The sequence below is a fragment of the Nocardia sp. NPDC024068 genome (assembly GCF_040638875.1).
GTDB lineage: Bacteria > Actinomycetota > Actinomycetes > Mycobacteriales > Mycobacteriaceae > Nocardia.
On sequence record NZ_JBEZYU010000008.1, the window covers coordinates 111,414 to 168,177 of the forward strand.

The window sequence follows — 56,764 nt, forward strand, 5'->3', positions numbered from 1 at the left end:
CGCCTGACCTCGACGTCCGGCACGGATTTCCGCCGATCCGGACATCATCCGGCGGCGCCGCCGCGATACTCGTTCCCGCCACGATTCATGAATCAGGAGTTCTCATGACCACCACGGCCGGACCCTCCACCACCGCATGGCACGGCGCGCTCTTCGACGGCGCCTTCCGCCCCGCCTCGAACCCGCTGCCGGTGCTCTCGCCGGCGACCGGCGCGGTCGTCGATACCGTCGGCGAGGCCGGTGCCGAAGACCTCGACCGGGCAGTGGAATCCGCGCTCGGAGCACAGCGGGCATGGGCCGCGCGCACCTACGACGAGCGGGTGGCGGTGCTGCTGCGGGCCGCGCAGCTGCTGGGCGAGAACCCGGACCGGCTGGCATCATGGCTGGTCGCCGAAGCCGGGTCGGGGCAGGGGAAGGCCGCCTTCGAGGTCGGGCTGGTGACCAGCGAACTCCAGGAGTCGGCGGCACTGGCGTCGCACCCGTACGGCGAGATCCTGCGATCGAGCAGACCGCGATTCTCGGTGGCACGCCGGGTGCCGGTGGGCGTGGTCGGCGTGATCTCACCGTTCAACTTTCCCGGCATCCTCTCGATGCGGTCGGTGGCGCCGGCCCTGGCCCTGGGCAACGCGGTGATCCTCAAACCCGATCCCCGCACGCCGATCTCGGGCGGCCTGGCACTCGCCGAACTCCTGAGCGAAGCGGGTCTGCCCGCCGGTGTCCTGCATGTGCTGCCCGGCGGCGGCGAACTGGGCGCGGCGATGGTGTCGCATCCGCGGATCCCCTGCCTGTCGTTCACCGGGTCGACGGCGGCGGGCCGGCGGATCGCCGCCGAGGCGGGGCCGCTGCTGAAGAAGATCCATCTCGAACTCGGCGGGAACAACGCGCTGCTGGTACTCCCCGACGCCGACGTCGCGGCCGCGGCCTCGGCCGGCGCGTGGGGTTCGTTCCTGCATCAGGGCCAGATCTGCATGACCACCGGGCGGCATCTCGTCCACAGCTCGATCGCCGAGGACTACATCGCGACGCTGGCCGGTAAGGCCCGCGCGCTCGCGGTCGGTGATCCGGCCGACCCCGGCAACGCGCTGGGCCCGATCATCGACGCCGCCCAGCGCGACCGCGTCCACGATCTGGTGACCTCCGCCGCCGCGGCGGGGGCCACCGTGGCCGCCGGTGGCGAGTACACCGACCTCTACTACCGGCCGACGGTGCTCACCGGCCTCACCCCGGACAACCCGGCCTGGACCGAGGAGATCTTCGGCCCGGTGGCGCCGGTGCTCACCTACGACACGCTCGACGAGGCCGTCGATCTGATCAACGACTCCGAATACGGTCTCTCGGTGGGCATTCTGACCGGCGACGCGTTCAGGGCCTTCGAACTGGCCGACCGCATCCATTCCGGCGCCGTCCACGTCAACGATCAGACGGTGGACGACGAGGCGGTCATCCCCTTCGGAGGTATCAAGGCATCGGGGGTGGGCGGCCGGTTCGGCGGTCCCGCCGCCAACCTCGACACCTTCACCGAAACCCAGTGGGTCACGGTGCAATCGGAGATCGCCCGCTACCCGTTCTGAGATCCTGCCGCGCGATGTCCGGCGCCGCTGCCACGGCCCGGGCATTTCGGCCGAAGGTGTCGGGCGGCGCCGGCGAGGGTCCCGGTGCGCGGATCAGCCGGGTGCGGTGGCGCCTTCCGGGTGTACCCGATGTTTGCCCTCGGCGAATTCTTCGACGATCTTCGCGCAGAACGCGGGCAGGTCGCCGGGGTTGCGGCTGGACACCAGGCCGTGGTCGTTGACCACCTCCTCGTCGACCACGGTGCCGCCGGCATTGCGGATATCGGTGCGCACGCTGGGGTAGGAGGTGAGGGTGCGCCCGCGCACCACATCGGCCTCCACCAGCGTCCACGGACCGTGGCAGATAACCCCCACCGGTTTTCCGGCGGCGAAGAAATCACGGACGAATCCCACCGCCGCGGAGTCTTGGCGGAGCTTGTCCGGATTGGTGGTGCCTCCGGGGAGTAGCAGGGCGTCGAATTCGTCGGCCGAGCAGTCGCCGACCACCCGGTCGACCGGGAAGGTGTCGCCCTTCTCCACGTCGTGGTTCATGGCCTGGACCCGTCCCTGCTGCAACGAGACCAGCGCCGTGCTCGCACCCGCGTCCTCGACCGCCGATCGCGGTTGCACGAGTTCGACCTGCTCCACGCCGTCGGCCGCGAGGATCGCCACCCGCCGTCCGGTCAGATTGTGCTGGGCCATCTCTTGCTCCCTTCTACGCGGAAACGCTGTACCTGCGAAAACTCGGTGCCGAAACCGGCCTGTGGTCGACCTACCCCGGCTCGCCGCCGCAAAACAGGTGTGATCGGCGCTACCGCCGAGATCGGGGCCTGCCGGATTCGAGAGTCCGATTCCGGGTAGCCGACCCTTGTCCGGAACGACAAGAAAGGGTTTTCGTTGATGAACGTCCCGATCAAGAGCACGCTCGACCCGGAACAGCAGCGGATCACCGGTGAGGCCCTGCGCGCCACCGTCGTCGACCTCATCGATTTATCGCTGATCGCCAAACAGGCCCACTGGAACGTCCTCGGACGCAATTTCCGCTCCGTACACCTGGCCTTGGACGAACTGGTCACCGCGGCCCGCGATTTCACCGACCAGGCCGCCGAACGCGCCACCGCCATCGGGGTGAGCCCGGACGGGCGCGCGGCAACGGTCGCCAAGGAGTCCGGTGGACCCGATTTCCCGGACGGCTGGCAGCAGGACACCGATGTGATCAACGCGGTCGTGGAGAATCTCGACACGATCATCCGCCGGCTCCGGGTGCGGATCGACAGCACCGAGAAGGCCGACCCGGTCAGCCAGGACCTCTTCATCACGATCGCGGGCCGGCTGGAGCAGCTGCACTGGATGTGGCAGGCTCAGCTTTCCTCCGCCTGATCCGCCGGCGCGGCGTCGCGGACCGGCGGGCGGCCCGGGGTCGCGTAGGGTGGCCGCTACGGTCCCCGCCGGGTTGTGTCGCGCCGGATACCGGCGCTATGGGAGGAGTGCAGGTGGTAGAGGTTCCCGGTGCGCCGTACGGAGTGAACACCGGCGCCGACGGTGCTCTGTGGTTCACCCTGGCCGGTGCGGGCGCGGTGGGCCGCTATCACGAGGGCGAGGTACGCGTTTTCGCCTCCGATCGCCCCGGCGGCCAGCCGACGGTGATCGTGCCCGGCCCCGGTGATGCCATGTGGTTCAGCGAATTCCGCGGCAACCGGATCGGCCGGATCACCGGGGAAGGTGATCCGGCCTGGTTTCCGGCCGAGACTCCGTACGGACTCACCACAGGTCCGGACGGCGCACTCTGGTTCACCGAACTACAGGCCGATCGGATCGGCCGGCTGACACCGGACGGGAACACGACCTATTTCCCGGTGACCGGTATGCCCTCGATGATCACCGCCGGTTCCGACGGCGCGCTCTGGTACACCCTCAACCAGGGCAACGCCATCGGCCGGACCGGCCTGGACGGAGTATCGACCGTTCATCCACTCCCCACACCGGGCGCGAACCCGGTCGGTATCACCGCGGGTCCGGACGGGGCTCTGTGGTTCGTCGAGATCGGCGCCGGCCGGATCGGCCGGATCACGACCGCGGGCGATATCGAGGAATTCCCGCTGCCCGATGCCGCCGCCCGGCCGCATGCCATCATCGCCGGGCCGGACGGCGCCCTGTGGTTCACCGAATGGGCGACCGCCCGGCTCGGCCGCATCACCGTCGAGGGCGTGATCAGCGAAACCGAACTCCCGGGTTCCGAACCGCACGGTCTGGCCGTGGGGCCGGACGGCGCGCTCTGGGTGGCGATGGAATCGGGCACCCTCGAGCGCGTCCCGGTGTGAACGCGAATCCGACCGGTACTCAGTCGGTTCCGGGAGGTCCCGCGATCTCGTGCAGGCTGCCCTCGGACAGGCGCAGCCACCGTCGCACACCGATCTCACGCAGGAATCGTTCGTCGTGGCTGACCACGACGAACGCGCCTTCGTAGGCATCGAGGGCGCTCTCCAGCTGTTCGACGCCGACCAGATCCAGGTTGTTCGTCGGCTCGTCGAGCAGGAGCAGTTGCGGTGCCGGTTCGGCGAACAGGACACAGGCCAGGGTCGCCCGCAGCCGTTCACCGCCGGAGAGCACGCCGACCGGTAGCTGGACGCGGCTGCCCCGGAAGAGGAACCGGGCGAGCAGATTCATCCGGTCCGAGTCCGGGAGGCCGGGGGCGGCCGCGGCCAGGTTCTCGGCGACCGTCCGGTCCGGATCGAGCAGATCCAGCCGCTGGGAGAGATAGGCGACCCGGCCCTCGGCGCGGGTGATCTCCCCGGAATCCGGGGCCAGATCACCGTGCACGATCCGCAGCAGAGTGGACTTGCCGGCACCGTTGGGCCCGGTCAGCGCGATCCGTTCGGGGCCGCGAATGGCCAGGTCGGTGCCGTCGGGGCCGAGGACCGTGCGGGCACCGAATCGGTGGCGGAGATCCTCGCCGAGAAATACGGTGCGTCCCGCCGGAACCCGGGTCCGCGGCAGTTGCACCGCGATCCGGTGCTCGGTCCGTATCGCACGTTCGGCCGAATCCAGTTTGGTCCGGGCCGCCTCCACCCGCGCGGCGTGGGTTTCGTGGGCCCGGCCCGCCGATTCCTGCGCGTTGCGTTTCATCGTGCCCGCGAAAATCTTCGGCAGCCCGGCATTGCCGAGATTGCGCGCGGCGGTGCTCGCCCGGCGTGCCGCGCGTTCGCGGGCCTGCTGGAGTTCACGCTTCTCGCGTTTGACTTCCTGTTCCGCATTGCGGATGTTCTTCTCCACGACCTCGCGCGCCGCGCGGACCGCTTCCTCGTATTCGGTGAAATTGCCGCCGTGGAAGGCGATCTCGCCCGCGTGCAGTTCGGCGATACGGTCCATCCGGTCCAGGAGGGCGCGGTCGTGGCCGACCAGCAGCAGGCAGCCCTTCCAATCGCCGAGTACGTCGTAGAGCTTGTGGCGGGCCTCCAGATCGAGGTTGTTGGTGGGTTCGTCCAGCAACAGCACATCGGGCCGGCGCAGCAACTGGGCCGCCAGCCCCAGGGACACCACCTGACCGCCGCTGAGCGTATGCAGCGGTCGGGTGAACGACAGCTCCCCGATTCCCAGCCGGTCCAGTTGGGCACGGGTACGTTCCTCGATATCCCACTCCGAACCGATGGTCGTGAAATGTTCCTCGGCGGTATCACCCGATTCGATCGCCTCGAGCGCCGCCAGCAAGGGTGCGATACCCAGCAGCTGGGCCACGGTCATATCGCGGGTCAGTGGCAGGGTCTGGGGGAGATAACCGAGGACGCCGTCGACGGCGACGCTGCCGGCCGTCGGCGTCAGCTCACCGGCGATCAGGCGGAGCAGGGTGCTCTTCCCCGCGCCGTTCGGAGCCACCAGGCCGGTACGCCCGGCGGGCACGGAAAAGGACAGGCCGGTGAATACGGGAGTGTCGTCCGGCCAGGAGAACGACAGATTCGAGCAGACGATACGGGCATCGGACATCAGGGAGACCTCTGTTTCGTGCGGGCGCCCGGTGGCAGCACCGCGAACGGATCGGCGAACGACGATATGGCCACAACAGCGGCGCCCGATGCGCCCAACCGGTGGCCGTCAGAGCCGGGTGACCCCGGAGATGTCGAGTTCACCAACCATGGTCGGTCTCCTGTACTTCGATAACCGGTAAAAGGGTATCAGCCGCGCGGCCGAGGTCGTGGGCCTCCGTCCACCTGCCGCGACCGGTTCCGGAAATGGATGAGCAGGTCGTGTGGGGACACGGCCTGCTCATCCTCCGCACGCTCCTTCGCGAGCAACGTGCGTTCCGGGTAGTGGTTCGGTGGTGCGCCGGCAGTCGTGCGATCGCGTCCCGTGAGCGGATCGGACAGCGGACGGGAGGGCGGATCGGGACTGCCCGAGCGGTCAGATGCAGATGGTGGCGCTGCCCAGAGGCAGGCAGAGCACGACCGATCCCGTGATGGGACCGAGAGGCTCCTGCATCGGGCCGGTCGCGGCCGACGCGGCGGGCGCCGCGGCTGCGCCCAAGGCCAGTGCGATGGTGGTGGCGGCGAAGAGTTTGGTGATTCTGGCTGGCATTTCGGACCCTTTGATTGGTTGAAACCCGTTGATTTGCTGCGCTCTCCCAGTTTTCGCCGGTCAGGGCACCGATACCAGACAAGGAAGGATTAAGTTCCGGCGCGCGGGTCACAGAAGGGTTGCCGCGACGGCAATACGAAGTCGCGTATTTGTCACGAGGCGGCCGCGGCGGCCCGGATCGGTTACTCGGGCACGCGTACCAGGCACTCGTCGTAGCTCACGCCGGATTCGAAGCAGTCGGCCACACCGCTCTGCACATCGCCGGAGGTGGGTGGTTCCCCGCAGAGCAGGCCGCAGCGCTGGTAGCCGGGGACCTCGGCGCCGTCGGGGTAGCGGCAGCCGTCCTCGCCACAGGTGTAACCGCGAGTGTTCGGGTCGCGTGCCAGCGCCACCTGCGAATACGACCAGACGTGGGATTCGCTGCCCACGACCGCGGTGCAGTAGACGGTTCTTCCGTCCGACTCCGCCTGCCCGACGGCGCCGGGTTCGGCGCAGTAGTCGTTCAAGGCGACCACCGGGATCTCGGGATCGGCCCGCGCCGGACCGGCGGCCGGGGCGGCGATCGGCGCCGCGCCGGCGGCGAACAGCACCGCCGCCGCGGCGAGGATCCGGATGCGTCCGGACAGAAGTGTGTGTGAATGTGCTGGGTACCGCATGGATTCACCATTCTCGATACTCGGGTGCGTGACCTGATCGTCTCGGGTGTCGAATCGGGCGGCTACATCCGTCCGAAGGAGGAGACGATGGGTTTCCACCGGTCACTCGGCGGTGTGGACTTCCCGGCTCGCGCCGTTGCGCAGCCCGTCCGCCCAGCCGTTCTGGACATCGCCGGTCGTGGGCGGTTCACCGCATCGCGTACCGCACCGCTGTTCCTCTGGAACCTGGTTCCCGTCGGGGAACGTGCAATTCGCTCCGTAGCAGGTGTACCCGCCGGTGTTCGGATCCACCGGTAGTGCCTGGGGTTCGGGCCACATGGACCATACGAAGGAGTCGGAACCGTTGATCGCGGTGCAGTAGACGGTCTCACCGTCCGCGAGGTGTCCCACCTCGCCGGGAGCTTGGCAGTACTGATTCAGTTCGACCTGTGGACCCGGTTGTCCGGCGACGAATGCGTTGCCGCCGAAGGGAAGGGCCACCGCCGGTGCGGCGGTGAAGATGAGCGCAACGGCCCCGACCATGGTGCCGATCAGTCGAGGGCCCGCCCGCAGGAACTGCGCTTGTGGCCTCATGGGTGGATTCCGTTCTGTTCGAGTGTCCGACCCGATTCGACTCGATTGATAGTAGCTATCGCCGCTGCTCGGTGGCAATGGCTGTCGTTCTGCCGGCACCCTGCTCGCCGCCGCGCGGGTTCGCGTCCGGTGCGATATCCGGCCGGGTCCTGGACGTGGCGCCCGCCCTGTGTCTACGTTGTAGATCTACTGTCGATCCCGGAGAACGGAGCGCCTTCGTGACAGCTGAATCCTCGCGTGGTCGCCGGAAAGCCGGCGCGGGCCGCCGGGACAGCCCGGTGACCCGGACGGCTGTCCTGAACGCGGCGCTCGAGATCGTCGACCGCGACGGGATCGACGGATTGTCGATGCGACGTCTGGCCGAGGCGGTGGGACGTGATCCGATGGTGATCTATCGGCATGTGCCGAACAAGGCGGCGGTGCTCGACGGTGTCGCGGAGGTGGTCTTCGCCGAATTGTCGGTCGATGCCACGGCTTCCGATTGGGTTGCCGAAGTGCGTCGCGTGGCCCGGGAGTTCCGGCGCGTGGCGTTGGCGCATCCGCTGGTGGTGCCGCTGCTGGTGACCCGGCCGCTGGCCACCCCGCTGGGGCAGCGGCCGCAGGCGGTGGTGCGGCCGCTGGAGGATATGCTCGCGCTGCTCACCCGGGTCGGATACACGGTTGTGGACGCGTTGCACATCTATCGGGCGTTGTTCGGGTTCCTGTACGGACACGTCCTCAACGAAGTGCAGGAGATCGTGGAACGCCCGGAAGAGACCGACGATCTGCTCCGGCTGGGTTTGTATCGGCTGCCGATCGGCGAGTTCCCACTGGTTCGGAGCCTGGCGCCGGTGCTGGCGGCCTATGACGGCGCGGTGGAACTCGAGCGTGGGCTGAATATCCTGCTGGCCGGTCTCGCGGCGACCGTACCTGGACCGGGTCCCGCCGCGTCCCGGCCGGGTGACGCCGTTCTGCCCGGCCCGGACGACGCGCCCGCAACACGGTGACGGGTCACCCCGGGTACATCCGTCGCGGGGTAGCCGGGGCGAGAGTGATGTCGAGGCCGGCGAGCAGGGTGTCGAGGCCGCGTTCCAGTTCGGTGACGCCGTCGTAGCCGGCCAGCTGTGATGCGAGGCCGCGCAGTAGCGGGAACTCGGTGAGGGGCAGATGGTGCAGGCCGAGCCGGAGCAGGTCGGTGGTTTCTTCCGGGCGTTCCACGATCTCCTGCACCTCGTTGAGGACGTGCCCGTAGAGGAATCCGAACAGGGCGCGATAGATGTGCAGGGCGTCGCCTCCGCTGAAGTCGGCCCGGGTGAGCAGATCGAGAATATGTTCCAGCGGGCGCAGGGTCCCCGGCGGCCGCAGGCCCAGCGGGGTGGCCAGCGAGCGGGTGACCAGCAGCGGCACCGCGTGCGGATGCGCTATGGCGAGTCTGCGGAAGTCCCGGGCGACGAGGCGTAGCTGGCGGCGCCAGTCGGGGTCGGTGGAGTCGACGGTGAGTTGTTCGAATACGAACTCGGTGACGCCGTCGAGGAGCGCGGCCTTGTTGGTGGCGTGCCGGTACAGCGCCGCCGGGTCGTGGCCGAGCCGGTTGCCCAGGTGCCGCATCGACAGCCGCTCGACGCTCTCGCGGTCGATGATGTCGAGTGCGGCGGCCAGTATCACCGCGCGGGTCAGGGGATGAATACTGCGGCCCGCGGGGTGACCATCCGGGCCGCCGGGCGGTCCGGCTCTGATCGTGTTCATCGCGCGCCCCGCTGTTCATCTGCTGTTGATAACAGCGTAATTCTACACTGTAGACACACGGTGTATCCGCGCCTAGACTGTGGACACAGCCGGGCCGCGCCCCGGCATCGGTCCGGCCACGGCGCAACACCCCGGCAATTCGAGGGTATGAACAATGGCAATCACCGAAGTCGGTGTCTACGCGCACCTCAGTCCTGCCGACGTCGACGCACTGGGGCTGGAACTGGACGCGATCCGGCGTGACATCGTGGCACGACGGGGGGCCCGGGATGCGGCCTACATCCGCCGCACCATCGCCCTGCAGCGCGGGCTGGATCTGACCTCTCGCCTGGTCATCGCCCTGAGCCGGGGCAAGGTGGGCTGGGCGCTGGCCACCGCCGGGCTGGCGGTGGCCAAGAGTATCGAGAACATGGAACTCGGCCACAATGTCTGCCACGGCCAATGGGATTGGATGAACGATCCCGAAATCCATTCCGGCACCTGGGAATGGGATATGGCGGGTTTGTCTTCGCAGTGGCGATACTCCCACAACTTTCGCCACCACATGTACACGAACGTCATCGGGATGGACGACGATATCGGCTTCGGCGTCATGCGGGTGACCCGCGATCAGCCGTGGCGGCCGCGGTTACTGCTGCAGCCGTTGCAGAATCTCATGCTGGCGGGCCTGTTCGAATGGGGTATCGCCCTGCACGACCTGTACTCCGAACGCGATCGCGTGTCCACCCCCGCGGGAAAGACCGCGGAGACCAGGGCGTTCCTGAAGAAGGTCGGCAGACAGGTCGGTAAGGACTATCTGCTGTTCCCGGCGCTGAGCGGGCGGCGTTGGCGGCGGACACTCGCCGCGAATACAGCAGCCAATGTGGTGCGCAATCTGTGGGCGTACGTCGTGATCTTCTGCGGCCATTTTCCCGACGGTGCGGAGAAGTTCGAACCCACCGTGGTCGAGGCGGAATCGAAGGCCCAGTGGTATCTGCGGCAGATGCTCGGTACCGCCAATTTCGACGCCGGACCGGTACTGGCGTTCCTGAGCGGGAACCTGTGCTACCAGATCGAACACCATCTTTTCCCGGACCTGCCCAGCAACCGCTACGCCGAGATCAGTCACCGGGTGCGCGCGCTGTGCGACGAGTACGACCTTCCGTACACCACCGGCCCCCTGCTGCGCCAATACCTACTCACCCTGCGCACCATCCACAAGCTCGCCCTGCCGGACGACTTCCTGATCGCGGGCAGCGACGATGCGCCCGAGACGGGCTCGGAGAAGAAATTCCACGGCCACAACGAATGCGGCAACAGCGACGCCGGCTCGAGCGGCCGGCGTGGCCTGCGCTCGGCGCTGCGCGCAGTGGCGGCGCATTCGACGCCGGCCGGACGAAGAAAGGCGGATATGTGCAGATCCGAACCAGTGGCCCTCCCGGTGTCGGCTCGAGACCCCGAGGCGGCCGGTTGTGTTTGCCGCACGGCGATATGAGGCCCGTCGCGTGAACACGACCACCATCTCCTACGCGCATCTGTTCCGCCTCAGTGACGAGTGCGGAATCTTCGAGCACGCGCGGCTCACCGAGCCCCTCGTCGACCACGGTTACTGCGTCGACGATGTGGCCCGCGGCCTCGTCGTGGCCGTTCGCGAACCCGAACCCGCACCGCAGCTGCTCGACCTCGCCCGGGTGTACTTCGACTTCGTGGTCGATGCACTCACGCCGGACGGGCGGTGCCATAATCGGCGCGGTTCCGACCGGCACTGGCAGGACGAACCGAGTCTCGACGATCATTGGGGCCGTGCGTTGTGGGCGCTCGGCGCCGTGGTCGCACACAGCCCCGATCTGGCGCAGACCGCGTTGGCGCATTTCACGGTCGCCGCCCGGCAGCGGCCCCGGTCCGCGCGCGCGATGGCGTTCGGCGCGCTGGGGGCGGCCGAGGTGTTGCGCGCGCATCCGGACAATCGTTGTGCGCGGAATTATCTGGTCGATACCGCGGCGCTGATCGGTGCACCCACGCGCCGGCCCGATTGGCGGTGGCCCGAGCCGCGACTGGCGTACGCCAACGCCGTGCTGGCCGAAGCGTTGCTCGCGGTCGGGACGGTACCCGGCAGGGAGCGGATACAGGCGGACGGTTTGGCGATGTTGCGCTGGTTACTCGAGACCGAGACGGCCGGTGATCATCTCTCCGTGACCCCGATCGACGGCTGGGTGACCGGGGAACCCCGGCCGGGCTTCGACCAGCAGCCCGTCGAGGTCGCCTGCCTGGCCGACGCCTGCGCCCGCGCCTACGACGCCACCGGAGACCGCCGCTGGAAGGAAGCCGTGATGCTGTGTGAAGCATGGTTCCGTGGCGCGAACGATATCGGGACGCCACTTATCGACCCGGACAGCTCCGGCTGCTCCGACGGACTCGAGCACACCGGCAGAAGCGAAAACCAAGGCGCCGAAGCGACACTCGCCCTGATCTCCACACAGCAGCAGGCCCGGCGATTGGCGCAGGAGCCGGCGTAGCCGATAGGCGGCCGGCCGCAGGACCACCGTGACAGGAGTGCCGATCATGACATCACAATCCAATGCGTTCGACGCTCGCCGGCAGGAGTGGTCGGCCCGCCGGGTGCGGCTGGAGTTCGATGCCGCCGGCGAAAAGGCCGACGGTGTCTGGTGGCCGCACAGCCGCGACCTCGTCGCGGAGCTCGCGGGTCTGTTCCCGGTGCTGCAGCCCGGGTTCGGGCCCGTCCGGCGCGTGATCTATCACCTCGACGAATGGTCCACCTCACCAGCGGAACTGGAAAACGGTGGCCGCCGGATCCGGCTCGACGGTTGCCGGCATCGGCCCCCGCGCACTCTCGATATCGTCGGCGACGGCGTCACGCTCACCTTCCGGCTCCTCACCCCGGTCGCCGACGGCGCGCTGAACCGTGGCCGGCGGCATCCGGATTCCGACGGCGGGACGGGATCGGATATCCAGGCGTGGCTCAGAGCCCGGCGCCGTCCGGTGCCGCGGCGAGGCCGGTGAGCGCGACAGGCGATCCCGAATGTGAATGACGTAGACCTACAGTGTTGACACGGGGTCCTCGGCGGCGTCTACTGGAAGTACTCAACAGATCCGAGGGATCGTCATGATCGTCGTCATCGGACTCGTCATCCTCATCGCAGCGGTACTCGTCGGCGTCGCGGGTGTATTCGCCAACAGCGGCTCCGCGCACACATTGACCGACGACTTCGCGGTATTCGGCTACCACGTCACCGGCTCCACCGGGGTGCTGTTCCTCTACGGCATAGTGGTCGGCGGTATCGGGATCGCGGGCCTGGCACTGCTGCTGGCCGGGGCTCGTCGTAGTGCCCGCCGTGGGCGTGCCGCCCGCCGCGAACTCGAAGCAGTACGTCGTGACACCCCGGTCGGCGAGGCGCGCCCGTCGCAGCCGATCGGCGCGGAGCGGGAAGCCCCGATCTACTACACCCCCGCCGCCACCGATAGCTCCGCCGCGGCCCCCGGCCACGTCGCCGCGCCGTATCCAGATGATCGGCCGCCGCACCGTAGCGGCCTGAGCCGGATATTCGGCCGCTCCGGAGCTCGATAGGCGGACGCTGCGCTCGGCACCGGAACCGGCCACGCGAACCCATCGGACCCTCGCCGGCCGGGACGATCGCACGCACTATCCGAGACCGGGCAACCCCAGCGTGACCGTCCTCCGAGCCGCACCCACCCCGATCTACAGGGACCGTACGCGGTCCCGGTCAGGAGCGTCGCGATGACGCGGCAACCCGAGCAGATCCTGCCGGACCACTCTGTTCGCTTGTCCCGCCGCATCGGTTCGCTGCCGCCCTCGCGGCGGCGGCCGGCGCCGAGAATGCCGCGACCCGGGGCAGTGGACGGCGCCTGGTGGCCGCATACCGACGACCTGGCCGCCGAACTGGCCGCTCTCGATTTCGAGGCGCTGCAGCGCGGACGCGCACGGCCGGTCGACCGCATCATGTACAACATCGGCGATTGGCGGCCCGCGCCGAAACGGATGGCGCTCGGCGGGCGTTCGATTCATCTGGATGGCTACCGGCATCTATCCGCACATACCCTGTGCGTTCTCGGCCTGGACCGCACCCGCCTCGTACTGCTGGTGATTCCCCCGTGCACCGAGGCCGCGACCGCGCGGCTGCTGCTGTCCGCCGCATCCCGGCCCGGCAACGAACGCACCGCCCACGAACTGCTGGCGGCCGCCGACCGGCAAAGCCGCGAGTACGCGCAGAACGCGGACGCATTGCGCCGCTGGGACGACGAAGGGGGACGCACACCGCTCCCGGCGGGACGAGCCCCTTCCCCCGCGGGGCCCCGGGCGGGTCCGGAGAGGTCGATATGACGCAGGACCCGCAGCGCACGGGCGGCGGCCGCGGCTCCGGCCCGTTCCAGGTCACCGGCGGCGGGCAACCGTTCGCCGCGCCCACCCGCACACCGCGGCTACTGCTCGGCGCTCCCGCGGAAGGTTCCGAATGCGTAGCCGGCGCCTGGTGGCCCAGAACCGACAACCTCACCACCGAGATGCACGATCTGATCAGTTCTCTCACCGCGCGACTGGGGGTCACCACACGGATCGCCTTCGACTGGAATTCGCTGAGTCTGTCGCAGCGGGGCATCGACCCTCCTGACGGGATCGAGGTCACCGGACCATTACCGGACCAACCGCCCGCGGTGATGTACGTGTTCGGCCCGCACAATCGGTGCATCCGGCTGCTGGTGATAGATCCCGCGACCACCGCGCCCCGCGCGGAGGCGCTGATGCGCGACGCTGTGCGTGCCGTCGTCGACCCATCGGACTCATGAACCGGGCTTGTCCGAAGCGACGGTGACCGCAGGGCCCGCGCGGCAGTTGCGGCGTCCGGATTCCCACTCACAGGTCGAGTCCCGACAGAGCTGACCGCGGTCGGCCCGCGGTCGCGTAGAGGCAGGTCACGAATGCGCGGATGCGGGCATTCGTGCCCTGCCGTGGCCAGATGGCCGCGAATCTGATCGGCAGGTCCTCGTCCAGCGGGATCCAGGTGACACCCGGGATGCCGACATGCGATTCGGCGCTGGCGCAGGCCATGGATACACCGGCGCCTTCGGCGATGAGGAACGGTATCTCCTGCCAGGAGATGGCGGCGTGGCCGTGGGGGATCGGGCGTCCGGACGGGGTATAGCGTTTGTTGTGTGTACAGTGCCCGGCGACGTGCTCGGTGGTTATTGCGGGCGTGGCGGGCTTCACCGGGCGACCGGGTACGCCACTCGCCCCCGCCGCAGTTCCCTCATCATCGGCAACTGCGGTTGAGGTGAGTGGCGTCGTCGACCGGATGAGGCCGGTCGTCTGTCCGGGCCTACGGTTGCGCGCCGAGGAAACTCGCGTCGTCCAGCGACAGGACCAGGGCGGTGAGTGCGCCGATGTAGGAGTACTGCCGTAGGCCCATGCACATGCCGGTGGCGGTGTGGGTGAGCGTGGACTGGATCGCCCCACCGCCGAGACCCCGGGCCCCGCCCGCGCCGGAGGTGATGTTGGAGAAATGGACCTCCACCACCGGCTTGGTGGTTTCTTCGAGGGCGTGGCGGACCGCTTCTCCCACGGTGGTGAGCCCCGCCGGGTTGATGATGTACCCGTCGACCTGTTCGGCCGATTCGTGGATGAACTCGAGGATCGCGCCCTCGTAGTTGGACGAGAAGGTCGACACCTCGACGCCGAGATCGCTGCCGAAACCGACGACGAATGCTTTCAGGTCGTCCAGGCTCGCGATCGCGCCGTAGACCTTCTTGCTGCGGGCGCCCAGGTTCGACATGTTCGGACCGTCGATGACAGCGATCCGATGACGTCTATCGCTCACCCGCTTGATCGAATGGGACATGAGAATCCTTTCTGCGTGGCGTCTAGGTGTAGCGGAGGCCGGCGTCGACCAGCAGGGTCTGCCCGGTGATGTAGCCGGCGCCCGGGGAAGCCAGGAACTTCACCGCTCCCACGACGTCCTCGGCCGATCCCTTGCGCTTGATGGCCTGCTCGGCCAGGATCCCGGCCCACTGGTCGTCGGTGATGGTGCCACGCGGGATCTCGGTGACGATGCCGTGCGGGCTGACGACATTGACGGTCACGTTGTATTCGCCCATTTCCGTGGCCAGCGATTTGCTCAGCGCCGATACCGCGCCCTTCGAGGCGACATAGTGGGCGTAGTTCGCGCGGCCGGTGGTCACCACCGACGACGAGATATTGATGATGCGGCCGGATTTCTGAGCCTTCATGTACGGGGCCACGGCCTGCACACACAGGAAGGTCCCGCGGGAGTTCACGGCGAAGACCTTCTCCCATTCGTCGATATCGATCTCGTCGAACGGCTTCATCACCAGGGTGGAGAAGATGGCGGCATTGTTGATCAGCACATCGACGGTGCCGAACTTCGCCACCGCGGCGGCGACCATGGCATCGACGCTGCCCTTGTCGGCGACATCGGTGGTCACCGCGAGCGCCGTCCCACCGGCCGCCTCGACCTCGGCCTGCACCGCGGCCGCCTTCTCACCGTTGAGGTCCGCGATGACGACGGCATCACCGTCGGCGGCGAATTCGAGGGCGTACCGTCGGCCGATACCCTGGCCGGCTCCGGTGATGATCACCGTGCGCTGTTCCGACATGATTGGATCCTTTCTGGAGGGTTTTCAGGCCTGGGTGATATGCAGGCTTGCGATACCGCCGTCGACCGTGACCACGGTCCCGACGGAGGAGCGGTTGACCGGGTCGGCGAGGTAGAGCACCGCGGCGGCGACCTCGGCCGGGGCGACCATCCGGCCGGTGGGCTGGCGGCTCTCGTAATCGCGGCGTCGCTGGGCGGGGTCGTCGGCGCGGGCGGCGAGTTCGGCCATGAACGGGGTGTCGACCGTGCCCGGGTTCACCGCGTTGACGGTGATGTTCTCGGCGACGAGATCGGCCGCCGAGGACCGGGTGAGTGCTTCGATCGCGCCCTTGGTCGCCGAATACGCGCTGCGTTGCCGGAACCCCGATGCGGCGGTGCAGGAGGACATGTTGACGATTGCCGCGGCGGACGATCGACGCAGGTGGGGGAGCGCGGCGCGGGTGACCCGGACGTAACCGAGCACATTGATATCCCAGAGCCTGTTCCAGTCGTCGAGGGTGCCGTCCTCGATGGTGCCGACACCGCTGACCCCGGCATTGTTGACCAGTACGTCGATGCGGCCGTGTTCGGCGCCGATCGCGTCGATCGCGGCCTCGACGGCGGCGTCGTCGGTGACGTCCACCCTATGGGCCCGGACACGGTCGGGCAGGTCGGTGGCTTTGTCGCGGTCGAGCACCGTGACGAGCGCGCCCGCGGCGCTGAATGCCTGGGCGCACGCGCGGCCGATGCCGGCGTTTCCGCCGGTGACGACCACGATACGGCCGCTGTGGTTGGTGGTCACTGCTGTTCCTCCGTTGTCTGCCAGAACCGGCACGAGATGGTTGCGAGTTCGTCCGCGTGATCGAAGATCAGCATGTGGCCCGCGTCGGCGACGATCTCGTGGCCGACCGCCCTCGGAACATGCGGTCGAATGGCTCCGACCTGCTCGGGTGATGTGGACTGGTCCGCCGCGCCGGAGATCAGGAGGGTCGGCGGCAGTGCGGCGCCGAGTTCGGCATAGCCGCCGAACTGTGCGAACGAGCGCCACGCCGTGATCCAGGTGTTCGGCGGCAGCGAGGTCAGCCGGGCGCGGCAGTATCGTATCGACGGAGTATCGGCTGCCGGCTCGGCGGGAGCGAACCAGCGGTGCAGCGTGGGTTCGACCACTGGCGCCATGGAACCTGTGGCGGCCACCGGCTCCGCGCGTTCGGCGAACGACGGGAAACCCTGCGGTGGTGTAGCGATCAGGATCAGCGAACGGACAGCCCCGGGTGGTGCGGCCGCAGCGGCCAGGGCGGCGACCGCCCCGCCCAGCGAATGGCCGACCAGATGTACGCCGTCGAGTGCGCTGATACGGTCGCCTACCGTACGCGCCATCGTGGCCAGCGTGGCGTTCCGCAGTCCGGCCCGGGAGCCGTGGCCGGCGAGATCCTCACCGTCCCAGCGGTATCGCGGCGATACCGCGTGCGCCCAGGCGTCGAAGGACCCGGAATCCAGCCCGAGCGAATGCAGCGCGACGACGGTCGGAGTACTCACCGCGAACCCGCGGAGACGGCCCCCGAGGACAGCAATTCATCGATCTCGGCGGCGGTCCGGCCCAATTCGGCAAGTATTTCGGCCGAATCCGCGCCCAGCGTCGGCGGGTAGGCAGGCTCGACCATCGGCGAGTCGAGGAACTTGATCGGATTACCGAGCACGGAGACCGAATTGCCCCGATTGTCATCGAGGTCGAGTACCATCTCGCGACCGGCCGTGCGGGCCTCGGCCAGTGCCTCGGGCACATTCGTGATCAGCGCCGCCGGAACACCCGCAGCCTGGAGCAACTCCACCCATTCCAGTGCGCTGCGCTCGGTGAACGCGCGCTCGAACAACTCCCACAGGTCGATCTTGTTCGCCAGCCGGGCGCGCTGATCGGCGAACCGCGGATCAGCGGTGAGCTCCGGAAGTCCCAGAACATCGCACATCGCACGCCACATGCGGTCGGTGTTCGCGGTGACGACGAGTTCACGGCCGTCGCCACCGACGAACGAACGGTAGGTCGGGATGGAGTCGTGCCGGGCGGCTTGCGGGGCGGGTGCCCGGCCACTGATCATCGAGTAGACGCCCTGGTAGGACAGCAGCGAGATCAGTGAGTCCAGCATCGACACATCGATGTGATCGCCCTGGCCGTCCACCGCCCGGGAAGCCGCCGCCGCGCAGATACCGATCGCGGCGTACATACCCGCCACAACATCCCCCGCGGGGATGCCGAGGCGGACCGCCGGCTGCCCCGGTTCGCCGGTGAGGCTCATCGCGCCGGAGAGCGCCTGGACGATCATGTCGTAGGCCGGTCGCTCCTTCCACGGCCCGGTCTGGCCGAAACCGCTGATGGACGCCCAGATAAGTGCCGGATGGCGGCGCCGCATCTCGGCGGGATCGAAACCGAGCCGCGCGCTTACTCCGGGCCGGTAGTTCTCCACCACCACGTCGGCCCGCGCGATCAGATCGCGCAGGACGGCCAGGCCCGCAGCGGATTTGAGGTCGACGACGATACTCTTCTTGTTCCGGTTGTTCCCGAGGTAGTAGGCGCTGTCGCCGTCGATGAAATGCGGCGGGATGGACCGGCTCGAATCACCGGCCGGCGCTTCCACTTTGATGATCTCGGCGCCCATATCGGCGAGTACCTGCGTGCAGAAGGGACCCGACAGGAAGGTCGTGAGATCGACAACCTTCAGGCCCTGTAGCGGTGAGCGGGACGGCGTCATGGTGAAACAACTCCTGGACTGAAATTCGCTGCGGTGGACCCGAGGTCGCGCGATATGGACCGGGCGGCATCGATGAGCGCCGCGGCGATGGTGCTGATCTCTCCGTGTGGGAGCCGATCCTTCGGTGAGGTGAGCGTGATGGACCCGACCACGCCTCGGGCGTCGAAGACAGGTGTGCCGATACCACGTGCCTGCGGCAGCTTCTCGCCCTCGCTGATGGCGTAACCCGCCGTACGCACTGCCTGCAGGTCGCGCTCGAGTTCGTCGAGGGTGGGGAGTTCCGCCGCCGAGCCGGGCGCGCGGCCGCCGCCGGCGAGCCCGCGCTCGTGCTCGAGTACATCGGCGACCGTGGCGCTGTCGAGCTGTGCCAGTACGGCTTTACCCGAGGCGCCCCATACCAGCGAGAGCGGACGGTGCAGTTCGATGCGATAGCGGAGCAATTGGGCGCCGTCCGCGCGGGCTGTGAAGGAGAGTGCCTTGTTCGCAGGCATGTAGATGCCGAAGATCACCGTCTCGTCGAAGGTGTTCGCCACGTCCTCGAGATACGGCCGCACGATGGCGGTGATATCGACCTGGGCAGTGACGCGCGACGAGATCCGGTACAGCTCGGCACCGATCGAGTAATTGTGGGTATCCGGATCGCGAACCACCACACCTTCCTCGGTGAGGATCTTCAGCAACCGGTGCACGGTCGAAGCGGGTAGCGCCAAATGGTCAGCGATCTTGCCGACACCGGCCTCCCCGCCGAGGTCGGCGAGCGCGGCCAGCATACGGACGGTGCGCTTCACCGTTCCCGCCGCCGAATTGTCCTGCTTCTGCCCGTTGTTCTTGTTGCCGTTCTCGCCGTTGCTCGCGTCGTCGGTCGCCATATCAGTCCGCTCGCTCGAAAATGTGTACGGCGCAGGCCCCGTGATCGAATCCGGAGATACCTCCGCCGGTGACGTGTGTCAGGGCAATTTTCGCGTCCGGCACCTGCCGTTCACCGGCGGCCCCGGTCAGCTGCCAGAACATCTCCACCACTTGCGCGACGCCGCTGGCACCCACCGGGTGTCCCTTGGAGAGCAGGCCACCACTGGGGTTGACGACGACAGAACCGCCGAACGTGGTCTCGCCGGAACGCAGCAGTTCGAGCGACTCGCCTTCCGGGCACAGGCCGAGGGCCTCGTAATAGACGAGCTCGGCGATGCTGAAGGCATCGTGGAGCTCGACGGTATCGAGATCGGCGGCGGTTATCCCCGCCTGGGCGTAGGCTTCCCGGGCCGAGTGGTAGGAGATCTCCGGTCGCAGCATGTTCCGGGCGCCGCTGGTCGCGGTGCCCGAATGCAGTACCGACGCACTGATCCGCATCCCCGGCCGGTTCATGGTGCGGAACACCTTCTCCGAGACGACCATGACGGCAGCGGCACCGTCGCCGGTGGGGCAGCACTGCAGCAGCGTGAGCGGATCGGCGATGACGCGGGAGGACAGCACCTTCTCGACGTCGACTTCCTTCTGGAACTGCGCGTAGGGATTCAGCACGCCGTGCCGGCGGGCCTTCACGCTCACCTGTGCCAGATCGGCGGGTTCGGCCTTGCGCTCGTAGAGGTAGCGCCGGGCCCGCATGGCGTACACCGCGGGCATGACCATGCCCTGCCGGACCTCGGGGTCCTCGGCCACCAGCGGTAGTGTGCCGCCACCGAACTGGGTGAGCTTGTCGACGCCGATCACCAGGACGATGTCGTGCTCGCCTGCCGCGATCGATTTCTGGGCCAGGTGCAGTGCCGTCGCGCCGCCGGAACAGGCGTTGTCGGTATTGACGATCGGGATACCGCCGAGACCGAGTTCCTTGGCGATGCGCTGGCCGGTCAGCATGCCGCCGAAGGCATGTCCGCAGAACACGGCGTCGATATCGCCGCGCTCGACCCCGGCGTCGAGGACGGCCTGCCGGGCCGGCGGGGCCGCCAGGCCCGCATATCCCGAGCTGAGGTGCTTACCCATCGGCAGCATCGCTGCCGATACCACAAAAGCGTCGTTCATCAGTTCTCGTCCGTTCCGTCTGCGGGGTTCTCGGCCGGGCCGAAGCTCCACGTGCCGTCTGCCGCTGTTGTCAGCGTCACCGGCAGGTCCGGGACGAGCCGGTCTTCGGTGACCGAGATATCCGCGAGCACCCGCGTACCGCTGTCGAGGTCGATGTAGCCGAGCGTGTACGGCGTGACCCGGGAAGAGGAGAGCTCGACTCGTGTGTAGGAGTAGAGGATTCCGGTGCGGCCCAGCCCGATATCGCGCACGGTGTCGGCGCCGCATTCGAAGCACAGCTGCCGGCGGGGAAAGAACCGGGAATCGCAGGTATCGCAGTGACTTCCCAGCAGTTCGGTCCCGTCCGGGGTCAGGGCCACCACCTCGTCGAGGTCGTGGAGCGGTTCGAGCAGGGTCATGACTTCCGACCTCCGTTGTCTGGATGGGGTGAATTCGGTGGGGTGGCCCACCACGACACGAGTTCCCGCGCTATCGCGGCGGGCTCCTCGATGACCGGGGTGTGACCCGCGGTCTCGAGGACGACGAGACGACTGCCCGGGACTCGGTCTGCGATGGCCGCCATATCGGCGGGCCGTTTCGCGCGATCGAGTTCGCCGGCGACGAGCAGCAGCGGCAGCGGTATCGCGGCCAGTTCCGCTGTCATTGCCGGGCGGGTGTAGACGCCGTGCAGTGCGTCCGCCACTTCCGGGACATGCGCGGCGAATACCTGTGCCCAGTGCCGCCGGGTGACCGACCTGGCTGTATCGCCCAGGAAGACATCTCCGAACATGGTGTGTTCGATCCGGGCCACAATATCCGGCTCGTTGCCGCGTACCGCGGTTTCGAGCGCCCGGAAAATCTCCGGCCGGGCTTCTGCCTCCGCGGTGGCGCCGAGCAGAGTGCAGGAGGCCAGCAGGTCCGGGCGCCGGGAGGCCACGCGCAACGCGACATAGGCTCCCATGGAGCTACCCACAAGGTGAACAGGCCGGGTACACCGGGATTCGATGAGCGCTACGGCGTCGTCGAAGAGCACATCCATGGTCGGCGCCCGGCCGCTACCGGTGAACGAACCCTGGCCCCGCAGATCGGGCCGGATGTAGCGGTACCGGGCCGGAAGTTCGGCGACGAGCGCGTCGAACATTGATCCGTCGAAGAACAGTGAGTGCAGCAGCACCACGGCAGATCCGTCGGCCGGCCCGGTGTCACGGACCGTTTCGGGGGGCGGGGTCAATGGTCTCCTGCTTTCGGTCGGCTGCTCTACTTCTCGGACACCAGCTGGTGATCCCCGGCGACCTCGAGTTCGGGACTCCGGTCGTAGCCGCGGGCGGCGAGGACGGCGGCGACGGCCGCGCTCGCGATCAGCGCGAATCCGAGGATGTAGAAACCGCCCGCCAGCGAATCGCCCCCCGCAGCCCAGCCGACCACGATCGGTCCGACGATGCCGCCGAAGTTGCCGACGAAGTTGACCAACCCCACCGAGGGACCGGCCTGGTTGCGCGGCACCTGACTCAGCACCCAGGTCCACCACGTGCCGAACGACGAGTAGAGGCCGACCGCGGCCACGCACAGCAGGATCATCTGCCACAGAACCCCGCCGCTGATGTAGTGCTGAGCCAGGATCGCCAGGCCCGCCACGCTCAGCGAGGTCGCGATGATCCAGCCGCGGGACAACGAGGTCTTGTCCGACCAGCGCGAGTTGAAATACATCGCGACCGTAGCGAACGCGTACGGAATCGCGGTGAGCCAGCCGACCGCTTCGATGCCGTTGGACGAGATCTCCTTGATCAGCGTGGGCAGCCACAGCCCGAAGGCGTACATCCCGGTGATCCAGAGGAAGTACGTCACGCACAATCCGGCGACGATGGGCCGGGCCAGGGCCTTGAGCAGCCCGGATTCCGGTTTGGTCTCCTCATCGCGTTCGGCGAGGATGAGCCGCAGTTCGGCCGGGTCCAAGCGTTTGTCCTCGGCGGGGTCGTTCGGCACGAGCAGATAGAACACCGCGGCCAGGATCAGCGCCGGAATGCCCTGTAGCACGAACATCGTCTGGAAATGCCAGGTATCGATCATCCAACCGGCGATCGGCGCCATCAGGGCCGAGGACAGCGGCAGTGCGTACTGGGTGAGGCTGACAGCCCGACCGCGTTCCCGGCCCGGGAACCAGCGCACGAACATCACCGCGAACGAGGGGAACACCGCGCCTTCGGCGAGGCCCATCGCGAAGCGGATGGCCAGCAGCGCCGGCAGATTGGGTGCGAAACCTGTGGCGCAGGCAGCGACACCCACCACGACCAGCGACGCGATGATGACCTGTTTCGGGCCGACTTTCGTGGCCAGGAACCCACCCGGGACCTGGGTGATCACGTAACCCCAGAAGAACGCCGACAGGACGACGCCGGTGATGGTCCCGGACAGTCGCAGATGTTCGACCATGTCCGGCACAGCGACGCTGATATTCGATCGATCTGCGTAGCAGACCAGGTAGATGAGGAACAGCAGGACACCGACTCGCCACCATCGAGCGCGTGGTGGAACTGCTGTGTCGGCCGTCATCGGTGACGCCACGGGTACCTCCGGATTGAGCGAGGAGTGTCGAGAAGTACGGAAACCGCACCAGCGAAAATTCCGCTGAGTGGAATCGAATTCCATTCAGGATTCGACCATACGACGCAGGTCACACAGAAGCAAATGCTTCTGGTAGCGGTTGCCGCGCTAACCGATCACCACCAGCGGAAATATGGTTTGCCACCGGGATCGGCCCGGCGCCCACCCGACCCGCCCGTTCCGTTTGCCGCGCGCTTCGCCTGCCTGCGCTGGTGGCCGGCGTTCCTCGGTGACCCGGCCCGGAGCTGTCGGCCGCACGTCGCCGTCGTCGGGAACCCGGGCAGGGCGGTTGCCCGCTCCGGCGGGAAGGTCTCGCGAAGAACAGGCCTGTGACCCTGAATCCCCGGTGCATTCGGTGGATAACGCCACGCCCCGCTACCGCGCGTCGCCCACCCTCAGCTGACGGCCGGCTGAACTCGCGGCGCCATCAGCTCGAACCGGGCCGGTTCTGCTGCGTGCAGATGCAATGGACAACATCTCCGTCGGCTACATGATGGGCTGGGGCGACAGGAGCGGAACCGTGGACCAGTTGGTTCAGTGGTGCCTGCGGGGATGAGTGCCGGGATCATCGATCCACCTCGCGGTGACTGCCGAATTGCGGCCCGGGGGAGCTGATGGCGGGTATCGGTGGCGAATCTGCCAGAAGTTTCCGCAGGTCAGTAGGTATATTTCCTGATCCCTTCGTGTGTTCGAGTGCACTCGAACACACGGCATGCACACCCACCAGATCTGCTGGGTATTTGTGCGCGAGGGGGGACTTGAACCCCCACGTCCGTGGACACCAGAACCTAAATCTGGCGCGTCTGCCAATTTCGCCACTCGCGCTTGATGGTACGACCGTCCAAACTCTACCGGGCCGTGGGCTGATCATGAAGACGCGGGCGGGTGTTTCGTACTGACCGGTAACCCCACCTGGGATTATAACGATTACGTTACGGCCAATATGAGGAGTGCTCATGTTTCGCGGCGGTAAGCACGTGTCCTCACCTGCGGCTTCAAACATGAGGGAGGGTCATATTTCGGCACGATTTGGTACGTCCGTACTGAAATACTCATGGGTAAGTGGCGCACGGGCAGCCAAACGTGAGGATTTCCTCATGATTTCGTGGCATCCTCGCCGATAGCGAGCCGACGGGCATGGCATGTCCGCGCGCCGACCGGGAGCCGGGGAAGCCTCCGAAGATATGTCGCCACGAGAGAGAGCCGAAGCGTCTTGACGATTAACGAGAGCACTGCGTCCGGAGCCGGAAACCGGATGAATGCGGCCGGGGCCGCGAGCAGGTCTGTCTCCGAGACGAATCGCACGCCGTTGCTGGACCGTCTGCGGGAGGGAACCCCCTATGCCCTGGCGTTCGGAGGCCAGGGTGCGAGCTGGCTGGGAGAGCTGGCCGAGATCGGCCGCGACGCCGCCCTGGAACCCGAACTCACCGCCCTGGTGAACGAGGCCGCCGCCCTGCTGGCGCCCGTATCGGATCAGCTGCTGACCGTCCGACCGGTCGGCTTCGACCCCGTCGGCTGGATGCTGGAGGACGAACTCGCCGACGACGAGACCGAAACCTCCGACGCGCCGCCGCAACGCGTGCTGCGCTCGGCGGCGGTATCGATGCCGGGTGTGCTGCTCGCGCAGCTCGCCGCGTTGCGGGCACTGCGGCTGCAGGGGCTGGATCCGGCGGAAATCGCGCCGGTCGCCGTGGTCGGCCATTCGCAGGGCCTGCTCGCCGCGGCCGCGGTGGCGGCCCGGGGGCAGCGGGACGCGGAGCTGCTGGCGATCGCCCAGCTGGTCGGCGCGGCCGCGGGGCTGGTCGCGCGCCGGCGCGGGCTGATGCCGGTGGGTGCGCGTTCGTCGATGGTCGCCGTCTCCCAGGCCGATCCGGAACAGCTGCGTACCGTGGTCGCCGAGGTCGCCGCGGGGATGGATCCCGCGGCCGCGCCGGTGCTGTCCATCCGTAACGGCCGGCGTCGCGTCGTGCTCTCGGGCACCCCGGACGCGCTGCGCCGGGTGCAGCAGCGCTGCGCGCAGCTGCACGACGAACAGGAGCGGGAGCGGTCCGCCAAACAGCGTGGCGGTGCCGTATTCGCGCCGGTATTCGAGGATCTCGACGTCGATGTGGCGTTCCATCATCCCGCGCTGGCCGATACGGTCGACCTGGTCGCCGGGTGGGCGGGCCAGTGTGGTCTGGACACCGAACTGGCCGGGGAACTGACCCGGCAGATCCTGGTCGATCCGGTCGACTGGGTGTCGATCGTCGACGGCGTGGTGCAGGCGGGCGCCGAGTGGATCCTGGACCTCGGTCCGGGCGATCTGCTGTCACGGGTGAGCGGTAATTCGCTCAAAGGCACCGGGGTGGGCGTTGTCGCGGCGGCCACCCGGGCCGGTCAGCGCAACCTGCTGACCCCGGGGGCGGCGCCCGAGCTCTCCCGGCCCTGGTCGGCGTTCGCGCCGGTGCCGGTGCGGCTGCCCAACGGGCGGATCGTGGTGGAAACCGCGTTCACCCGGCTCACCGGACGCTCGCCCATCCTGCTCGCGGGCATGACCCCGACCACGGTGGACGCGAAGATCGTCGCCGCCGCGGCCAACGCCGGGCACTGGGCGGAACTGGCCGGCGGCGGCCAGGTGACCGAACAGATCTTCGCCGACCGCGTGGAAGATCTGAAGAAACTGCTGCAGCCGGGACGGCAGGTGCAGTTCAATTCGCTGTTCCTGGACCCGTACCTGTGGAAGCTGCAGCTGGGGGGTAAACGGCTGGTTCAGCGGGCTCGCGCGGCGGGCGCTCCGTTCGACGGTGTCATTGTCACCGCCGGTATTCCGGAGCTCGAGGAAGCCGTCGCGCTGATCGAGGAACTGACCGAGGTGGGGATCGGCCACGTCGCGTTCAAACCGGGCACCGTCGCGCAGATCCGCTCGGTGCTCCGGATTGCCGGCGAGGTCCCGGACTACCCGGTGATCATGCATATCGAGGGTGGTAAGGCCGGTGGGCACCACTCCTGGGAGGACCTGGACGATCTCCTCCTCGAAACCTATGCCGAACTGCGCGCCCACGGAAACGTCGTGGTCTGCGTCGGCGGTGGGATCGGAACCCCGGAGCGGGCCACCGAATATCTGACCGGCACCTGGTCGGCGGCACACGGGTACCCGGTGATGCCGCTCGACGGTGTGCTGGTGGGCACCGCCGCCATGGCGACCCTGGAGGCGACGACCGCACCGGAGGTCAAACAGCTCCTGGTGGACACCCCCGGAACCCCGGACTGGGTGGGTGCCGGCACCGCGACCGGTGGAATGGCCTCGGGCCGCAGCCAGCTGGGCGCCGATATCCACGAGATCGACAATGCCGCCTCGCGGACCGGCCGCCTGCTCGACGAGGTCGCCGGGGACGCGGACGCGGTCGCGCAGCGGCGTGACGAGATCATCGCGGCCCTGAACGCGACGGCGAAGCCGTACTTCGGCGATGTGACGGCGATGAGCTACCTGGCGTGGCTGGAGCGCTATGTGGAACTCGCGATCGGCCGGGAGAGCCGCCAGGACTTCGACTGCGGGAGCGATCTGGGCGAGACGATCTCCGAATGCACCCGATCGATCTGGCTGGACATCAGCTGGCGCGACCGGTTCGCCGAGATGCTGCGCCGGGCCGAGGCCCGGCTCGCGCCCGCCGACCGCGGCGAGATCGACTCCCTCTTCGGGGACGAGGATCTGGAGAACCCGGCGCGCGCCCTCGCGACGCTGGGGGAGCGGTATCCCTCGGCCGCCGCGACATTGCTGCATCCGGCCGATGTGCCGTTCTTCGTGGCGCTGTGCAAAACCCCGGGCAAGCCGGTGAACTTCGTGCCGGTGGTGGATCAGGACGTGCGGCGCTGGTGGCGCTCCGATTCGCTGTGGCAGGCGCACGATCCGCGCTACTCGGCCGACCAGGTCTGCGTGATCCCGGGCACCGTTTCGGTCGCCGGGATCACCCGGGTCGACGAACCCGTGGGCGAACTGCTGGACCGTTTCGAACAGGACGCGGCGTACACGCTGGTCCGGGACGGGGTGGTACCGGCGGCCGTCGACGCGCGCCGGGTCGCCGCGGTGACCAGCGGGCCGATCGACGTGGTGCTGGCCGCGCCGGATGTGAACTGGTCCGGCCGGGCGACCGTGAACCCCGTGCACCGGCTCGGCGACCTGCACGAATGGACGGTGGACGAGAAGGGCGCGATCCATCCGCCGACCGGCGCCACCCTCGTCGAGACCGAGGGGCCCGAACCCGAGCATTCGTATGTGGAGCTCACCGTCCCGCTGTCCGCCGGACATGTGGTGCGGATCCGGATCACCGTCCCGGTGTCGGTGTACAACGGCGGTGCGCCCGTGGTGACCGAAGCCGACGCGGACGCCGCCATGTCGGCGCTGCTCGCGGTGGCGGCCGGGCAGACACTGCCCGAGGTGAAGGGCAATATCGCCCACATCAACCTGGCGTGGACGCCGGATCTGGTCGCCGATCACGCCGGAGTCACCGGCGCCGGGCTGCCCGCGGAACTGAGCACTCTGGGCCGGACCGCGCCCGACGTCCTGGTGGGCGCCTGCTGGCCTGCCGTGTTCGCGGTTCTGGGCGCGGCGCGGACCGAACCCGGCGCGAGCGTGATCGAGGGCATGCTCGATCTGGTGCACCTCGACCATCGGATCGAACTGCTGCGCGAACTTCCCGCTGCCACCAGCATTCTCGTGGTCCGCGCCGAATCCGGTTCGGTGCTCGACACCGATCTCGGCCGCGTGGTCGAGGTCGAGGTGACGGTCGGCGAGATGCGCGACCAGGGTCTGGACGTGGTGCCGCTGGCCCGGCTGGCGGAGCGTTTCGCGATCCGCGGCCGCACCGGCGCCGGCGAGCTGACCGATCCGCCGCGTGCCGGGGGCACCGTGAGCGCCGGCGCCACCGAGACGCCGCGCCGCCGGCGCCGGGACGCCACCATGATCGCCCCCCGCAGCATGGCCGCGTTCGCCTCGGTCTCCGGCGACCACAACCCGATCCACACCAGCGACGCCGCGGCGAAACTCGCCGGACTGGGCAGCCCGATCGTGCACGGGATGTGGCTGTCGGCCGCCGCCCAGCATGCGGTTTCCGCGGTGGACCCGCAGGCCACGGTGCCGGCGCGCACCGTGACCGCGTGGACCACCCGGTTCCTCGGAATGGTCCGGCCCGGCGCCGAGATCGACGTCCGGGTCGAGCGGATCGCGGTCGACGCGGGCGACGAGATCGTCGAGGTGTCCTGCCGGACCGGCGGCGATCTGGTGATGACCGCGACCGGCCGCACCGCCGCCCCGAAAACCGTCTACGCCTTCCCCGGCCAGGGCATCCAGCGCAAGGGTATGGGCCTGGACGCCCGGACCCGCTCCAAGGCCGCCAAGGCGATCTGGGATCGCGCCGATAAGCACACCCGTGCGGCGCTGGGCTTCTCGATTCTCGCCGTGGTGCGCGACAACCCGACCTATCTGAAGGCGCGCGGTGTGGAGCACCGGCACCCGGACGGTGTGCTGCACCTGACACAGTTCACCCAGGTCGCGATGGCGACCCTCGGGGTCGCCCAGGTCGCCGAGCTGCGCGAGGCCGGTGCCTTCGTGGAAGGTTCGCTGCTGGCCGGGCATTCGGTGGGTGAGTACAACGCGCTCGCCGCCGTCGCCGGGGTGCTGCCGCTCGAGGCCGTCCTCGAGGTGGTGTTCCAGCGTGGATCCGCCATGCACGAGCTGGTCCCGCGCGACTCCCAGGGCCGCAGCGACTACCGGATGGCCGCCATCCGGCCGTCGCAGATCGGACTGCCCGACGACGAGGTGATCGATTTCGTCGCCGCGGTCGGGCAGCAGGCCGGGGAATTCCTCGAGGTCGTGAACCTGAACCTGCGGGGTGCGCAGTACGCGATCGCGGGTACCGTCGCGGGCCTGGAGGCGCTGGAAGCCGAAATCGACCGGCGCCGCGCGGAATTCGGCGGTAAACGCGCCTTCATCCTGGTCCCCGGGATCGATGTGCCGTTCCACTCCACCGTGCTGCGCAAGGGTGTTCCGGAGTTCCGGGGCAAACTCGAGCAGTTGCTGCCGGAGGAACTGCGCCCGGAGGTGCTGGTCGGCCGCTACATCCCGAACCTGGTACCCCGCCTGTTCTCGCTGGAGCGCGAATTCGTCGCCGAGATCGCGGATCTGGTGCCGTCGGAACCGCTGGCCGCGGTCCTCGCCGACTTCGACTCCTGGTCGCAACGGCCCAGCGAACTGTGCCGGGTGGTCCTGATCGAACTGCTGGCCTGGCAGTTCGCCAGCCCGGTCCGCTGGATCGAAACCCAGGATCTGCTCTTCGGTGAGCTGGGTGTGGAACGTTTCGTCGAGGTCGGCCTGGGCGCCACCCCGACGGTGGCGAACCTGGCGAGCCAGACCCTGAAGCTGCCCGATTTCAGCACCGCCACCGTGGAAGTGCTCAATATCGAGCGCGAGGCCGGGATCGTCTACTCGACCGATACCGATCCGGCTCCGGTGGACGACCCGGTGGAAGAGGTCGCCGAGGCGCCCGCCGCCGCGGCAGCTCCGGCCGCCGCGCCCGCCGCCGCACCGGCGGCCCCGAGCGGTGGGCCGCGTCCGGACGACATCACCTTCACCGCCGCCGACGCCACCCGGGTACTGATCGCCCTGTGGACCAAGCTGCGGATCGATCAGATCGGCCCGGTGGACACCATCGAAGGGCTCTGCGACGGTGTGTCCTCGCGGCGTAACCAGCTGCTGGTGGATCTCGGTTCCGAGCTGTCCCTCGGTGCGATCGACGGAGCCGCCGACGCCGATATGGGCGCGCTGTCGGCCACGGTGGAACGCCTCGCCCGCACCTACAAGCCGTTCGGGTCGGTTCTCTCCGATTCGATCAACGATCATCTCCGCAAGGTGTTCGGACCCTCCGGTAAACGTCCGGCGGCGATCGCCGAACGGGTGAAGAAGGTCTGGGAACTGGGCGACGGCTGGGCCAGCCACGTCACCGCCGAGGTATCGCTGGGCACCCGTGAAGGCGCCAGCGTTCGCGGTGGCGATCTGGGCGGCCTGGTATCCGGCGCGCTCTCCGACGCCGCGGCCGTGGACGCGGCCGTCGATGCCGCCGTGCAGTCGGTGGCCGCCCGCCGCGGCGTCGCGGTATCGCTGCCGTCCGCCGGTGGGTCCGGCGGCGGCACCGTGGACGCGGCCGCGCTCGGCGAATTCACCGAGCAGATCACCGGTAAGGACGGTGTGCTGGCCTCGGCCGCGCGCCTGGTGCTCGAACAGCTCGGACTGAGCGAGCAGGTGTCCGCCCCGGAGGCCACCGAGGACGGTCTGGTCGATCTGGTGTCGGCCGAACTCGGTTCGGACTGGCCGCGTCTGGTGGCCCCGGCGTTCGACGGCCGCAAAGCGGTACTGCTCGACGACCGCTGGGCGACCGCGCGCGAGGATCTGGCCCGGCTGTGGCTGGGCGAGGACGCCGAGACCGCGCAACTGCCGGTCGGTGGATTCGCCGGTGCCGGCGAGGCCGTTGCCGCACAGGCGGACTGGTGGCGGCAGCGGGCGGTGCACGAGGCCCGTTCGGTACTGGCCGGGCACTACGAGCGGATCGCCACGGCGGCCCGGGACACCGAGCAGGTGGGGGAGTGGTCCTCCGATATCGCGATCGTCACCGGCGCCAGCAAGGGTTCCATCGCGGCCGCGGTGACCGGACGGCTGCTCGCCGGGGGCGCGACGGTGGTCGTCACGACGTCCCGCCTGGACGACACCCGGCTCGGTTTCTACCGCGACCTCTACCGCGACCACGCCCGTCAGGGCGCGGCGCTGTGGGTGGTGCCGGCGAATATGGCCTCCTACACCGATCTCGACGCGCTGATCGAGTGGGTGGGCACCGAACAGGTGGACAACGCGGGCGGCGCCAAGATCAAGACCAAGGACGCGCTGACCCCCACCCTGCTGCTCCCGTTCGCGGCGCCGCGGGTGGCCGGTGACCTCTCCGACGCCGGCGCCCGCGCCGAAATGGAGATGCGGGTGCTGCTCTGGTCGGTCGAGCGGCTGATCGGCGGGCTGTCCACACTGGGCGCCGATCACGATGTCGACGCGAAACTGCATGTGGTGCTGCCGGGTTCGCCCAACCGCGGGCTCTTCGGCGGTGACGGCGCCTACGGTGAGGCCAAGGCCGCGCTGGACGCCGTCGTCGCGAAATGGCGGGCCGAGAAGTCGTGGTCGAACCGGGTCACCCTGGTGCACGCGCTGATCGGCTGGGTGCGGGGCACCGGCCTGATGGGCCACAACGATGTGATGGTCGAGGCCGTCGAGCGGGCCGGGGTGCAGACCTGGTCCACCGCCGAGATCGCCGACGAACTGCTGAAATGGGCGACCCCGCAGGCGCGTACGGTGACCACCTCCGGACCGCAGCAGGTCGACCTGACCGGCGGTCTGGCCGGCGCGAACCTCGATCTCCCGGAACTGGCGAAGCAGGCGCAGGAAGCGGCGGAGGAAGCGGCCGCCGAGGCGGCGGACGAGCAGTCCGTCACCCGGATCGCCGCGTTGCCCGCCCCGCCGACGCTGACCTCGGCGCTGCCGGTGCCCGAATGGGGCCCGGTGACCACCGATCTCACCGATATGGTCGTCATCGTCGGCGCGGGTGAACTCGGACCGTACGGTTCGGCGCGCACCCGCTTCGAAATGGAGGTCTCCGACGAACTGTCGGCGGCGGGCGTCCTGGAACTGGCCTGGACCACCGGCATGGTGACCTGGGAGAACGATCCCAAACCGGGCTGGTACGACAGCGAATCCGGCGATCTCGTCCCGGAACACGAGCTGGCCGAGAAGTACCACGACGCCGTGGTCGAGCGGTGCGGTATCCGCCGCTACGCCGACGACGGTGCCATGGTCGACAACAGCAGCCCGCTGATGACCTCGGTATTCCTCGACCAGGATCTGTCGTTCACGGTGGGCGGCGAGGCCGAGGCGCGGGCCTTTTTCGCCGCCGATCCCGAGCACACGGTGATCACCCCGGTCGCCGACTCCGGCGACTGGACGGTCACCCGGCAGGCCGGCACCGAGATCCGGGTGCCCCGGCGCGCGAACCTCTCGCGCACGGTGGGCGGCCAGATCCCGACCGGCTGGGATCCCACTGTCTGGGGAATCTCCGCGGATATGGCGTCCTCGATCGACCGGGTGGCGCTGTGGAACATCGCCTGCACGGTCGACGCGTTCGTGGGCGCCGGGTTCAGTCCCACCGAGCTGATGAGCTGGGTGCATCCGAGCCTGGTCGCCAACACCCAGGGCACCGGTATGGGCGGTATGTCGTCGATGCGGTCGCTCTACGTCGACAACCTGCTCGGCGAATCGCGGCCCAACGACATCCTGCAGGAGGCGCTGCCCAACGTGGCGCTGGCGCATGTGGTGCAGTCCTATGTGGGCAGCTACGGCGCCATGGTGCACCCGGTGGCGGCCTGCGCCACCGCGGCGGTATCGGTCGAGGAGGGCGTCGACAAGATCAAGCTCGGTAAGGCCGAGGTGGTCGTGGCCGGTGGTTTCGACGATCTGGGTATCGAGGGCATCGTCGGCTTCGGCGATATGTCGGCCACCGCGGATTCCGCGGTCATGAGCGGTAAGGGCATCAGCGACCGCTACTTCTCCCGGGCCAACGACCGCCGCCGCGGCGGGTTCGTGGAATCGCAGGGCGGTGGCACCGTCCTGCTGGCCCGCGGCGATGTGGCGCTGGAACTGGGTCTGCCGGTGCTCGGTGTGGTCGCCTACGCCCAGTCCTTCGCCGACGGTGTGCACACCTCCATCCCCGCGCCCGGGCTCGGCGCGCTGGGTGCGGGCCGGGGCGGCCGGGAATCCCGGTTCGCCGCGGAACTGCGCAAACTCGGTGTGGGACCGGACGATATCGCGGTGGTGTCCAAGCACGACACCTCCACCGCGGCCAACGACCCGAACGAATCCGAACTGCACGAGCGGCTGGCCGCCGCCGTCGGCCGGTCCGAGGGCGCACCGCTGTTCGTGGTATCGCAGAAGAGCCTGACCGGGCACGCCAAGGGCGGCGCCGCCGCCTTCCAGCTCATCGGCCTGTGCCAGGTGCTGGAAAACGGCGTGGTGCCGCCGAACCGGAGCCTGGACTGCGTGGACGAGAAGATGCGGGAGTACTCGCATCTGGTCTGGCTGCGGGAGGCGCTGCGCTTCGGTGACCGGTTCCCGCTCAAGGCCGGTCTGGTGACCTCGCTCGGGTTCGGGCATGTGTCGGGTCTGCTCGCGGTGGTGCATCCGGAGGCGTTCGTGCAGGCGATCGAACCGAGCCGGCGGGCGGAGTACCAGCGCCGGGCACAGGAGCGGCAGCTCGCGGGCCGGCAGCGCATCGTCGAGGCCATGTGCGGCGGCCCCGCGCTCTACGAGCGTCCGGCCGATCGGCGCTTCGGCGGCGAGGGCACTCCGGCGGCGCAGGTGCGTGGCCTGGAGGCCGGTGTGCTGCTCTCCGAGCAGGCGCGGCTCGGCGCGGACGGGGTGTACCAGGTCGGCGGAGCCGGTTGCGAGACCGGACAGTTCGCCGGTGGCGGTTCCGATGCCGACGCGACCGTCACGCCGTAGGCTGCGCCACTGTGACCATCATCGGAATCGGCTTGGACCTGGTGACCATCTCCGAGTTCGCCGAACAGCTCGACCGTGCCGGAACGACCATGCTCCGGGAGAGTTTCACCGCCGGTGAGCGGCGATACTGCCAGAGCAAGGCCACCGATCCGGCCCGCAGTTACGCGGCGCGGTGGGCGGCGAAGGAGGCGGTGCTCAAGGCCTGGGCATCGTCGCGCTTCGCCCGCCGCCCGCAGATCGGGGACAACCCGTATCCGCTGATCGAAGTGGTCAACGACGCCTGGGGCCGGCCGAGCATCAAATTGCACGGCCTGGCCGCGGAGTTCCTGCCCCGGGTGCGGGTCCATCTGTCGCTCACCCACGACGGTGATACAGCGGCCGCGATGGTGGTGCTGGAGGATCCGGGGGAGCTCGCCGATCTGATCGAGGGCCGGTCGCCGGAGAACTGAACGAGATATATACGAGAAGGGCCCGGAGCGCTACGCTCCGGGCCCTTCTCGTTGGCGGTTCAGCGCTGGCTGGCCGAGCGGGACTCCTTCTCGGCGACCAGCAGATAGGCGACCATGAGTCGTTTCAGCTCGGAGACGGCGTCGGCGTGGCTCTGTTCGTCCTGCACCGAGAAATTCATCATCGAATACACCACGTGCACCAGCACCTCGGCCATCATGGTGCGCCGGGCGCGCGGAGTCCGCGGCGTCAGTGGGCGCAGCATCTGGGAGACGACCTCGGCGAACTCCTTCTCGTGGATCGCGCCGGTGGCCCGGGTGGACGGCGTGGACTGCATGGCCAGCCATACTTCGCGGCGGGACGGGTCGGTCATCCAGAGGTTTGCCAGGTGATCGACGAACTGGTTCATATGCCGCAGCCAGTCCAGTGACGGGATCTCACCGTGGAAGTCCGCGAGTTCCTGGGACACCGCCACCAGATCTTGTCGATTCAACTCGCAGACGATCACATATTTGTTGGCGAAGAATTGGTAGAGGGTGCCGATGGGGACCTCGGCCCGGGCGGCGACCTCTTCGCAGGTGAACGATTCGAAACCCACTTCCACCAGCAGCTCCCGCGACGCCTGCAACAATGCGTCGAACTTCCGCTTACTGCGTTCCTGAGTCGGACGCCGACGCGGCATCAGCTCCTGCGGATCGTCCTGAAGTTCCAGCGCAGGGTCCGGACGCCGTTTCGCCCTGGCCTCTGTGCGTACGTTCACCTGTCCCAGGCTAGCGGTACCGCGAAGTCCGTGGTGCAGAGTGTGCGACTGTGACGGCGAGTCTGTCATGTCTCACCACCGCGATCCCGCCGATCCGGGGCCCGCGACAGCGCTGGTGCGCGCCGCCGCGGCCGCCGGATCGGCGGGTTCGCCTCAGCTCCGGGTGCGCCGCTGGAACAGGATCAGCGCGGCGATATAGGCCACCACCGCGATACCACCCCACCACGCGAGCGCCAGGACGGCACTGTTGCCGATGGGCGTGCCCACCAGCAGGCCGCGCAGGGTTTCGATGACCGGTGTCACGGGCTGATGCTCGGCGAATCCGCGCAGCCAGGCCGGCATCGTCTCCGGGGGGACGAACGCGCTGCTGACGTAGGGGATGAACATCGCGAAGATGGTGAACCCGTTGGCTGCTTCCGGGCTACTGGCGATGAGCCCGAAACACGCGGACACCCAGGACAGTGCCAGGACCACCAGCGCCAGTACGCCGGCGGCCGCGAGCCAGTGCAGCGGGTCGGCGGTCGGGCGGAATCCGATCACCAGTGCCACTCCCACCACGATCGCGGTGGCCGCCATATTGCGGAGCAGGCTTTCGGTGATGTGACCGGTCAGGAAGGCGGATCGGCTGATGGCCATGGTGCGGAACCGGTCCACGATGCCTTCGGTGATATCCACGGAGACGCTCACCGCGGTGGTCGCCGCGCCGAAACTGGCGCACAACAGAATGATTCCGGGTACCACATAGTCGACGAAGGCGCCGCCGCCGACGTCCATGGCGCCGCCGAAGACGTAGACGAACATGACCAGGATCATGATCGGCAGTGCGAGTGTGCTGATCAGCGCATCGGGACTGCGCAGGGTGTGGCGGAGATTGCGGCCGGTCATGGTGGCCGCGTCCTGGGCGGTATGGGCGAGTGTGGTCACGAGCCTGGCTTTCTCTGGGTGCGGGAGGGGTGGCGGCGGGTCACGACGCTGCCGCTACCGGTTCGGCGGGACGGCCGGTGAGCGCGAAGAACACATCGTCGAGATCGGGTGTGTGCACGCTCAACTGCTCGACGGTGATGTTCAGGACGGCGAATTCGTCGAGCAGATGTTTGAGGTGGGAGACGCTGCCGTCGGACGGGACCTGCAGGGTGAGGTCGTCCGGATGGGTTTCGGGCCGGTCGGTGAGGCGGGCGGCGGCGGCCAGCCCCGCGGTATCGGCGAAGCGGAAGAGGATATGCCCGCCGGGGGTGAGCTGTTTCAGTTCGGCGGGGCTGCCGTCCGCGACGATCAGGCCGTCGTTGAGCACCGCGATCCGATCGGCGAGTTGATCGGCCTCCTCCAGGTACTGGGTGGTGAGGAAGACCGTGACACCGTCGTCCACCAATTCCCTGATGACCGTCCAGAGTTCGCGCCGGCTGCGTGGATCGAGCCCGGTGGTGGGTTCGTCGAGGAACACCACCTCGGGTCGCCCCATCAGGCTCATGGCGAGGTCCAGACGCCGCCGCATACCACCGGAGTAGGTGGACGCGGGGCGCGCGGCGGCGTCGGCGAGATCGAACCGTTCCAGGAGTTCGGTGGTCCGGCGCCGCACCTCCGCGCGATCGAGATGCAGGAGCCGGCCCACCATGTTCAGGTTCTCGCGCCCGGTGAGGACCTTGTCCAGCGCCGCGTACTGGCCGGTGACGCCGATGGCCGCCCGCACACGGTCCGGGGCGCGGAGCACATCGTGGCCGGCGACCCGGGCCGTCCCGGCGTCCGGGGCGGTGAGGGTGGCGAGGATTCGCACCATCGTGGTCTTCCCGGCGCCGTTGGGCCCGAGCAGTGAGAACACCGAGCCGCGATCGATGTCCAGGTCGATGCCGGTGAGTACGCGGTGCTCGGCGAAGGATTTGCCGACGCCGGCGAGGGAGATGGCAGGTGGGGCGGTCATGGGGACTCCGTTCCGGAAACCGTATGCCTGATAAACTGTATATGGCATATATTCTGATTAGAGAGTACACAGTTTGGAGCCGGGTGCAAGGAGGAGCCGGTGACGTGCGGTAGGAAAGGAGTCCCACCGAGCGCATACCGTGAGGTGGTTTCGCGGCGGCGGTGCCGCACCGGCCGTGGCCGCCGGATCCGAACGGAAGGAAGCGATATCGATGGCGAGCTCAGCCGGGAGCGGTCCGAACGCGGACGAGCGGTCGCGTATCGCGGCGACCGGCGAGGCGGCGGAATCGCAGCCCGCGCGGTCCGCCGAGAAAGCCGACCCGGGGCCTGGGCCCTCGGCCGGGACGGACCAGCCGCTGCCGAAATCCGTCGAGCTGATGTGGGGGCTGGCGCCGGTGGGCACCCGTGGTCCGCGACGCGGCCTGAGCCTGGAACAGGTCGTGGACGCGACGATCGAACTCGCCGACGAGATCGGGTTCGACTCGTTGTCGATGACCAAGGTCGCCGAGCGACTCGGCTTCACCGCGATGTCGCTCTACCGCTATGTGGACAGCAAATCGACGCTGGTGGAAATCGCCCTGGACCGGATCGTCGGCCTGCCGCCGGACATTCCGCCGGGGACGCCGTGGCGGGCGGCGCTCGAGCAGTGGGCCGCGGCGGAGTACCGGATCATCTCCCGGCACTCCGGCTGGCTGAGTGTGCGGATGAGCACGCCTCCGCTGGGCCCCAACAATATGGCCTGGCTGAACGCCGGTCTGGCCGCGCTCGCAGAGACCCGGCTGTCCGAACCGATGAAACTGCAACTGGTGATGAATCTGTCGCTGTACGTCCTCGGCCGGGCCCGTATGGCCGCGGAGATCGAACCCGAGAACGCGGAATCCGAAGGCGACTGGGGAATCATCGAGCGAGTGCTGGACCCCGCCCGGTTCCCGGCGCTCGCCGCCGCAGTGCGCGCCCAGGCCTTCGAACAGGACGAGCAGGGGTGGGCCGACCTGTTCTTCGACAACGGTCTGGCGCTGTTGCTGGACGGCTACGAGCGATTCATCGAATCCGCGTAGTGACGACCCGGCCCGGGCCCGGGTGGCCGGCGGCCGGCACCCGACCCGGGCGGGCGATCACACCGAGAGATCGCGGCGGAGTTTGGCGACATGCCCGGTGGCGCGCACGTTGTACTGCGCCACCTCGATCTTTCCCTCGGCATCGACCAGGAAGGTGGACCGGATCACACCGGTGACCTTCTTGCCGTACATGGTCTTCTCGCCGAACGCACCCCAGGCCGTGAGCACCGCGCGGTCGGGGTCGGACAGCAGCGGGAAGTTCAGTTGTTCGGCATCGCGGAACTTGGCGAGTTTGGCGGGCTTGTCGGGGGAGATACCGATCACGTCCAGCCCGGCGGAATTCAGCTCGCCGAGGCTGTCACGGAAATCGCAGGCCTGTTTGGTGCAGCCCGGGGTGCTCGCCGCCGGGTAGAAGTACACGACGACCTTCCGGCCGCGGTAGTCGGCGAGCGATACCTCGTTGCCGTCGGCATCGGGCAGGGTGAAATCGGGCGCCGGATCGCCCGGGGAGAGTCGCTGGTTGTCGGTCACCCTGGCACCGTATCCGAACCGCCTCGTCGTCGAACGTGTACTCGGCACCGAAGTCGGTGCGCTCGCGCGTGGGAGGGGCACCGCCGGTCGCCGACCAGACACTCCGCCGAGTCGTCGACAGCAGACACTGCCGAACGGCGAGGGGAGACACTGCCGGTCGGCGCGGGGAGAGACTGCCGGTCGGCACGGGGAGAGACTGCCGGTCGGCACGGGGTCCGAGGAAAGTGGCGGCGACGGTGGCCGCGGATACACTCGAGCGCGAACCCTGGCGTGATCCGGCGACAGCCGCGGCCCAGGGGTGTTCATCGGCCGCCGGAGGACGCGGCAGACCAGGTACAGGAGGCTTGAAGGTGGCAAAGGATACCGAGCGGATCGAGCAGGAGATCTTGGCCGCGCGGGAGCGTCTGGCCGGCACGCTCGACGAGATCGCGGTCCGGGCCGATCCGCAGCGGATCGCCTCGGACTCGAAGGCGGTAGTGGTGGCCAAACTGAATGAGCCGAAGGTGAAGTACACGCTCATCGGGGTGGGCGCACTGCTCGCCGGTGCGGTGCTGTTCAAGATCCTGCGCTGAGCCGCAAACGAGAACACCCGGTGACAGAGACTCTGTCACCGGGTGTTCGTGCGCAGTGAGGTTCGATCAGACGGTGGGGCAAGCGAACCCGTCGCCGTCCGGATCCAGATGCGGACCGAAGCCGGGCTCACCACGGAAGATCGGCGCCCGACCCGCGGCGCGCGCTTCGTCACAGTTCTTGAAGGCCCCGCCCGCGGAACCGGTCTGCGCCAGCTGCGCGGATCCGGTGGCGCCCAGGACGGCGTCGGCCGCCGAGGAACCGGTACCGGCCAGGGACGGCAGCGGGATCTGGAAAGGAGCGGCGCTCGCTGCGGCCGGAGCGGCCAGAAGAGTCAGCCCCGCGGCGGCGGCACTGACATAGAGCTGGCGTACGTTCATGAAATCCTCTATGTCTGCTGGGGAGTGGAACTTGCGTCCGACAGGAGAACGCGCGGCTACCACTGTTGTGAGGGGCGCCTCGATTGTCAACTCGTATGGCCTGGATAAGACAGGGGAAATTGCCCACCGAGTTGGGTACTCCCCGGATGCCGCGGCAGACCACGCCGCGGTGGCGGATCTCTCCCGGCGGTACCGGGAGAATTCGCCGGAGAGAACACGTTGTGATAGGGATGCATGCTATGTCCGAGGATCGACCCCCCAGCTGTTTCTCGCCCCACCCGGGGCCGGCCGGAGAACTCGGTAGGTCGGAGTAGCACGTTGTTGCGAATCATGGACCGTGGCGCGGCCGATACTCCCGGGGATCGGCCCGACGTCGCAGCCCGCTCGGCGGATTACCGGCTCGATCTCGATGGGCTTCGCGGAATCGCGATCGCCCTCGTCGTCGCCTTCCACGTCTGGTACGGCAAGGTTTCCGGCGGGGTCGATGTCTTCCTGGTGCTGTCGGGCTTCTTCTTCACCGGCATGCTGCTGCGGCAGGCCGAGCGGACCGGCCGCGTGAATCTGTGGCAGAACGCGGTGCGGACCGCGCGCCGGTTGCTGCCCGCCCTGCTGGTCGTGCTCGCGGTGGTGGCGGTGATCACGGTCACCACCAAGCCGTACTCCACCTGGGCCAATATGTCCGGCCAGACCATGGCCTCCGCCTTCTACTACCAGAACTGGTATCTGGCCCAGGCGGCCGAAAGCTATCTGGCCGCGGATCCGTCGGTGAGCCCGCTGCAGCATCTGTGGTCGATGGCGGTACAGGGCCAGTTCTATATCGCCATCGCGGTGCTGCTGGCGCTCGTGGCGTTTGTCTGCCGCCGGATCGGCGGTCCCGCCGCTGTGCGGCCGACCGTCGTGGTACTGGCGATGGTGCTGGGTGGGGCTTCCTTCACCTACGCGGCCGTCTGGATGACGGTGTCGCAGGAATGGACCTATTACGACAGCGCCGCCCGCGCCTGGGAGCTGCTCACCGGCGCCCTGCTGGCGGCGGTGCTGCCCTGGCTGCGGATCGGCGCCGGCCGGGTGTCGCAGGCCCTGCTGGGCCTGCTGGCGGTCGCCGGTCTGACCGCCGTCCTGGTATGCGGTGTGCTGTTCGACGGCGCCCGTCAGTTCCCCGGACCCGCCGCGCTGTTCCCGGTGGGGGCGGCGGTGGCATTGATCGTCGCCGGTACGCGTACCGAGAGCGGTACCCGGCCGGCCGTGAGCCGGCTGCTCGCCACCCGGCCCATGGTCGAACTCGGCGCGATCGCCTACTCGCTGTACCTGTGGCACTGGCCGCTGCTCATCTACTACCTGGTCCAGACCGGGAAACCGCACGCCGGGCTGGAGGGCGGCCTGCTGGTGATCTCCGCATCCCTGGTGCTGGCGGTGATCACCAACAAGTTCATCGAGAACCCGCTGCGTATTCGTTCCGGTGCCGCCGTCGTCGCGCCGCTGTGGCGGCGCCGGGTCCCGGGTGTGGCGGTGAGCGTCGTCGGTGTGCTCGTCCTGGGCGCCTGCGTCTCATGGCAGGTGGTGGTCGCGCGGACACCGTCGGAGCCGGTGGAGGCCCTTCCGGTCAACGAATATCCCGGCGCGGAGGCGTTGTTCGCCGGTGCGGCGGTCCCGGCCGCGAAACTGCGGCCCTCCATTCTGGAGGCGTCCAACGATCTGCCGGCCCCCACCCGCGACGGCTGTATCTCCGACTGGTTCAACAAGGAAGTGGTCAGCTGCACCTACGGTGATCCGAACGGCTCACGCACCATCGCCATGGTCGGCAACTCGCATGCCGAGCACTGGATGCCGGCCATGGATGCGCTGGCCCAGGTACACGACATCAAAGTGGTCGTGTACCTGAAGATGGGCTGCTCGCTCAATATCCGCGACGACGCGCAGTACCGGGGTCTGGATATCTCCGACTGCCGCGACTGGTCCCGTCAGGTGATCGATATCCTCGCCGCCGATCCGCCGGACTGGGTGTTCACCACCGCGACGGCACCGGTCTGGCCCACCGGCGGCGACGTGGTACCGGCCGAATACCTCGACGTCTGGGCCGCACTGGCCGAACGGAACCTCCCCCTGCTGGCGATACGGGACACCCCTTGGCTGCGCAGTCCGGAAGGGATCCGTTACAGCGCCGTGGACTGCCTGGCCGCCGGCGGCGACAGCGTGACCTGCGGTATGCCACGGACCGCGGCGCTGGCCCCGGTCAACCCCGCATTGGTACACGCCGCCGCGTTCCCCAATATGCGCCTGCTGGACCTCACCGATTCGGTATGCGGTCCCGATATCTGCCGGGCCGTCGAAGGAAATGTGCTGGTCTATCACGACGAGCACCATCTGAGTGCGAGCTACGCCCGCACCCTGGCTCCGGAGCTGGAGCGGCAGATCGGGACGGCCACCGGCTGGTGGGAGACCCCGCAGCCCGCCGGAGCCTGACCCGGACCGGCCGGCGCGGCCCCGGGGCGGATATCGCGCCGCCCTGCCCGCGCCCGGCCGGTTTCACCAAGGTGTGACAGGTGGTTTCACCCAGAGCAGCTTCTCGTCGGTATGCGGCCGCTGCGCGGCGGGATGAGACGGATGACGGGCCGCCCAGCCGGATTTCTCGTCCAGCAGGTTCGCCACCGAGCGCCAGGTCTCCTGGGTGCCCGGTGGATTGACGCCCGCCGCGCGAGCCAGCTTTCGCCGCGCCGCCGGGGAGAGTTCGAGAAGTTCACGACCGGAAATATCCCGATCCCAGAGATATCCGGCCAGCTCCCGTGCCTTGGCGGCACGACCGGCCTCCGCGGCCGGGGAATGCGCGTAATCGGCCATACACAAGTGTAAATACCGGCCGGAGTGCGCAAGTGCGCCCACCCACCGTGGGCGCGGCCGTCGGGCACCGACATGATCGCGGCCCCGGAACGCGTCGATGCCGCCCGGTGACCGGACGGCATCGACAACCCACTTCGTTGTGGAACACCCACGCCGTTGTGGGTGCTGCGTACCGGCCTCCGGCCGATCACGCGATTCGTTCTCCCGACGGGCCCCGGGCCACACTGTCCGGGCTCTGGTCGGTCTCGGGCCTGAGGACCACCACGCTGTGGTTCCGATTCACGACTCTGCAAACCATCCGGCGGATCCGCAGCACTGCGTCCCACCGTCCGGTCCGTTTCCTCATTCCGTCCCACTCGGCCGGTTGCGGCGGCCCGGCACCTTCAGGTGCCCGGTGCCGCCGACCGCTTATGGGTGAGATGTGCGCGCACCAACCGTGGGTTGCGGCCGTTGAGCACTTACACGATCACGGAACCCGCCCAGGTGTTCATGGTGTGCGTGAGGTGGATGGCCTCGCGTCTTTTGTCCGGACGGTCGCATCCTGTGGGTGGGGCCCGCCCGGTTCTGGAGCGACCAGAGGGAGGGCGTGCACGCACCAACCGTGGGTTCCGGCCGTTGAGCACTTACGTGATCGCGGAACCCGCCCAGGTGTTCATGGTGTGCGTGAGGCGGATGGCTTCCCGTTTCATCCGGATGGTCGCAATCCGTCCTGGGTGGGGCCCGCCCGGTTCTGGAGCGACCAGAGGGAGGGAGCGCAGCGACCGACCGCCGGGAGTGAAGAACCGGGTTAATAGGGCCCCACCCTCGAGGCGCGGAGCGCCTCCAATATCTCAGTACGCGCTGTTGACGTTGTCCATGGAGCCGTAGCGGTGGAACGCGTAGTTGCAGGCCGCCGCGATGTTGGAGACGGGGTTCCACACGTCGAACGGGGTGCCGTCCACGTGGTAGGCGGCGAAGGTGGGGTCGATCACCTGGAGCAGGCCCTTGGACGGGATGCCCATCATGGCGTTCGAGTCCCAGTTGTTGATGGCCGCCGGGTCGCCCGAGGACTCACGCAGGATGTTGCGGTGGATGCCCTCGTAGCTGGCCGGGATGCCGTTCTTGTTCAGGATGTCCAGCGCCTCGCGGATCCAGCCGTCCAGGTTGTTGGGGTAGGCCGGGGCGGGCGCGGGGGCCGGGGCGGGCGCCGGAGCCGCTTCGGGGGCCGGGGCGGGCGCGGGGAGCGCTTCCGGGGCGGGGGCCGGTGCGGGGATCGGCGCGGCCTGCGCGGCGGCGACCGGGGCAGCGGTGGCGGGCGCGGCGGCGGCGGCCGGGGCCTGCTCGGCGACCATGGCCACCCGGTCGGGGGTGCTGTCGTCGGCCATGGAAACCGCGGAGGAGGCGGTCACGGCGACGAGGCCGGCGGTGGCCAGGGCGAAGCCGACAGCTTCACGCTTGGTGCGGAGGCGCAGGGTGGAGAAACGATGAGTAGCCATTGCGGATTCGGTTCCTTGATCGGGTCTCGGGATCCGGCCCGGTTCGGGCAGCACGGATCTTCGGCGGCTCGGCGGGTGCCTTACAACCGGAAAACATGACTGTGCTGTTGTCGGGTTTTGTTGTATTGACACCGAACCGGCGGGCTCGGGTCCGGATGACGCATTTCGCGATTCCGGGGTGGTTTCCCGGTTCGCCGCGCCGGCGCAACTCCACCAATGGGCGGAGTACAGTTGACTCGGGTTCGGTGTTCGCGAAAACCGTCTGCGATTTCCGTTCCGCCGGGCTTCCGCGGTTGTTTCTCAACCTCGTGCCCGCAACGTGGCGGCCATTTCGAACCTCAGGTCTGTATCGACCGGATCTCAGAATGGTCACAGCAGGTGAACAGAAGGTAAACGGAGCCTGAGAAAATCATGAGCCCGATCTTGAATACCGAAATGAACGTGTTCTATCGGCGCGACGACCTGGGGAAATGTCGCTAAACCTCTTGTGGTGCAGGCCACATAATTTCTTCCCCGGAACCGTGGATTTCCCTGTTTGTGATGGTTCCGTGATGGGAAAACCTCTGCTTTTCCGCCCGCCGCGGAGCGTCCGGTAACAGGCCGTTACCGACCGGAGTCGCCGCCTTCGGGCTGGTATCCGGGTGCGCCTGATGATGTGATGGGTCCAGCAGGCGCACTACCGGGCGGTAACAAGCCCGGACCGAGACCGGAAAGAGGGCCGGGATGCACTCGACGACGAGTTATCCGCAACTGTTCGCTCCGCTCGACCTGGGGCACACCACACTGCGCAACAGGGTGGTCATGGGGTCGATGCACACCGGTCTGGAGGATCGGGCCTGGGATGCCAACCGGCTGGCCGCCTATTTCGCCGAACGGGCACGCGGCGGGGTCGGGCTGATCATCACCGGTGGTTACGCGCCCAACCGCACCGGCTGGCTCCTGCCCTTTGGCGCGAAGCTGACCAGCCGGACCGAGGCCTACCGCCATCGGACCGTCACACGCGCGGTGCACGAAGCCGGTGGGAAGATCGCGCTGCAGATCCTGCACGCGGGCCGGTACGCGTACGTGCCGGGCAGTGTCTCCGCCTCCTCGATCAAGGCCCCGATCAACCCGTTCCGTCCGCGCGCGCTCTCCGAGCGCGGAATCCGGCGAACCATCGACGATTACGTCCGTTGCGCCGAACTCGCCCGGTTCGCCGGTTACGACGGAGTCGAAATAATGGGTGGGGAAGGCTATTTCATCAATCAATTCCTGGCCCCGCGCACGAATAGGCGCACCGACCGCTGGGGCGGATCCGCCGAGAACCGCCGCCGCTTGGCGGTGGAAATAGTACGGCGGACACGCGCCGCCGTCGGCCCGGAATTCATTGTCATTTTCCGATTGTCGATGGCCGAATTGGTGGAGAACGGCCAGACATTCGAGGAGATACTGGAACTGGCGCGGGAACTCGAAATGGCCGGGGCGAGCATTCTCAATACCGATATCGGTTGGCACGAGGCCCGGGTACCGACCATCGTCACCTCGGTGCCGCGCGCGGCGTTCGTCGAGTTCACCGCGAAAATCGCCGCCACGGTCGGAATTCCGGTCTGCGCGTCCAACCGGATCAATATGCCCGAGATCGCCGAGGAGATCCTCACCCGCGGTGACGCGCAGCTGATCTCCATGGCCCGCCCGCTGCTGGCCGATCCGGATTGGGCCAACAAGGCGGCCGCGGGCCGCGCCGACGAGATCAACACCTGTATCGCCTGTAATCAGGCCTGCCTGGATCACGCCTTCCAGCGGCGCACGGTGTCATGCCTGCTGAACCCCCGGGCCGGGCACGAAACCGAACTCGTCCTGCTGCCCACCCGCCGGACCAAACAGATCGCGGTGGTGGGGGCCGGGCCCGCGGGATTGTCGGCGGCGGTCAATCTCGCCGAGCGCGGACACCGGGTCGACCTGTTCGAGGCGCTGGACCGGATCGGCGGCCAGTTCGATATCGCCCGGCGGATTCCCGGTAAGGAGGAGTTCGACGAATCGATCCGGTATTTCACCCGCAGGCTCGAACTCACCGGTGTCCGGGTGCATCTGAACACTCCGGTCACCGCGGGGGAGTTGGCGTCACGCGGATACGACGAGGTCGTGCTGGCCACCGGGGTCCGGCCCCGGATCCCCGACATCCCGGGGATCGATCACCCGATGGTGCTGTCCTACGCGGAACTGGTGCGCGAGGAGAAACCGGTCGGCGCGCGGGTCGCGGTGATCGGCGCGGGCGGTATCGGATTCGATGTGAGCGAGTACCTCACTGTCGAGGGGCACCCCACGCTGAAGGTCGACGAATGGAAACAGGAGTGGGGTGTGGACGCCGAGGACGAGCGCCTGCCCGGCCAGTTGCGCACCGGCGGCCCGTCTCCCGCGGCCCGGGAAGTGGTGCTGCTGCAGCGTAAGGACACCCCCTTCGGGAAGGGGCTCGGCAAAACGACGGGCTGGGTGCACCGGGCGGCGTTGAAAGCCAAGGGTGTGGAACAGCTGGGCGGCGTGAACTACGAGCGGATCGACGACGACGGGCTGCATATCAGCTTCGGGCCGAAACGCGAACGTGCCCGGGTGCTGCGGGTCGACAATGTGGTCGTCTGCGCCGGTCAGGAATCGGTCCGCGACCTGGAGGCCGAGCTCGTGGCCGCCGGTATCGCGGTCCATCTGATCGGCGGCGCGGATCTGGCCGCCGAACTCGACGCCAAACGCGCGATCGATCAGGGCACCAGGCTGGCCGCCCGGCTGTGAAGCGGGGGCGGTCCGGTTGCCGGGCCGCCGGCGCGAAATAACCTTTCCCCGAACGGTATCGCGCGGTAGTGTTCCGTCCTTGTGTTCGCACGAGGTAGGGGGGTGACTGTGCTGGGCGCGGCCGATCTCCCGGGCACCGCGAAGGTCTATTGGCGCCTGGCCGTCGCCGGATTCCGGCGGCAATGGCACTACAAACTGGCCATGTTCGCGGGGCTGTTCACCAACTGTGTGTTCGGATTCGTCCGCGCATCGGTGATGGTCGCGGCGATCGGGGCCACGGGTGGGTTCGCGGGTTACGACGCCGGCAGTATCGGCGCGTACGTGTGGATCTCCCAGGGGCTGCTCGGCGCCCTGCAGTTCATGGCCGCCGAACTCGAACTCGCCGAACGGATCCGCACCGGTGATATCGTCGTCGATTTCCTGCGGCCCGTCGATATCCAGCTGAGCAACCTCGCCGCCGACCTCGGCCGGGCCGCGTGCACGCTCATACCGCGCGGGGTGCCGAGTCTGCTGGTCGGTTCGCTCACCTTCGGCCTCGTCCTGCCCGGCACCCTCGAGTCCTACCTGCTCGGCACGGTGAGTGTGCTGTTCGCCGCGGCGATCTCCTTCCTGGCCCTGTTCGCGCTGACGATGGCCGGGTTCTGGGTGGTGGAGACCCGCGGTATCAGGACGCTCTACCAGACCTGCGGTCCCTTCCTCGCGGGCCTCTTCGTCCCGGTGCACCTCTTTCCCGGCTGGCTGGGCGCCCTCGCCGCCGCGACACCGTTCCCCTCCATGCTCCAGGCGCCGGTGGATGTGCTGTCCGGGCGCGTCACCGGCTGGGAAGCGGTGCACGTGGTCGGCACACAGGCCGTCTGGTTGCTGGTGATGATGACCCTCGGGCGGGTGCTGCTGGCCGCGGGCCGGCGGAAGCTGGAGGTCCAGGGTGGGTGAGACCACGGTGCGGACCCCACGGCAGCGGGCGCGGCCCACCGGGTCGCGATGGCGGCCCTACGCCGCGGTCCTCAGTTCCCGGATCCGGGCGCAACGGTCCTATCGACTGTCTTTCGGCGGAGAAATGCTGGCCGCGGCACTGCTCGGCCTGGTGGAGTTCGCCGAGGTATGGCTGATCTTCCGGCAGGCGAAAGTACTGGGCGGACTGGATATGGATGCCGCGCTGCTGCTGTTCGGCCTGAGCAACCTCGCTTTCGCCGCGGCCCAGCTCGTCTGCGGGCACCTCGACAAACTGCCGGCACTGATCCGCCTGGGACTGCTGGATATCTACCATCTGCGTCCGCAACCGGTGCTGCTCCAACTGATCACCAGTGATTTCTCGTTGCGGCGCCTGGCCCGCGCCTCGGTGGCCCTCGTGGTCCTCGCCGCCGGTCTGGTGCGCAACGATATCGAGTGGTCGGTGCTCACGGTGGTGCTGATCCTGCTGACCCTGATCTGCGGTGCGGCACTGTTCGCCGGCCTGTTCGTGATGGCGGCGGGCTGCCAGTTCTTCCTGATCGACGGCGCGGAACTGACCAACAGCTTCACCTACGGCGGATCCTTCGCGGCGACCCAGCCCACCTCGGTATTTCCCACGCCACTGCGGATGTTGTTCTGCGTGGCGATACCGGTCGCGTTCACCGCCTACTTCCCGACCCTGGCGGTGCTCGGCCTGCCGGGCCCGGCGGGCCTGCCGTCCTGGCTCGCGTGGTTCGCGCCGGTCGCGGCGCTGTGGGTGTGGGTGCTGGCGGCGGCCATGTGGCGATTCGGTACCAGGCACTATCAGAGCGGCGGTGGATGAGATGGGAGACCGGTGATGGCCGGGGTGGATTCGATCATCGAGGTCGATGAGCTGACGCGACGGTTCGTCCGCTACCGGCGGGACGGGAAGCGGGGCCGTCGGCGGCGGGAGCTGGTCACCGCGGTCGACGCCATGAGTTTCACGGTCGAGCGCGGTGCGGCGGTCGGATATATCGGGGCCAACGGCGCCGGGAAGTCGACCACCATCAAAATGCTCACCGGGATCCTCGTCCCGACCTCCGGCGCGGTCCGGACCTGCGGACTGGAACCCATCCGGCGCCGCCGTGAACTAGCGAGCCGGATCGGAGTGGTGTTCGGGCAGCGGTCCCAGCTGTGGTGGGATCTGCCGCTGCACGAATCATTCACCATCCTGGCGGCCATCCACCGGCTGGATCCGGCGGCGGGCCGGGCCCGCACCGCGGAACTGGTGGCGCAGCTGGAGATGGCGGACACCCTGGACACGCCGGTGCGGCAGCTGTCACTGGGGCAGCGGATGCGGGCGGAGGTCGCGGCGGCTTTACTGCATTCCCCCGAGCTGATCATCCTCGACGAGCCGACCATCGGCCTGGACGTGCTGTCCAAACAGCGGCTGCGCGAGTTCCTCCGCGCCGAACGCCGCGAACGCGGTACCACCCTGCTGCTGACCACCCACGATATGGGCGATATCGAGCGACTCTGCGATCGGGTGCTGGTGGTGGACCACGGGCGGCTCGCCTATGACGGTTCGCTGGACGGTCTCGGTGCGACAGTGGGCGCTCAGCGGGTGCTGGTGGTCGACCTCGCCGAACCTGCACCGCCGCTGCACGGACTGTCCGGGGCGGAACTGGTGGCCGCGGAGGGGGAGGGGATGCGGCAGCGGCTGGCCTTCGACGCCGAGACCACCACCGCCGCGCAGTTGCTGGCCGAGGTGTCCGCGCGCGCCCAGGTGCGCGACCTCTCGATCGAAGAACCCGATATCGAGGACATCGTGCGGCGGTTGTACGAAACAGCCCGCTGAACGCGACGGTGCCGGGCCCGCGGGGAGCCCGGCACCGTGCTTGTTCGGCTGTGGCCGTTACGTCTGGGCGTTACCTGTTTTCCACTCCGACCACGGGATGTTCCAGTCACCCAGGCCGTCCACCCCGGACAGGGTGCCGCCGACGGTGTTCTGCACGATCGTGATATCACCGCGTTTGGCCGTGTTGTACACCCACTGGGCGTCCGCGGGGCTCAGGTTCAGACACCCGTGGCTGGTGTTGGTGTTGCCCTGCGCGCCCAGCGACCACGGGGCCGAGTGGAAGAAGATACCGCTGTAGGACATCCGGGTGGCCCAGTCGACGTCGGTGCGGTACCCGGCGGCCGAGTTCACCGCGACCCCGTAGGTCGAGGAGTCCATGACGATATGTTCGTGGCGGTCGGCAAGGATGTAGATACCGTTGTCGGTGGGGGTGTCGTCCTTGCCCATCGAGGTCGGCATGGTCCGGATGACCTGGCCGTTCTTCTCCACCGTGACCATCTTCGTATTGTCGTCGGCCTTGAAGACCACGGCATCGCCGACCACGAAGTGCGAGGTGATGTCGTCCTGGCCGTAGAGCCCGTTGCCCAGGTCCTTGCCGTAGACGTTCACATTGATGTCCACGCGGGTGCCCGGCGCCCAGAAATGTTCTGGCCGCCAGCGGACCTCCCGGTTGTTCACCCAGTAGAAGGCGCCCTCCACCGGAGGTTCGGTTTTGATCGTGATGGCGTCCTGCGCGGCCTTGCGGTCGGGGATGTTCTCGTCGAACTGGATCGCCACCGGCTGGCCGATTCCGACCACCTCGCCCTCACCGGGGACCAGGTAGGGCTTGGTGACATTGCCGGGAGCCGTGGTGGTGAAGCTCATGCCCGCGGTGGACGCACCGCCCAGCCCGATCGACCGCGCCTGCAGCCGGTAGGTCTTGCTGTAGCCCAGCGGCTCGGTGGTGCTCCAGCTGCGCTTGTCCGGGGAGAGCTGCCCGGCCACCGGCTGGTTGTCCGGGGTGAGCAGTGCCACATCGGTGAACAGGCCATCCGAGATCTCGAACTTCAGCGGAGCCGCCGGCGATACGCCGATATCGCCGTCCTTGACGGGCGCCACGAGTTTGGGCTTGATGAGTTCGGTGATGGGGTTGCGATCGATGGCGACGGATTTGTCCGCTGCTTCCGAGGACGAACACCCGGACATCACCAAAGCGATCAAACTGATGAGAAGTATCGGTCCGAAGAACCGACCGACCGGCTTGCGCCGATCTCCTGTACGCATATCAACCCCGTTTCAAGTCCCGGCGCACCCGCTCCGCGCCGATGGCTTCGGATCCGACCGATTTACTGCTCACCTCGACCCACCGCAGCGGCGGGACCGGTCGAGACCACGTCCTACTATTCTGCCAGCCGTCCCGAGGTGATCCCAACCGAAGATCAACTCCTCGGGCCCGGGCGGCCCACCTACACATAGGGTTCGGGCCGCCATCCGTTACGGCGTCGCGCGGCTCACACCCGCCCGACTCGCTATCGATTTCACTTCTGCGGCGCGGGCCTGTTAATGTCTGTCCCGCACCGCACGACGGGGCGCGCGCCATTAGCTCAATTGGCAGAGCAGCTGACTCTTAATCAGCGGGTTCGGGGTTCGAGTCCCTGATGGCGCACCTCAGGTTCCAGGACCCGTTCCGACTATAGGGTTCCCGATCACGATTCGCGTTGGGCGACAGTCAGATGTGATCAACCCGCTACCCGCCCGTATTTCGACCGTGGCTGTGCCGGACATTCACCGAGGCCCGGCCGGCTTCCCCCTGATCGGATACTGTGCGCGGTATGAGCGAGGCGGACGCGCGGGTGGGGCGCGGGCAGGTGACCGCGTGGGGGCTGTGGGACTGGGGGTCGTCCGCTTTCCACGCGGTGATCGGGACCTTCGTCTTCGCCGTCTACCTCACCGACAGTGTGGGCGAGGACCTACCCGGCGATATCTCTGCGAGTGCCTGGCTCGGCTGGGCGCTCGGTATCGCGGGCCTGCTGGTGGCCCTGACGGCTCCGGTGACCGGGCAGCGATTCGACGCGACCGCCAACCGTAAACGTTCGCTGGCGATCATGACGGCGGTGACGGTGTGCCTGATAGCGGCCATGTTCTTCGTTCGTGATGATTATCACTATCTCTGGCTGGGGCTGGTACTGCTGGCGCTCGGCCATGTCTTCGTCGAGCTCGCCACCGTGCCCTACAACGCGATGCTGCGCCAGGTGTCCACCCCGGCGACCGTCGGCCGCGTCTCCGGGTTCGGCTGGGCGATGGGCTACTTCGGCGGGATCTTCCTGCTGCTGATCTGCTACTTCGGCTTCATCGCCGGGGACGGCGACGAACGCGGCCTGTTCGGGGTCGCGACCGAGGACGGGCTCAATATCCGGCTGGTGGTGCTGCTGGCCGCGTTGTGGTTCGCGGTGTTCGCGCTGCCGGTGTTCTTCGCGGTTCCGGAGGTCCGGCGTTCCGGTGCCGACCCCGGTGCGGCTTCGGCCGGGTTCCTCGCCTCCTACCGGGTGCTGTGGCGGGATCTGCGCGAACTCTGGGTCCTGGATCGCCGCGTCATCTGGTTTCTGCTGGCCAGCGCGATTTTCCGGGACGGGCTCGCGGGTGTTTTCGCCTTCGGCGCGGTGCTGGCCGTACAGGTCTACGGGATCAGTGATTCCGATGTGCTGCTGTTCGGTATCGCGGCCAATGTCGTGGCGGCGCTGGGTGCGATCGTGGCCGGCCGGTTCGACGATTCGATCGGGCCGAAACGGGTGATCGTGGTGTCGCTGGTCTCGGCGATCGTATGCGGCGGGGCGCTGCTGGTGGTGTCCGGTGCCACCATGTTCTGGATCTTCGGTCTGGGGCTCACCTTGTTCGTGGGCCCGGCGCAGGCCTCGGCCCGGTCGTTCCTCACCCGGCTGACACCGCCCGGCCGGGAAGGTCAGCTGTTCGGGCTCTACACCACCACCGGACGCGCGGCGTCGTTCCTGTCGCCGTCGCTGTTCGGTCTGTTCGTCTGGGGGTTCGGCGCGGACCGGGCCGGGATCGCCGGACTGCTGGTGGTCCTGATCGGCGGGCTGATCGCGCTGCTGCTGGTCCCGGCGCCCGATGATCGGGGCAGCCGGGTGCCGGCCCCGGCATCGGTCGCCTGACCTACGCGTCAGGGTTGCCAGACACCCATACCGAGGGCGATGAGACGGACCTGCGCGATCGTGCGCTCGATGGTCGGCTGCTGCTCGCGGGGTGTGGCCGATACATAGTCGGCGATACCGTCGATCACGGTGACGACCAGCAGGTCGGCCGCGATCTCCAGATCGTCGGGCGACCAGGAGTCCAGGGCGCGGACGCGGGACAGATCGGCCACGAGTTCGCGCACGATCAGTTGTAGTTCGAGAGCGATCGCGGTGCGCAGGGCCGCGGTGCCCCCGCGTTGTTCCCGGATCAGGAAGCCGTACAGCTCCCGTTTGGCGGCGACCTCGCCGAATACGAAACGCACCGTTTCCGATAGGCGGGCGTCGGGCGTGCGGCGCAGCTGCCGTAGCGCCAGGCGTAGTGCCTGCACGCCTTCGTCGACGAGGGTCGCGCCGAGGTCGTCGAGCGAGCCGAAATGGCGGTAGAAGGCTGTCGGGACGATACCGGCCGCCCGGGCGATCTCCCGCAGGCTCAAGGCCCCGAACCCGCGCTCGGCGGCCAGCGCCAGCGTGCCGTCGAGCAGAGCCTGCCGCGTGCGCTCTTTGCGCTCGACTCGGCTCGCTCCCTGATCGGTCATTTCAGTGAGCATACAGCCGTTCACCATCCGTCCCTCGTGTATATGTCGTCCGCGTCACACCGATTCCTGGTTGACAGTTGCATCGGGGTATCCGGCACACTAGTTGAGTGTACATACGTACACTGAAAATGGTTCGAGTACGTGACGCGACCGATGGACGGAGAACTGGCTATGGCGGCCCTTCTCGATCTGGTGCAGACCCTGACCACCCCGCACCCGGTGGACCGGTACCTGGAATTGGTGCGGCCGATGCTCACCGTGCGCGATATGCGGGCGCGCATCGTCGAGGTCGACCGGTCGGTGCCGGGGACCCTCCGCCTCGGGCTGCGCCCGACCCGCCACTGGAGCGGCTTGCGCGCGGGTCAGTTCGTGCAGGTAGGAGTGGTTATCGACGGTGTGCGGCATACGCGTTGCTATTCGCCGGTGAACTCCCAGCACGACCCGCGCCGCCGGCTCGACCTCACCATCCGGGTCCATCCCCACGGGCTGGTGTCGCGATACCTGCACGAGAACGCCCGGGCCGGCGCGATCGTCGATCTGGAACCGGCCTCCGGGGTCTTCCACCTGCCCCAGCGGCGTCCGGAGCGGGTGTTGCTGATCAGCGGCGGGAGCGGGATCACCCCGGTGCTCTCGATGCTGCGCACCCTCGCCGACGAGGGATACGACGGGCCGGTGGTCTTCCTGCACTACGCGCGCTCCCCGGAGTTCGTACCGCATCGGGAAGAACTGGCCGAAATCGCTGCCGCCCATCCGAATATCTCGGTCGAGATGCGGTACCCGGAGTTGGACGGGCGCGGCTTCTCCCACGACGAGCTCACCCGGGTGGCCCCGTGGTTCGCCGATGCGCAGACCTACCTCTGCGGCCCGCCGCCGCTGATGGAGTCGGTGCGGGAGATCTTCGACGAAGAGGGTCTCGGTGAACGCCTGCACACCGAGGAGTTCGTCGCCACGGCCGTCCCGGTCGACAGCGCGGACATACACGGGACAACGACGTTCTCCGCCAGCGGAGTCACCGCGGACAACGCCGGCGAATCGCTGCTGGAGCAGGCCGAAGGCGCGGGCCTGACGCCGGAATTCGGGTGCCGTATGGGCATCTGCCTTTCCTGCACCTCGGTGCGGCGCAGCGGCTGCACCCGCAACCTGCGTACCGGCGAATTGGAATCCGATCCCGACCAGCCGATCCAACTCTGCGTCCAGGCCGCCGTGGGCGACGTGGACATCGATATCTGAGTGCACACCCGTATCCGAGTGGCACCCGAACCAGACATCTGGAAACGAAGGGGACAACGATGACAATCCTCACCGAAACCAAGGACGGACCGCTGGTCCTCTCGCCCGCGGAGGTCGAGGAGATCGGCCGCACCCTCGACGAACTGCGCGACCGGCTGGTCGCCGATCTGGGTGCGCGCGACCGCGAGTACATCTACGACATCATCAAGGCGCAGCGCGGTTTCGAGATCGCCGGGCGCGGCCTGATGTACCTGGGCTTCCTGCCGCCCTTCTGGCTGGCGGGCGTCGCCGCGCTGAGCGTGTCGAAAATCCTCGACAATATGGAGATCGGCCACAACGTCATGCACGGTCAGTACGACTGGATGCGTGAGCCGGGGCTGAACTCGCGAGTGTTCGAATGGGACACCGTCTGCCCGGCGGACCAGTGGAAGCATTCGCACAACTACATGCACCACACCTACACCAACATCCACGGCAAGGACCGCGATATCGGTTACGGGGTGCTGCGTATCGACGAGGGGCAGAAGTGGAACCCGTACTACCTGGGCAACCCGCTGTACGCGTTCCTGCTGATGGTCTTCTTCGAGTGGGGCGTGATGCTGCACGATCTCGAAGCCGACAACATCGTCAAGGGCAAGCGCACCTGGGCGGACCTCAAACCGCTCATCAAGGGCCAGCTCCGGAAATCGGGCCGGCAGGTGCTCAAGGACTATGTCGCCTTCCCGCTGCTGTCGGGTCCTATGTTCCTGTCCACCCTGGCGGGTAACGCGACGGCGAACGTGGTGCGCAACCTGTGGGCCTACTCGATCATCTTCTGCGGCCACTTCCCCTCCGGCGTGCAGTCGTTCACCGAGGACGAGACCGCCGAGGAGACCCGCGGCGAATGGTACGTGCGCCAGATGCTGGGCTCGGCCAATATCTCCGGTAGCCCGCTGTTCCACATCATGTCCGGCAATCTGTCGCATCAGATCGAGCACCACCTGTTCCCCGATCTGCCGGCCAACCGCTACCCGGAGATCGCGCCGGAGGTACGGGCGCTGTGCGAGAAGTTCGGGTTGCCCTACAACACCGGGCCGCTCGGTAAGCAGATCGGTTCGGTGTGGGCCAAGATCTTCCAGCTGGCCCTGCCGCCGCAGCTCACCGAGTCGCGCTTCGCCCGATTCCTGCCCGCTGTACTGCGGAAACGTTCCGAGCCCGGTGTTATCGTGATGCGTCAGCAGAGTCCAACCAAAGCGGGCGTGTGATGATCGGCAAATTCGAGGCCAACAAAGACCTGATCCAGGAACTCACCTCCTCGGGTGCGCGCCGGATCGGCAATATCGCGGGCATCATCACCGGGACCGTCGCCGAGGTGGCCCGTGAGATCGGTGAATGGGTCACCGATGCGATCGAGATGAACGAGGCCGCGGCCGCTGCCCGCCGTGACGCCGCGGACGTGCCGGAGACCGGTGAGCGTCTGCCGGGGGATCCGGACGCCGGCCACCCCGAGGCCGATAGGCCCTCCGGCGTCGTCGACGCGGATCCGGCCGGCCCCGATGTGGTGGACGCGGATGTGGTGGACGCCGATGTGGTCGATGCCGGAACCGCGGACCCCGGCTCTTACGGCAAACGGGACCGATAGGGTCCGGATACCGCCCGGTGCAACGACTCGCACCGGGCGGTTATCCATGAGTTAACCTCTGGATCGTGCCCGCCTACATCTCCTCACCGGAGCTGACCTTCGGTTTCCTGTTCGCGCTCGAGGATCCGGAGCGTATCGCCGAGGTGGTGCGGGACCTCATGGAGCGCAAAACCGTCTCGATCTTCCGATTGGCCCGGCTCTCCGACGATGCCGGACCGCCGGAGCGCTATGTGGTCAACTGGGCCGCCATCCCCCAGATATCCATCACCACCGCCGCGCCGGACCCGGCGGAACTGCGGGCCGAGCGGGTGATGCTGGTCAACGCCTTTCTCGGTGAGGGCGGCGAGGTCCGGTTGTACTCGGCGCAGGGCCGGGCGCCGGAATAGGGCGGTGACCGTAGTTGCCACGATCGTGTTCCCGTGACCGGTGGTGGCCCACCGTTATCGAACTGTAGCCTTGTCGGGGGGACGAGAACGATCGGATGAGCAAGGAGTGGGCGCAGTGGAGAACGTACTACGGCTGCTGATCGTGTTCGGGGGCACGCTGGCCGTGACGATCGCGATCGGCTGGGCAATCGATCGTGGGCTCAAGTTCTGGTCGGCCCGGCATCCCAAGACCGCTGTTCCGGGCATGCTGCGCCGGATGCAGTTGCCCCTGCAGCTGTTCCTCGGGTTCGCCGCGCTGCGGCTCACCTACCCCTTGGCGGAACTGGACCTGAAACAGGACGCCGTCATCCTCAACGTGCTGGCCACCATGGTCACCATGTCGGCGGTCTGGCTGGTGGTCAATATCGCCGACGCCGTCGCCGACGGCCTGCTCAACACCTATTCCCGCCGCGCCCGCGATCCGCGCCGGGTCCGGCAGCTGAACACCCAGTTCACCCTGATCCGCCGGATCACCAGCTCGGTCCTGGCGGTCGCCACCGCCGCCATCGCCATGCTGATCATGTTCCCGGAGTTGCGGGTGCTGGGCACCTCGCTGCTGGCCTCGGCCGGCATCATCGGCATCATCGCCGGTGTGGCCGCCCAGTCCACCCTGAGCAATCTCATGGCGGGTCTGCAGATC

General features: G+C 68.0%; 52 protein-coding genes and 2 tRNA genes (2 of these 54 only partly in view). 27 read left to right on the forward strand and 27 right to left on the reverse strand.

Annotated features, from left to right (window positions below; genetic code table 11):
- Together AB0F41_RS11015 and AB0F41_RS11020 are read left to right on the forward strand one after the other, a co-directional pair.
- Positions 1-7 carry the final stretch of a 4-hydroxybenzoate 3-monooxygenase gene (locus tag AB0F41_RS11015; RefSeq protein WP_357422620.1) on the forward strand. 1,175 nt of this gene lie to the left of the window's left edge, so the window shows 7 of its 1,182 coding nt (coding positions 1,176-1,182); the start codon falls outside the window, past its left edge; the stop codon is at positions 5-7.
- A gap of 97 nt (positions 8-104) precedes the next feature.
- The gene (locus AB0F41_RS11020) at positions 105-1,571 is read left to right on the forward strand and encodes an aldehyde dehydrogenase family protein (RefSeq protein ID WP_357422621.1); all 1,467 of its coding nucleotides are present in this window, start codon (positions 105-107) and stop codon (positions 1,569-1,571) included.
- A gap of 93 nt (positions 1,572-1,664) precedes the next feature.
- Here AB0F41_RS11020 and AB0F41_RS11025 read toward each other — a convergent pair whose 3' ends face one another.
- Positions 1,665-2,252 carry a type 1 glutamine amidotransferase domain-containing protein gene (locus AB0F41_RS11025; protein WP_357422622.1) on the reverse strand — a complete coding sequence of 196 codons (588 nt, stop codon included), beginning with the start codon at positions 2,250-2,252 and terminating at the stop codon, positions 1,665-1,667.
- 198 nt (positions 2,253-2,450) lie between these two features.
- Between AB0F41_RS11025 and AB0F41_RS11030 the strand changes: the two genes are divergently transcribed.
- Positions 2,451-2,930 (forward strand): DNA starvation/stationary phase protection protein, encoded by a 480-nt coding sequence (locus AB0F41_RS11030; RefSeq protein ID WP_357422623.1) that lies wholly within the window; start codon positions 2,451-2,453, stop codon positions 2,928-2,930.
- Positions 2,931-3,037: 107 nt separating this feature from the next.
- Entirely contained in the window at positions 3,038-3,871 is an 834-nt protein-coding gene (locus AB0F41_RS11035) for a virginiamycin B lyase (protein WP_357422677.1), read from the forward strand.
- A 19-nt stretch (positions 3,872-3,890) separates the two neighbouring features.
- Here the strand turns inward: AB0F41_RS11035 and abc-f are convergent, their stop codons facing one another.
- The 4 genes from abc-f to AB0F41_RS11055 all read right to left on the reverse strand — a co-directional run bounded on the left by abc-f (position 3,891) and on the right by AB0F41_RS11055 (position 7,348).
- Positions 3,891-5,531 (reverse strand): ribosomal protection-like ABC-F family protein, encoded by a 1,641-nt coding sequence (abc-f, locus tag AB0F41_RS11040; RefSeq protein WP_357422624.1) that lies wholly within the window; start codon positions 5,529-5,531, stop codon positions 3,891-3,893.
- 414 nt (positions 5,532-5,945) lie between these two features.
- Positions 5,946-6,119, reverse strand: coding sequence for a hypothetical protein (locus tag AB0F41_RS11045; RefSeq protein ID WP_357422625.1), 174 nt, complete (start codon positions 6,117-6,119; stop codon positions 5,946-5,948).
- 182 nt (positions 6,120-6,301) lie between these two features.
- Entirely contained in the window at positions 6,302-6,775 is a 474-nt protein-coding gene (locus AB0F41_RS11050; protein WP_357422626.1) for a hypothetical protein, read from the reverse strand.
- 102 nt (positions 6,776-6,877) lie between these two features.
- Entirely contained in the window at positions 6,878-7,348 is a 471-nt protein-coding gene (locus AB0F41_RS11055) for a hypothetical protein (protein WP_357422627.1), read from the reverse strand.
- 218 nt (positions 7,349-7,566) lie between these two features.
- Here AB0F41_RS11055 and AB0F41_RS11060 point away from each other — a divergent pair, with 218 nt between their 5' ends.
- On the forward strand, positions 7,567-8,334 hold the full coding sequence (locus tag AB0F41_RS11060) for a TetR/AcrR family transcriptional regulator C-terminal domain-containing protein (protein WP_357422628.1): 768 nt from the start codon (positions 7,567-7,569) through the stop codon (positions 8,332-8,334).
- A 4-nt stretch (positions 8,335-8,338) separates the two neighbouring features.
- Here the strand turns inward: AB0F41_RS11060 and AB0F41_RS11065 are convergent, their stop codons facing one another.
- On the reverse strand, positions 8,339-9,073 hold the full coding sequence (locus tag AB0F41_RS11065; RefSeq protein ID WP_357422629.1) for a TetR/AcrR family transcriptional regulator C-terminal domain-containing protein: 735 nt from the start codon (positions 9,071-9,073) through the stop codon (positions 8,339-8,341).
- 154 nt (positions 9,074-9,227) lie between these two features.
- Here AB0F41_RS11065 and AB0F41_RS11070 point away from each other — a divergent pair, with 154 nt between their 5' ends.
- The 6 genes from AB0F41_RS11070 (at position 9,228) to AB0F41_RS11095 (ending at position 13,873) form a co-directional block, all read left to right on the forward strand.
- Positions 9,228-10,547 (forward strand): fatty acid desaturase, encoded by a 1,320-nt coding sequence (locus AB0F41_RS11070; protein ID WP_357422630.1) that lies wholly within the window; start codon positions 9,228-9,230, stop codon positions 10,545-10,547.
- Between the two features lie 10 nt (positions 10,548-10,557).
- Entirely contained in the window at positions 10,558-11,568 is a 1,011-nt protein-coding gene (locus AB0F41_RS11075; RefSeq protein ID WP_357422631.1) for a glycosyltransferase, read from the forward strand.
- Between the two features lie 46 nt (positions 11,569-11,614).
- A complete protein-coding gene (locus AB0F41_RS11080) occupies positions 11,615-12,073 on the forward strand; it encodes a DUF5994 family protein (RefSeq protein WP_357422632.1) in 459 nt (152 codons plus the stop codon).
- Positions 12,074-12,176: 103 nt separating this feature from the next.
- Positions 12,177-12,638 carry a hypothetical protein gene (locus AB0F41_RS11085; RefSeq protein WP_357422633.1) on the forward strand — a complete coding sequence of 154 codons (462 nt, stop codon included), beginning with the start codon at positions 12,177-12,179 and terminating at the stop codon, positions 12,636-12,638.
- A gap of 171 nt (positions 12,639-12,809) precedes the next feature.
- Positions 12,810-13,412, forward strand: a complete 603-nt coding sequence (locus AB0F41_RS11090) for a DUF5994 family protein (RefSeq protein ID WP_357422634.1) — start codon at positions 12,810-12,812, stop codon at positions 13,410-13,412.
- A complete protein-coding gene (locus AB0F41_RS11095) occupies positions 13,409-13,873 on the forward strand; it encodes a DUF5994 family protein (RefSeq protein WP_357422635.1) in 465 nt (154 codons plus the stop codon). The genes AB0F41_RS11090 and AB0F41_RS11095 overlap by 4 nt, the downstream gene beginning before the upstream one ends.
- 67 nt (positions 13,874-13,940) lie before the next feature.
- Here AB0F41_RS11095 and AB0F41_RS11100 read toward each other — a convergent pair whose 3' ends face one another.
- The 12 genes from AB0F41_RS11100 to AB0F41_RS11155 form a co-directional block, all read right to left on the reverse strand.
- Complete coding sequence (locus AB0F41_RS11100) at positions 13,941-14,294, reverse strand: hypothetical protein (protein ID WP_357422636.1); 354 nt, start codon at positions 14,292-14,294, stop codon at positions 13,941-13,943.
- Positions 14,295-14,403: 109 nt separating this feature from the next.
- Positions 14,404-14,922 carry a type II 3-dehydroquinate dehydratase gene (locus tag AB0F41_RS11105; RefSeq protein ID WP_357239578.1) on the reverse strand — a complete coding sequence of 173 codons (519 nt, stop codon included), beginning with the start codon at positions 14,920-14,922 and terminating at the stop codon, positions 14,404-14,406.
- A gap of 22 nt (positions 14,923-14,944) precedes the next feature.
- Positions 14,945-15,697, reverse strand: coding sequence for a glucose 1-dehydrogenase (locus tag AB0F41_RS11110; RefSeq protein WP_357422637.1), 753 nt, complete (start codon positions 15,695-15,697; stop codon positions 14,945-14,947).
- A 24-nt stretch (positions 15,698-15,721) separates the two neighbouring features.
- Entirely contained in the window at positions 15,722-16,477 is a 756-nt protein-coding gene (locus AB0F41_RS11115) for an SDR family oxidoreductase (protein WP_357422638.1), read from the reverse strand.
- The gene (locus tag AB0F41_RS11120; protein ID WP_357422639.1) at positions 16,474-17,211 is read right to left on the reverse strand and encodes an alpha/beta fold hydrolase; all 738 of its coding nucleotides are present in this window, start codon (positions 17,209-17,211) and stop codon (positions 16,474-16,476) included. Before AB0F41_RS11120 ends, AB0F41_RS11115 begins: the two co-directional genes overlap by 4 nt.
- Positions 17,208-18,419 carry a CoA transferase gene (locus tag AB0F41_RS11125; protein WP_357422640.1) on the reverse strand — a complete coding sequence of 404 codons (1,212 nt, stop codon included), beginning with the start codon at positions 18,417-18,419 and terminating at the stop codon, positions 17,208-17,210. Before AB0F41_RS11125 ends, AB0F41_RS11120 begins: the two co-directional genes overlap by 4 nt.
- The gene (locus AB0F41_RS11130; RefSeq protein WP_357422641.1) at positions 18,416-19,288 is read right to left on the reverse strand and encodes an IclR family transcriptional regulator; all 873 of its coding nucleotides are present in this window, start codon (positions 19,286-19,288) and stop codon (positions 18,416-18,418) included. The genes AB0F41_RS11125 and AB0F41_RS11130 overlap by 4 nt, the downstream gene beginning before the upstream one ends.
- Position 19,289: 1 nt before the next feature.
- Positions 19,290-20,435 carry a thiolase family protein gene (locus tag AB0F41_RS11135; RefSeq protein ID WP_357422642.1) on the reverse strand — a complete coding sequence of 382 codons (1,146 nt, stop codon included), beginning with the start codon at positions 20,433-20,435 and terminating at the stop codon, positions 19,290-19,292.
- Positions 20,435-20,833 carry an OB-fold domain-containing protein gene (locus AB0F41_RS11140; protein WP_357422643.1) on the reverse strand — a complete coding sequence of 133 codons (399 nt, stop codon included), beginning with the start codon at positions 20,831-20,833 and terminating at the stop codon, positions 20,435-20,437. The genes AB0F41_RS11135 and AB0F41_RS11140 overlap by 1 nt, the downstream gene beginning before the upstream one ends.
- Positions 20,830-21,645: an alpha/beta hydrolase gene (locus AB0F41_RS11145; RefSeq protein WP_357422644.1), complete on the reverse strand. Its 816-nt coding sequence runs from the start codon at positions 21,643-21,645 to the stop codon at positions 20,830-20,832. Before AB0F41_RS11145 ends, AB0F41_RS11140 begins: the two co-directional genes overlap by 4 nt.
- A gap of 26 nt (positions 21,646-21,671) precedes the next feature.
- Positions 21,672-22,964, reverse strand: a complete 1,293-nt coding sequence (locus AB0F41_RS11150; protein ID WP_357422645.1) for an MFS transporter — start codon at positions 22,962-22,964, stop codon at positions 21,672-21,674.
- A gap of 794 nt (positions 22,965-23,758) precedes the next feature.
- Positions 23,759-23,840, reverse strand: a tRNA-Leu gene (locus AB0F41_RS11155).
- Positions 23,841-24,270: 430 nt separating this feature from the next.
- Here AB0F41_RS11155 and AB0F41_RS11160 point away from each other — a divergent pair.
- Complete coding sequence (locus tag AB0F41_RS11160; protein ID WP_357422646.1) at positions 24,271-33,579, forward strand: fatty acid synthase subunit beta domain-containing protein; 9,309 nt, start codon at positions 24,271-24,273, stop codon at positions 33,577-33,579.
- Positions 33,580-33,590: 11 nt separating this feature from the next.
- Positions 33,591-34,028, forward strand: a complete 438-nt coding sequence (locus AB0F41_RS11165) for a holo-ACP synthase (RefSeq protein ID WP_357422647.1) — start codon at positions 33,591-33,593, stop codon at positions 34,026-34,028.
- Between the two features lie 59 nt (positions 34,029-34,087).
- Here the strand turns inward: AB0F41_RS11165 and AB0F41_RS11170 are convergent, their stop codons facing one another.
- The 3 genes from AB0F41_RS11170 to AB0F41_RS11180 form a co-directional block, all read right to left on the reverse strand.
- A complete protein-coding gene (locus AB0F41_RS11170; protein ID WP_357422678.1) occupies positions 34,088-34,708 on the reverse strand; it encodes a TetR/AcrR family transcriptional regulator in 621 nt (206 codons plus the stop codon).
- Positions 34,709-34,939: 231 nt separating this feature from the next.
- Positions 34,940-35,671: an ABC transporter permease gene (locus tag AB0F41_RS11175; RefSeq protein WP_357422679.1), complete on the reverse strand. Its 732-nt coding sequence runs from the start codon at positions 35,669-35,671 to the stop codon at positions 34,940-34,942.
- Positions 35,672-35,750: 79 nt separating this feature from the next.
- On the reverse strand, positions 35,751-36,701 hold the full coding sequence (locus tag AB0F41_RS11180) for an ATP-binding cassette domain-containing protein (RefSeq protein ID WP_357422648.1): 951 nt from the start codon (positions 36,699-36,701) through the stop codon (positions 35,751-35,753).
- Between the two features lie 211 nt (positions 36,702-36,912).
- On the opposite strand from AB0F41_RS11180, the gene AB0F41_RS11185 reads away from it, so the two are divergent.
- Positions 36,913-37,758: a TetR/AcrR family transcriptional regulator gene (locus AB0F41_RS11185; RefSeq protein WP_357422649.1), complete on the forward strand. Its 846-nt coding sequence runs from the start codon at positions 36,913-36,915 to the stop codon at positions 37,756-37,758.
- 57 nt (positions 37,759-37,815) lie between these two features.
- Here AB0F41_RS11185 and bcp read toward each other — a convergent pair whose 3' ends face one another.
- Complete coding sequence (gene bcp / locus AB0F41_RS11190; protein WP_357422650.1) at positions 37,816-38,289, reverse strand: thioredoxin-dependent thiol peroxidase; 474 nt, start codon at positions 38,287-38,289, stop codon at positions 37,816-37,818.
- Between the two features lie 350 nt (positions 38,290-38,639).
- Here bcp and AB0F41_RS11195 point away from each other — a divergent pair, with 350 nt between their 5' ends.
- Positions 38,640-38,861 (forward strand): DUF3618 domain-containing protein, encoded by a 222-nt coding sequence (locus AB0F41_RS11195; RefSeq protein ID WP_357422651.1) that lies wholly within the window; start codon positions 38,640-38,642, stop codon positions 38,859-38,861.
- A gap of 66 nt (positions 38,862-38,927) precedes the next feature.
- Here the strand turns inward: AB0F41_RS11195 and AB0F41_RS11200 are convergent, their stop codons facing one another.
- Positions 38,928-39,239: an excalibur calcium-binding domain-containing protein gene (locus tag AB0F41_RS11200; RefSeq protein ID WP_357422652.1), complete on the reverse strand. Its 312-nt coding sequence runs from the start codon at positions 39,237-39,239 to the stop codon at positions 38,928-38,930.
- Positions 39,240-39,569: 330 nt separating this feature from the next.
- Here AB0F41_RS11200 and AB0F41_RS11205 point away from each other — a divergent pair, with 330 nt between their 5' ends.
- Positions 39,570-41,699, forward strand: coding sequence for an acyltransferase family protein (locus tag AB0F41_RS11205; protein ID WP_357422680.1), 2,130 nt, complete (start codon positions 39,570-39,572; stop codon positions 41,697-41,699).
- A gap of 63 nt (positions 41,700-41,762) precedes the next feature.
- Here the strand turns inward: AB0F41_RS11205 and AB0F41_RS11210 are convergent, their stop codons facing one another.
- Positions 41,763-42,074, reverse strand: a complete 312-nt coding sequence (locus tag AB0F41_RS11210) for a hypothetical protein (RefSeq protein ID WP_357422653.1) — start codon at positions 42,072-42,074, stop codon at positions 41,763-41,765.
- Positions 42,075-42,904: 830 nt separating this feature from the next.
- Entirely contained in the window at positions 42,905-43,549 is a 645-nt protein-coding gene (locus AB0F41_RS11215; RefSeq protein WP_357422654.1) for a transglycosylase SLT domain-containing protein, read from the reverse strand.
- A gap of 723 nt (positions 43,550-44,272) precedes the next feature.
- On the opposite strand from AB0F41_RS11215, the gene AB0F41_RS11220 reads away from it, so the two are divergent.
- From AB0F41_RS11220 to AB0F41_RS11235, 4 genes are all read left to right on the forward strand, one after another.
- The gene (locus AB0F41_RS11220; RefSeq protein WP_357422655.1) at positions 44,273-46,312 is read left to right on the forward strand and encodes an NADPH-dependent 2,4-dienoyl-CoA reductase; all 2,040 of its coding nucleotides are present in this window, start codon (positions 44,273-44,275) and stop codon (positions 46,310-46,312) included.
- A 102-nt stretch (positions 46,313-46,414) separates the two neighbouring features.
- Positions 46,415-47,245, forward strand: a complete 831-nt coding sequence (locus AB0F41_RS11225) for an ABC-2 family transporter protein (RefSeq protein WP_357422656.1) — start codon at positions 46,415-46,417, stop codon at positions 47,243-47,245.
- Complete coding sequence (locus AB0F41_RS11230; RefSeq protein WP_357422657.1) at positions 47,238-48,086, forward strand: ABC-2 family transporter protein; 849 nt, start codon at positions 47,238-47,240, stop codon at positions 48,084-48,086. Before AB0F41_RS11225 ends, AB0F41_RS11230 begins: the two co-directional genes overlap by 8 nt.
- A 15-nt stretch (positions 48,087-48,101) precedes the next feature.
- Positions 48,102-49,082, forward strand: coding sequence for an ATP-binding cassette domain-containing protein (locus tag AB0F41_RS11235; protein ID WP_357422658.1), 981 nt, complete (start codon positions 48,102-48,104; stop codon positions 49,080-49,082).
- 57 nt (positions 49,083-49,139) lie between these two features.
- On the opposite strand, the gene AB0F41_RS11240 is transcribed toward AB0F41_RS11235, so the two are convergent.
- Positions 49,140-50,267: an Ig-like domain-containing protein gene (locus tag AB0F41_RS11240; RefSeq protein ID WP_357422681.1), complete on the reverse strand. Its 1,128-nt coding sequence runs from the start codon at positions 50,265-50,267 to the stop codon at positions 49,140-49,142.
- Positions 50,268-50,654: 387 nt separating this feature from the next.
- On the opposite strand from AB0F41_RS11240, the gene AB0F41_RS11245 reads away from it, so the two are divergent.
- Both AB0F41_RS11245 and AB0F41_RS11250 read left to right on the forward strand, forming a co-directional pair.
- Positions 50,655-50,727, forward strand: a tRNA-Lys gene (locus tag AB0F41_RS11245).
- Between the two features lie 166 nt (positions 50,728-50,893).
- Positions 50,894-52,231, forward strand: coding sequence for an MFS transporter (locus tag AB0F41_RS11250; protein WP_357422659.1), 1,338 nt, complete (start codon positions 50,894-50,896; stop codon positions 52,229-52,231).
- A gap of 8 nt (positions 52,232-52,239) precedes the next feature.
- Here the strand turns inward: AB0F41_RS11250 and AB0F41_RS11255 are convergent, their stop codons facing one another.
- On the reverse strand, positions 52,240-52,848 hold the full coding sequence (locus AB0F41_RS11255) for a TetR family transcriptional regulator (protein WP_357422660.1): 609 nt from the start codon (positions 52,846-52,848) through the stop codon (positions 52,240-52,242).
- A gap of 171 nt (positions 52,849-53,019) precedes the next feature.
- Here AB0F41_RS11255 and AB0F41_RS11260 point away from each other — a divergent pair, with 171 nt between their 5' ends.
- From AB0F41_RS11260 to AB0F41_RS11280, 5 genes are all read left to right on the forward strand, one after another.
- A complete protein-coding gene (locus AB0F41_RS11260) occupies positions 53,020-54,078 on the forward strand; it encodes an FAD-binding oxidoreductase (RefSeq protein ID WP_357422661.1) in 1,059 nt (352 codons plus the stop codon).
- A 59-nt stretch (positions 54,079-54,137) separates the two neighbouring features.
- Positions 54,138-55,322 carry an acyl-CoA desaturase gene (locus AB0F41_RS11265; RefSeq protein ID WP_357422662.1) on the forward strand — a complete coding sequence of 395 codons (1,185 nt, stop codon included), beginning with the start codon at positions 54,138-54,140 and terminating at the stop codon, positions 55,320-55,322.
- Positions 55,322-55,699, forward strand: coding sequence for a hypothetical protein (locus AB0F41_RS11270; RefSeq protein WP_357422682.1), 378 nt, complete (start codon positions 55,322-55,324; stop codon positions 55,697-55,699). The genes AB0F41_RS11265 and AB0F41_RS11270 overlap by 1 nt, the downstream gene beginning before the upstream one ends.
- Positions 55,700-55,764: 65 nt before the next feature.
- The gene (locus tag AB0F41_RS11275) at positions 55,765-56,085 is read left to right on the forward strand and encodes a hypothetical protein (protein WP_357422663.1); all 321 of its coding nucleotides are present in this window, start codon (positions 55,765-55,767) and stop codon (positions 56,083-56,085) included.
- 115 nt (positions 56,086-56,200) lie between these two features.
- Positions 56,201-56,764: the 5' portion of a mechanosensitive ion channel domain-containing protein gene (locus AB0F41_RS11280; protein WP_357422664.1), read on the forward strand. 486 nt of this gene lie beyond the right edge of the window; the window shows 564 of its 1,050 coding nt (coding positions 1-564); the start codon lies at positions 56,201-56,203; the stop codon falls past the right edge of the window.

Coding starts and splice junctions, on each gene's coding strand:
- AB0F41_RS11065 (WP_357422629.1), bottom strand. CDS start 9,073: ATGAACACGATCAGAGCCGGACCGCCCGGCGGCCCGGATGGTCACCCC.
- AB0F41_RS11110 (WP_357422637.1), bottom strand. CDS start 15,697: ATGTCGGAACAGCGCACGGTGATCATCACCGGAGCCGGCCAGGGTATC.
- AB0F41_RS11085 (WP_357422633.1), top strand. CDS start 12,177: ATGATCGTCGTCATCGGACTCGTCATCCTCATCGCAGCGGTACTCGTC.
- AB0F41_RS11270 (WP_357422682.1), top strand. CDS start 55,322: ATGATCGGCAAATTCGAGGCCAACAAAGACCTGATCCAGGAACTCACC.
- AB0F41_RS11045 (WP_357422625.1), bottom strand. CDS start 6,119: ATGCCAGCCAGAATCACCAAACTCTTCGCCGCCACCACCATCGCACTG.
- AB0F41_RS11055 (WP_357422627.1), bottom strand. CDS start 7,348: ATGAGGCCACAAGCGCAGTTCCTGCGGGCGGGCCCTCGACTGATCGGC.
- AB0F41_RS11240 (WP_357422681.1), bottom strand. CDS start 50,267: ATGTCCGGGTGTTCGTCCTCGGAAGCAGCGGACAAATCCGTCGCCATC.
- AB0F41_RS11125 (WP_357422640.1), bottom strand. CDS start 18,419: ATGACGCCGTCCCGCTCACCGCTACAGGGCCTGAAGGTTGTCGATCTC.
- AB0F41_RS11200 (WP_357422652.1), bottom strand. CDS start 39,239: ATGAACGTACGCCAGCTCTATGTCAGTGCCGCCGCCGCGGGGCTGACT.
- AB0F41_RS11255 (WP_357422660.1), bottom strand. CDS start 52,848: ATGACCGATCAGGGAGCGAGCCGAGTCGAGCGCAAAGAGCGCACGCGG.
- AB0F41_RS11220 (WP_357422655.1), top strand. CDS start 44,273: ATGCACTCGACGACGAGTTATCCGCAACTGTTCGCTCCGCTCGACCTG.
- AB0F41_RS11090 (WP_357422634.1), top strand. CDS start 12,810: ATGACGCGGCAACCCGAGCAGATCCTGCCGGACCACTCTGTTCGCTTG.
- AB0F41_RS11140 (WP_357422643.1), bottom strand. CDS start 20,833: ATGACCCTGCTCGAACCGCTCCACGACCTCGACGAGGTGGTGGCCCTG.
- AB0F41_RS11050 (WP_357422626.1), bottom strand. CDS start 6,775: ATGCGGTACCCAGCACATTCACACACACTTCTGTCCGGACGCATCCGG.
- AB0F41_RS11030 (WP_357422623.1), top strand. CDS start 2,451: ATGAACGTCCCGATCAAGAGCACGCTCGACCCGGAACAGCAGCGGATC.
- AB0F41_RS11150 (WP_357422645.1), bottom strand. CDS start 22,964: ATGACGGCCGACACAGCAGTTCCACCACGCGCTCGATGGTGGCGAGTC.
- AB0F41_RS11205 (WP_357422680.1), top strand. CDS start 39,570: ATGGACCGTGGCGCGGCCGATACTCCCGGGGATCGGCCCGACGTCGCA.
- AB0F41_RS11025 (WP_357422622.1), bottom strand. CDS start 2,252: ATGGCCCAGCACAATCTGACCGGACGGCGGGTGGCGATCCTCGCGGCC.
- AB0F41_RS11070 (WP_357422630.1), top strand. CDS start 9,228: ATGGCAATCACCGAAGTCGGTGTCTACGCGCACCTCAGTCCTGCCGAC.
- AB0F41_RS11170 (WP_357422678.1), bottom strand. CDS start 34,708: ATGCCGCGTCGGCGTCCGACTCAGGAACGCAGTAAGCGGAAGTTCGAC.
- AB0F41_RS11175 (WP_357422679.1), bottom strand. CDS start 35,671: ATGACCGGCCGCAATCTCCGCCACACCCTGCGCAGTCCCGATGCGCTG.
- AB0F41_RS11235 (WP_357422658.1), top strand. CDS start 48,102: ATGGCCGGGGTGGATTCGATCATCGAGGTCGATGAGCTGACGCGACGG.
- AB0F41_RS11130 (WP_357422641.1), bottom strand. CDS start 19,288: ATGGCGACCGACGACGCGAGCAACGGCGAGAACGGCAACAAGAACAAC.
- abc-f (WP_357422624.1), bottom strand. CDS start 5,531: ATGTCCGATGCCCGTATCGTCTGCTCGAATCTGTCGTTCTCCTGGCCG.
- AB0F41_RS11020 (WP_357422621.1), top strand. CDS start 105: ATGACCACCACGGCCGGACCCTCCACCACCGCATGGCACGGCGCGCTC.
- AB0F41_RS11265 (WP_357422662.1), top strand. CDS start 54,138: ATGACAATCCTCACCGAAACCAAGGACGGACCGCTGGTCCTCTCGCCC.
- AB0F41_RS11185 (WP_357422649.1), top strand. CDS start 36,913: ATGGCGAGCTCAGCCGGGAGCGGTCCGAACGCGGACGAGCGGTCGCGT.
- AB0F41_RS11260 (WP_357422661.1), top strand. CDS start 53,020: ATGGCGGCCCTTCTCGATCTGGTGCAGACCCTGACCACCCCGCACCCG.
- AB0F41_RS11210 (WP_357422653.1), bottom strand. CDS start 42,074: ATGGCCGATTACGCGCATTCCCCGGCCGCGGAGGCCGGTCGTGCCGCC.
- AB0F41_RS11135 (WP_357422642.1), bottom strand. CDS start 20,435: ATGAACGACGCTTTTGTGGTATCGGCAGCGATGCTGCCGATGGGTAAG.
- AB0F41_RS11095 (WP_357422635.1), top strand. CDS start 13,409: ATGACGCAGGACCCGCAGCGCACGGGCGGCGGCCGCGGCTCCGGCCCG.
- AB0F41_RS11250 (WP_357422659.1), top strand. CDS start 50,894: ATGAGCGAGGCGGACGCGCGGGTGGGGCGCGGGCAGGTGACCGCGTGG.
- AB0F41_RS11215 (WP_357422654.1), bottom strand. CDS start 43,549: ATGGCTACTCATCGTTTCTCCACCCTGCGCCTCCGCACCAAGCGTGAA.
- AB0F41_RS11180 (WP_357422648.1), bottom strand. CDS start 36,701: ATGACCGCCCCACCTGCCATCTCCCTCGCCGGCGTCGGCAAATCCTTC.
- AB0F41_RS11160 (WP_357422646.1), top strand. CDS start 24,271: ATGAATGCGGCCGGGGCCGCGAGCAGGTCTGTCTCCGAGACGAATCGC.
- AB0F41_RS11080 (WP_357422632.1), top strand. CDS start 11,615: ATGACATCACAATCCAATGCGTTCGACGCTCGCCGGCAGGAGTGGTCG.
- AB0F41_RS11105 (WP_357239578.1), bottom strand. CDS start 14,922: ATGTCCCATTCGATCAAGCGGGTGAGCGATAGACGTCATCGGATCGCT.